Source organism: Bradyrhizobium sp. 153, assembly GCF_023073835.1.
GTDB lineage: Bacteria > Pseudomonadota > Alphaproteobacteria > Rhizobiales > Xanthobacteraceae > Bradyrhizobium.
In genome coordinates this window covers 1-56,495 of record NZ_JADPKH010000107.1, presented here as the reverse complement: position 1 = coordinate 56,495, position 56,495 = coordinate 1, and the positions used below count along the sequence as shown (strand labels likewise).

At 64.0% G+C, this 56,495-nt stretch carries 54 protein-coding genes and 3 pseudogenes (1 of these 57 running past the window's edge); 37 read left to right on the top strand and 20 right to left on the bottom strand.

The features are described from left to right. The 7 genes in view from IVA91_RS26865 to IVA91_RS26835 are tightly spaced (at most 22 nt apart) and all read left to right on the top strand, a layout consistent with a single transcriptional unit that may run on beyond the window. Window positions 1–667, top strand: the 3' portion of a protein-coding gene (locus IVA91_RS26865; RefSeq protein ID WP_247281366.1) for an amino acid ABC transporter ATP-binding protein. Its footprint begins 98 nt before the window's first position; 667 of the gene's 765 nt are visible here — the last part of the coding sequence; its start codon lies off the left edge, out of view; its stop codon occupies window positions 665–667. A 14-nt stretch (window positions 668–681) separates the two neighbouring features. Continuing rightward, window positions 682–1,497: an ABC transporter substrate-binding protein gene (locus IVA91_RS26860; protein ID WP_247281367.1), complete on the top strand. Its 816-nt coding sequence runs from the start codon at window positions 682–684 to the stop codon at window positions 1,495–1,497. Further along, window positions 1,484–2,374: a polysaccharide deacetylase gene (locus IVA91_RS26855; protein WP_247281368.1), complete on the top strand. Its 891-nt coding sequence runs from the start codon at window positions 1,484–1,486 to the stop codon at window positions 2,372–2,374. The genes IVA91_RS26860 and IVA91_RS26855 overlap by 14 nt, the downstream gene beginning before the upstream one ends. A 20-nt stretch (window positions 2,375–2,394) precedes the next feature. Then, window positions 2,395–3,978, top strand: coding sequence for an ABC transporter substrate-binding protein (locus IVA91_RS26850; RefSeq protein ID WP_247281369.1), 1,584 nt, complete (start codon window positions 2,395–2,397; stop codon window positions 3,976–3,978). Then, on the top strand, window positions 3,975–5,348 hold the full coding sequence (locus IVA91_RS26845; RefSeq protein WP_247281370.1) for an amidohydrolase family protein: 1,374 nt from the start codon (window positions 3,975–3,977) through the stop codon (window positions 5,346–5,348). Before IVA91_RS26850 ends, IVA91_RS26845 begins: the two co-directional genes overlap by 4 nt. Window positions 5,349–5,370: 22 nt before the next feature. Further along, window positions 5,371–6,297 carry an N-carbamoyl-D-amino-acid hydrolase gene (locus IVA91_RS26840; RefSeq protein WP_247281371.1) on the top strand — a complete coding sequence of 309 codons (927 nt, stop codon included), beginning with the start codon at window positions 5,371–5,373 and terminating at the stop codon, window positions 6,295–6,297. Window positions 6,298–6,316: 19 nt separating this feature from the next. Further along, window positions 6,317–6,961, top strand: coding sequence for a flavin reductase family protein (locus tag IVA91_RS26835; RefSeq protein ID WP_247281372.1), 645 nt, complete (start codon window positions 6,317–6,319; stop codon window positions 6,959–6,961). Between the two features lie 16 nt (window positions 6,962–6,977). On the opposite strand, the gene IVA91_RS26830 is transcribed toward IVA91_RS26835, so the two are convergent. Further along, entirely contained in the window at window positions 6,978–7,640 is a 663-nt protein-coding gene (locus IVA91_RS26830) for an aspartate/glutamate racemase family protein (RefSeq protein ID WP_247281373.1), read from the bottom strand. A 168-nt stretch (window positions 7,641–7,808) separates the two neighbouring features. Between IVA91_RS26830 and hydA (IVA91_RS26825) the strand changes: the two genes are divergently transcribed. The 9 genes and pseudogenes from hydA (IVA91_RS26825) to IVA91_RS26785 form a co-directional block, all read left to right on the top strand. Continuing rightward, window positions 7,809–9,278, top strand: a complete 1,470-nt coding sequence (gene hydA, locus IVA91_RS26825) for a dihydropyrimidinase (protein ID WP_247415289.1) — start codon at window positions 7,809–7,811, stop codon at window positions 9,276–9,278. A gap of 12 nt (window positions 9,279–9,290) precedes the next feature. Continuing rightward, on the top strand, window positions 9,291–10,283 hold the full coding sequence (locus IVA91_RS26820) for an NAD(P)-dependent oxidoreductase (RefSeq protein ID WP_247281375.1): 993 nt from the start codon (window positions 9,291–9,293) through the stop codon (window positions 10,281–10,283). 1 nt (window position 10,284) lies between these two features. After that, complete coding sequence (locus IVA91_RS26815) at window positions 10,285–11,046, top strand: SDR family oxidoreductase (RefSeq protein WP_346015532.1); 762 nt, start codon at window positions 10,285–10,287, stop codon at window positions 11,044–11,046. Beyond that, the gene (locus tag IVA91_RS26810; protein WP_247281377.1) at window positions 11,043–12,479 is read left to right on the top strand and encodes an NAD(P)/FAD-dependent oxidoreductase; all 1,437 of its coding nucleotides are present in this window, start codon (window positions 11,043–11,045) and stop codon (window positions 12,477–12,479) included. Before IVA91_RS26815 ends, IVA91_RS26810 begins: the two co-directional genes overlap by 4 nt. A 115-nt stretch (window positions 12,480–12,594) precedes the next feature. Continuing rightward, window positions 12,595–14,214 carry an ABC transporter substrate-binding protein gene (locus IVA91_RS26805; protein ID WP_247281378.1) on the top strand — a complete coding sequence of 540 codons (1,620 nt, stop codon included), beginning with the start codon at window positions 12,595–12,597 and terminating at the stop codon, window positions 14,212–14,214. Window positions 14,215–14,242: 28 nt separating this feature from the next. Further along, window positions 14,243–15,274, top strand: coding sequence for an ABC transporter permease (locus IVA91_RS26800; protein WP_247281379.1), 1,032 nt, complete (start codon window positions 14,243–14,245; stop codon window positions 15,272–15,274). Then, window positions 15,271–16,131: an ABC transporter permease gene (locus tag IVA91_RS26795; protein WP_247281380.1), complete on the top strand. Its 861-nt coding sequence runs from the start codon at window positions 15,271–15,273 to the stop codon at window positions 16,129–16,131. Before IVA91_RS26800 ends, IVA91_RS26795 begins: the two co-directional genes overlap by 4 nt. After that, window positions 16,128–17,789 carry an ABC transporter ATP-binding protein gene (locus IVA91_RS26790; protein WP_247281381.1) on the top strand — a complete coding sequence of 554 codons (1,662 nt, stop codon included), beginning with the start codon at window positions 16,128–16,130 and terminating at the stop codon, window positions 17,787–17,789. Before IVA91_RS26795 ends, IVA91_RS26790 begins: the two co-directional genes overlap by 4 nt. A gap of 215 nt (window positions 17,790–18,004) precedes the next feature. Then, window positions 18,005–18,097, top strand: a pseudogene (locus tag IVA91_RS26785) (ABC transporter permease); the annotation flags it as partial. Window positions 18,098–18,192: 95 nt separating this feature from the next. Here the strand turns inward: IVA91_RS26785 and IVA91_RS26780 are convergent. After that, on the bottom strand, window positions 18,193–18,942 hold the full coding sequence (locus tag IVA91_RS26780; protein WP_247281382.1) for an aspartate/glutamate racemase family protein: 750 nt from the start codon (window positions 18,940–18,942) through the stop codon (window positions 18,193–18,195). 2 nt (window positions 18,943–18,944) lie between these two features. Further along, complete coding sequence (locus IVA91_RS26775) at window positions 18,945–19,655, bottom strand: GntR family transcriptional regulator (RefSeq protein WP_247281383.1); 711 nt, start codon at window positions 19,653–19,655, stop codon at window positions 18,945–18,947. Between the two features lie 198 nt (window positions 19,656–19,853). Between IVA91_RS26775 and IVA91_RS26770 the strand changes: the two genes are divergently transcribed. Genes IVA91_RS26770 through hydA (IVA91_RS26750) form a run of 5 tightly spaced genes read left to right on the top strand, consistent with a single transcriptional unit; the run spans window position 19,854 to window position 24,631 of the window. Beyond that, on the top strand, window positions 19,854–20,858 hold the full coding sequence (locus IVA91_RS26770) for an ABC transporter substrate-binding protein (RefSeq protein WP_247415283.1): 1,005 nt from the start codon (window positions 19,854–19,856) through the stop codon (window positions 20,856–20,858). Beyond that, the gene (locus IVA91_RS26765; protein WP_247281385.1) at window positions 20,842–21,693 is read left to right on the top strand and encodes an ABC transporter permease; all 852 of its coding nucleotides are present in this window, start codon (window positions 20,842–20,844) and stop codon (window positions 21,691–21,693) included. The genes IVA91_RS26770 and IVA91_RS26765 overlap by 17 nt, the downstream gene beginning before the upstream one ends. Beyond that, complete coding sequence (locus tag IVA91_RS26760) at window positions 21,693–22,469, top strand: ABC transporter ATP-binding protein (RefSeq protein ID WP_247281386.1); 777 nt, start codon at window positions 21,693–21,695, stop codon at window positions 22,467–22,469. The genes IVA91_RS26765 and IVA91_RS26760 overlap by 1 nt, the downstream gene beginning before the upstream one ends. 9 nt (window positions 22,470–22,478) lie before the next feature. Then, window positions 22,479–23,210, top strand: coding sequence for an aspartate/glutamate racemase family protein (locus tag IVA91_RS26755; protein ID WP_247281387.1), 732 nt, complete (start codon window positions 22,479–22,481; stop codon window positions 23,208–23,210). An 11-nt stretch (window positions 23,211–23,221) separates the two neighbouring features. Next, a complete protein-coding gene (gene hydA, locus IVA91_RS26750) occupies window positions 23,222–24,631 on the top strand; it encodes a dihydropyrimidinase (RefSeq protein WP_247281388.1) in 1,410 nt (469 codons plus the stop codon). Between the two features lie 42 nt (window positions 24,632–24,673). Here the strand turns inward: hydA (IVA91_RS26750) and IVA91_RS26745 are convergent, their stop codons facing one another. From IVA91_RS26745 to IVA91_RS26735, 3 genes are all read right to left on the bottom strand, one after another. Further along, a complete protein-coding gene (locus tag IVA91_RS26745) occupies window positions 24,674–25,126 on the bottom strand; it encodes an acetamidase/formamidase family protein (protein WP_247281389.1) in 453 nt (150 codons plus the stop codon). Between the two features lie 162 nt (window positions 25,127–25,288). Next, window positions 25,289–26,707 carry a cytosine permease gene (locus tag IVA91_RS26740; RefSeq protein ID WP_247281390.1) on the bottom strand — a complete coding sequence of 473 codons (1,419 nt, stop codon included), beginning with the start codon at window positions 26,705–26,707 and terminating at the stop codon, window positions 25,289–25,291. A gap of 289 nt (window positions 26,708–26,996) precedes the next feature. Further along, a complete protein-coding gene (locus tag IVA91_RS26735; RefSeq protein WP_247281391.1) occupies window positions 26,997–27,491 on the bottom strand; it encodes a MarR family transcriptional regulator in 495 nt (164 codons plus the stop codon). A 156-nt stretch (window positions 27,492–27,647) separates the two neighbouring features. Between IVA91_RS26735 and IVA91_RS26730 the strand changes: the two are divergent. The 3 genes and pseudogenes from IVA91_RS26730 to IVA91_RS26720 form a co-directional block, all read left to right on the top strand. Next, a pseudogene (locus IVA91_RS26730) lies at window positions 27,648–28,924 on the top strand (amidohydrolase/deacetylase family metallohydrolase). A 107-nt stretch (window positions 28,925–29,031) separates the two neighbouring features. Beyond that, a complete protein-coding gene (locus IVA91_RS26725) occupies window positions 29,032–31,323 on the top strand; it encodes a xanthine dehydrogenase family protein molybdopterin-binding subunit (RefSeq protein WP_247281393.1) in 2,292 nt (763 codons plus the stop codon). After that, window positions 31,320–31,514, top strand: a pseudogene (locus IVA91_RS26720) (FAD binding domain-containing protein); the annotation flags it as partial. The gene IVA91_RS26725 and the pseudogene IVA91_RS26720, both read left to right, overlap by 4 nt. A gap of 257 nt (window positions 31,515–31,771) precedes the next feature. On the opposite strand, the gene IVA91_RS26715 reads toward IVA91_RS26720, so the two are convergent. Further along, a complete protein-coding gene (locus IVA91_RS26715) occupies window positions 31,772–32,632 on the bottom strand; it encodes an alpha/beta hydrolase (protein ID WP_247281402.1) in 861 nt (286 codons plus the stop codon). 274 nt (window positions 32,633–32,906) lie between these two features. Here IVA91_RS26715 and dusA point away from each other — a divergent pair, with 274 nt between their 5' ends. After that, window positions 32,907–33,899, top strand: a complete 993-nt coding sequence (dusA, locus tag IVA91_RS26710) for a tRNA dihydrouridine(20/20a) synthase DusA (RefSeq protein ID WP_256464562.1) — start codon at window positions 32,907–32,909, stop codon at window positions 33,897–33,899. Window positions 33,900–33,905: 6 nt separating this feature from the next. Here the strand turns inward: dusA and IVA91_RS26705 are convergent, their stop codons facing one another. The 5 genes from IVA91_RS26705 to IVA91_RS26685 form a co-directional block, all read right to left on the bottom strand. After that, window positions 33,906–34,460, bottom strand: a complete 555-nt coding sequence (locus IVA91_RS26705; RefSeq protein WP_247281404.1) for a TIGR02281 family clan AA aspartic protease — start codon at window positions 34,458–34,460, stop codon at window positions 33,906–33,908. 28 nt (window positions 34,461–34,488) lie between these two features. Beyond that, window positions 34,489–34,692, bottom strand: coding sequence for a DUF1289 domain-containing protein (locus IVA91_RS26700; protein ID WP_247281405.1), 204 nt, complete (start codon window positions 34,690–34,692; stop codon window positions 34,489–34,491). Between the two features lie 44 nt (window positions 34,693–34,736). Beyond that, complete coding sequence (locus IVA91_RS26695) at window positions 34,737–36,332, bottom strand: HAMP domain-containing sensor histidine kinase (protein ID WP_247281406.1); 1,596 nt, start codon at window positions 36,330–36,332, stop codon at window positions 34,737–34,739. A gap of 171 nt (window positions 36,333–36,503) precedes the next feature. Continuing rightward, window positions 36,504–37,784, bottom strand: coding sequence for a sodium:proton antiporter NhaD (nhaD, locus tag IVA91_RS26690; RefSeq protein WP_247281407.1), 1,281 nt, complete (start codon window positions 37,782–37,784; stop codon window positions 36,504–36,506). A gap of 122 nt (window positions 37,785–37,906) precedes the next feature. Then, window positions 37,907–38,779 carry an NAD(P)-dependent oxidoreductase gene (locus IVA91_RS26685; protein WP_247281408.1) on the bottom strand — a complete coding sequence of 291 codons (873 nt, stop codon included), beginning with the start codon at window positions 38,777–38,779 and terminating at the stop codon, window positions 37,907–37,909. Between the two features lie 196 nt (window positions 38,780–38,975). Here IVA91_RS26685 and IVA91_RS26680 point away from each other — a divergent pair, with 196 nt between their 5' ends. From IVA91_RS26680 to IVA91_RS26660, 5 genes are all read left to right on the top strand, one after another. Then, entirely contained in the window at window positions 38,976–39,413 is a 438-nt protein-coding gene (locus tag IVA91_RS26680) for a VOC family protein (RefSeq protein ID WP_247281429.1), read from the top strand. 52 nt (window positions 39,414–39,465) lie between these two features. Further along, complete coding sequence (locus IVA91_RS26675) at window positions 39,466–40,602, top strand: Mrp/NBP35 family ATP-binding protein (protein WP_247281409.1); 1,137 nt, start codon at window positions 39,466–39,468, stop codon at window positions 40,600–40,602. A gap of 203 nt (window positions 40,603–40,805) precedes the next feature. Then, window positions 40,806–41,894 (top strand): TRAP transporter substrate-binding protein, encoded by a 1,089-nt coding sequence (locus IVA91_RS26670; RefSeq protein WP_247281430.1) that lies wholly within the window; start codon window positions 40,806–40,808, stop codon window positions 41,892–41,894. Between the two features lie 163 nt (window positions 41,895–42,057). Further along, on the top strand, window positions 42,058–43,146 hold the full coding sequence (locus IVA91_RS26665; RefSeq protein ID WP_247281410.1) for a TRAP transporter substrate-binding protein: 1,089 nt from the start codon (window positions 42,058–42,060) through the stop codon (window positions 43,144–43,146). Window positions 43,147–43,530: 384 nt separating this feature from the next. Continuing rightward, window positions 43,531–43,896, top strand: a complete 366-nt coding sequence (locus tag IVA91_RS26660; protein WP_247281411.1) for a hypothetical protein — start codon at window positions 43,531–43,533, stop codon at window positions 43,894–43,896. A 226-nt stretch (window positions 43,897–44,122) separates the two neighbouring features. On the opposite strand, the gene IVA91_RS26655 is transcribed toward IVA91_RS26660, so the two are convergent. From IVA91_RS26655 to IVA91_RS26635, 5 genes are all read right to left on the bottom strand, one after another. After that, window positions 44,123–44,413 carry a hypothetical protein gene (locus IVA91_RS26655; RefSeq protein WP_247281412.1) on the bottom strand — a complete coding sequence of 97 codons (291 nt, stop codon included), beginning with the start codon at window positions 44,411–44,413 and terminating at the stop codon, window positions 44,123–44,125. Window positions 44,414–44,654: 241 nt separating this feature from the next. Beyond that, entirely contained in the window at window positions 44,655–46,274 is a 1,620-nt protein-coding gene (gene groL / locus IVA91_RS26650) for a chaperonin GroEL (protein WP_247281413.1), read from the bottom strand. 38 nt (window positions 46,275–46,312) lie between these two features. After that, window positions 46,313–46,627 (bottom strand): co-chaperone GroES, encoded by a 315-nt coding sequence (gene groES, locus IVA91_RS26645; RefSeq protein WP_247281414.1) that lies wholly within the window; start codon window positions 46,625–46,627, stop codon window positions 46,313–46,315. Window positions 46,628–46,854: 227 nt separating this feature from the next. Continuing rightward, window positions 46,855–47,970: a glycosyltransferase family 4 protein gene (locus IVA91_RS26640; RefSeq protein ID WP_247281415.1), complete on the bottom strand. Its 1,116-nt coding sequence runs from the start codon at window positions 47,968–47,970 to the stop codon at window positions 46,855–46,857. Between the two features lie 16 nt (window positions 47,971–47,986). Beyond that, entirely contained in the window at window positions 47,987–48,466 is a 480-nt protein-coding gene (locus IVA91_RS26635) for a sigma factor-like helix-turn-helix DNA-binding protein (protein WP_247281416.1), read from the bottom strand. 494 nt (window positions 48,467–48,960) lie between these two features. Here IVA91_RS26635 and IVA91_RS26630 point away from each other — a divergent pair, with 494 nt between their 5' ends. The 4 genes from IVA91_RS26630 (at window position 48,961) to IVA91_RS26615 (ending at window position 50,841) form a co-directional block, all read left to right on the top strand. Beyond that, entirely contained in the window at window positions 48,961–49,413 is a 453-nt protein-coding gene (locus IVA91_RS26630; RefSeq protein ID WP_247281417.1) for an Hsp20 family protein, read from the top strand. Window positions 49,414–49,511: 98 nt separating this feature from the next. Further along, on the top strand, window positions 49,512–49,997 hold the full coding sequence (locus IVA91_RS26625; protein ID WP_247281418.1) for an Hsp20/alpha crystallin family protein: 486 nt from the start codon (window positions 49,512–49,514) through the stop codon (window positions 49,995–49,997). 92 nt (window positions 49,998–50,089) lie between these two features. After that, window positions 50,090–50,452 (top strand): SPW repeat protein, encoded by a 363-nt coding sequence (locus tag IVA91_RS26620; protein ID WP_247281419.1) that lies wholly within the window; start codon window positions 50,090–50,092, stop codon window positions 50,450–50,452. 167 nt (window positions 50,453–50,619) lie between these two features. Further along, complete coding sequence (locus IVA91_RS26615; RefSeq protein WP_247281420.1) at window positions 50,620–50,841, top strand: hypothetical protein; 222 nt, start codon at window positions 50,620–50,622, stop codon at window positions 50,839–50,841. Between the two features lie 588 nt (window positions 50,842–51,429). Here IVA91_RS26615 and IVA91_RS26610 read toward each other — a convergent pair. Next, window positions 51,430–53,034, bottom strand: a complete 1,605-nt coding sequence (locus tag IVA91_RS26610) for a TRAP transporter large permease subunit (protein WP_247281421.1) — start codon at window positions 53,032–53,034, stop codon at window positions 51,430–51,432. Next, window positions 53,031–53,570, bottom strand: a complete 540-nt coding sequence (locus IVA91_RS26605; protein WP_247281431.1) for a TRAP transporter small permease subunit — start codon at window positions 53,568–53,570, stop codon at window positions 53,031–53,033. Before IVA91_RS26605 ends, IVA91_RS26610 begins: the two co-directional genes overlap by 4 nt. Window positions 53,571–53,735: 165 nt before the next feature. Between IVA91_RS26605 and IVA91_RS36880 the strand changes: the two genes are divergently transcribed. Beyond that, window positions 53,736–53,858 carry a hypothetical protein gene (locus IVA91_RS36880; RefSeq protein WP_256464563.1) on the top strand — a complete coding sequence of 41 codons (123 nt, stop codon included), beginning with the start codon at window positions 53,736–53,738 and terminating at the stop codon, window positions 53,856–53,858. A gap of 38 nt (window positions 53,859–53,896) precedes the next feature. Here the strand turns inward: IVA91_RS36880 and IVA91_RS26600 are convergent, their stop codons facing one another. Then, complete coding sequence (locus tag IVA91_RS26600) at window positions 53,897–54,133, bottom strand: hypothetical protein (RefSeq protein ID WP_247281422.1); 237 nt, start codon at window positions 54,131–54,133, stop codon at window positions 53,897–53,899. 224 nt (window positions 54,134–54,357) lie between these two features. Here IVA91_RS26600 and IVA91_RS26595 point away from each other — a divergent pair, with 224 nt between their 5' ends. Further along, complete coding sequence (locus tag IVA91_RS26595) at window positions 54,358–55,032, top strand: response regulator transcription factor (protein ID WP_247281423.1); 675 nt, start codon at window positions 54,358–54,360, stop codon at window positions 55,030–55,032. A gap of 1 nt (window position 55,033) precedes the next feature. Then, window positions 55,034–56,371, top strand: a complete 1,338-nt coding sequence (locus tag IVA91_RS26590) for an ATP-binding protein (protein WP_247281424.1) — start codon at window positions 55,034–55,036, stop codon at window positions 56,369–56,371. Window positions 56,372–56,495: the final 124 nt, after the last annotated feature.

The window sequence follows — 56,495 nt, the reverse complement described above, 5'->3', positions numbered from 1 at the left end:
TCTGTGTCTGATCGGTGCGTCAGGTTCTGGCAAGACAACGCTGCTTCGCTGCATCAACCAGCTTACCGTGATCGACAGCGGTGGTATCTGGCTGGATGGCGAGATGCTGGGCGTCCGCGAGGAGGGCGGCAAGCTGCGCCGCCTCACCGACCGGCAGATCGCGCGGCAGCGGCTGAAAACCGGCATGGTGTTCCAGCGCTTCAACCTGTTTCCGCACAAGACTGCGCTGGAGAACATCACGGAAGGACCGGTGCAGGTGCAGGGCCGCAACCCGGGCGAGGTGCGCGCCGAGGCAATCGAGCTCCTGCGGCGCGTCGGGCTTGCGACGAAAGCGGACTCCTATCCGTCGCAGCTTTCGGGCGGCCAGCAGCAGCGCGTGGCGATCGCCCGGGCGCTGGCGATGAAGCCGATGCTAATGCTGTTCGACGAGCCGACCAGCGCGCTCGATCCCGAGCTTGTGGGCGAGGTGCTGGCTGTCATGAAGGAGCTCGCGCAGAGCGGCATGACCATGATGGTGGTGACGCACGAGCTTGGCTTTGCCCGCGAGGTCGCTGATCGCGTCGTCTACATGGATCATGGCGCGATTGTGGAATCCGGGCGCGCCGCCGACGTTCTCGGGGCGCCGCGCGAGGCACGTACGCGGGCATTTCTGGCGGCAGTGATTTGATGGGGGCACTTTTGATGATCAGGCTGGTTGTTGCGGGCTTAGTTGGATTGATCATGGCCGGACCGGTCTTTGCGATCGAGCTGCCTGCGGAGATCACGAAACGGGGCACTATCAAGGTCGCAATCGTGCCGAACTATCCGCCGATGGAGTTCCGCGATCCCGTCACCAACGCGCTGGCCGGGTTCGACATCGACCTGGGCGAGGCGCTTGGCCGCAAGCTCGGCATCAAGCTGGAGTGGGAGGAGACCAGTTTTGCGCAGTTCATGCCGTCGATCTCGTCGGGGCGGGTGGACGCGATCCTGTCCGGCTTCACCGATTATGCCACGCGTCATGAGGCGGCAAGCTTCGTCGATTATCTGCGCAGCGGCCCGCAGTTCTTTGTGCAGCAATCCCGTGCAGCCGAGTTCAAGGACATGGCGGCGCTGTGTGGCAAGAAGGTCGGCGCCAGCCGCCGCACCATGTTCCCGGACCAGATCGCGGCGTGGAGCACGGCGCATTGCGGCGGCAATGCGATCGTGGTCGTCGGCACCGAAGGCTCCGCTGACGCGCGCACGCAGTTGAAGCAGGGTCGGATCGACGCGGCCGTCCAGGGCAGCGAGACGCTGCTCTACATCATGGACCAGGAGCCCGGCGCCTATGCGCCCGTCGGGCAGGCGATCGCGGCGCAGTTCACCGGGATCGCCTTGCCGGTCAAGGAGAAGGCGTTGCAGCAGGCCTTTGTGGAAGCGCTGGACGCGCTGATCGCCGACGGCACCTACCGCAGCCTGCTTGTGAAGTGGAAACTGAACGACAACGGCGTAGAGAAGGCGACCATCAATGCTGGACAGTAAGGCACTCCAGAGCATCCCGCTCGTCCCGGCGAACACCGCGGACCCGGCACCGAATTATCCCTGGCCGAAGCCTTGGGGGTCGGCGATGTTCCTGTCGTTCGATGTCGACGCTGAGAGCGCCTGGACCAGCAAGGACGCCGTGCACGCCCAGCGCCTGATCACCATGAGCTATGGCGGCTATGAGGCGCGGGTCGGCACACCGAAGTTGCTGGAGCTGCTCGATCAACTCGACCTGAAGGCGACGTTCTTCGTCACCGGCTGGTCGGTCGATGCGCATCCGGCAATGGCCGAATCCATCCTCAAGGCCGGTCATGAGATCGGCCACCACGGCTATCACCATCTGCTGCCCGACCCCGGAGATCCCTGGATCGAGGACGAGCTGGAGCGGGGCTTTGAAGCGCTGAAGCGGCGGCTCGGCGTCAAGCCGATCGGCTACCGCGCGCCCTATGGTGAGTTCACCGAGGAGCTGCGCACGGCGCTGGTACGCCATGGCATCGTCTATACGTCCTCGTTCCGCGATGACGTCCGGCCCTATCGCCACCGCCTCGCCGACGGCAACCCGGGCACGATCGAGCTTCCGGTCACGGCGAGCTATGATGACTGGATGCACGGCCTCTCGGCACGCTTCAGCCCGCGCTCGATCTTTCCGAAGGAGCATGTGCTCTCGATCTGGAAGGACGAACTCGACGAGGTCCGCGATTGGGGCGCGATGGTGACGACCGTGCTGCATCCGCAGTGCAGCGGCCGTCCGATGCGGCTGCGCCTGCTGCGCGAGTTTCTCACCTACGCCAAATCCTGCGCGGACGTGTGGATCACGACCGGGGAGGCGATCGCAGGCAACTTCCAGAAGCATGAAGCCGCGGGTCAGTCGCGCTGATGAGCATGGGCGCGTCTTCGATGCAGTTCTCCCGCCGCTCGCTGCTTCGCGCGGCCGCGATGGCGCCTGCCTTTTCCTTGCCGGGCATCGTGCGCGCGCAATCGCAAACCACGCTGCGCTTCATCCCGGTGATCGATCTGGCTTTCCTCGATCCGATCTATTCCACCGCGCAGGTGTCGCGCAACCACGGCTTCATGGTCTACGACACGCTCTATGGCATGAATGCGGCGCTGGAAGTCTCGCCGCAGATGGTGTCGGGCCATGTCGTCTCCAGTGACGCCAAGCAGTGGGACCTGACGCTGCGCGACGGGCTTTTCTGGCATGACGGCGAGCGGGTGCTGGCGCGTGACTGCGTCGCCAGCATTCGCCGCTGGGCCTCGCGCGACGGGTTCGGCGGCGAAGTGATGGCGGCGACAGAGGAACTGTCCGCGCCCGATGACCGCACCATCCGTTTTCGTTTGCGTCGGCCGTTTCCGCTGCTGCCACAGGCACTCGGCAAGGCCGCGGTGCATGCCGCGTTCATGATGCCCGAGCGGTTTGCGAACCAGGATCCGCTCAAGCCGATCACCGAAGTGATCGGCAGCGGACCGTTTCGTTTCATCGCGGATGAGCGCGTGCCGGGCGTGCGCAATGCCTATGCAAGATTCGAGCGCTATCAACCGCGCCAGGACGGCAAGCCCGACTGGACCGCCGGTCCCAAGATCGTGCATTACGATCGCGTGGTGTGGACGACGACGCCGGATCCGGGGACTGCCGTCGCAGCACTGCAGACCGGCGAGCAGGATTGGCAGGAAACCACGCCGCACGATCTGCTGCCGGTGCTGAAGCAGTCCGACGAGGTCGAGACGCGTGTGCTCGATCCCCGCGGCTATGCCTGCATGCTTCGCGTCAATCATCTGCAGCCGCCGTTCGACAATCCGGCGATCCGCCGTGCGCTGCTGGGCGCGATCGACCAGGCCGACTTCATGACCGCCGTCGCAGGCGTCGATCCGGCCTACCAGCTTTCGCCGATTGGCTATTTCGCCCCGGGAACGCCGATGGCCAATGACGTCGGCCTCGACGTCTTCCGCGGTCCGCGCGACATGGCTAAGGTGAAGGCCGAACTGGCTGCCGCCGGCTACAATGGCGAAAAGGTTGTGCTGCTGTCGCCGAGCAATTCGGCCGCGCAAAAGCCGCTTGGCCAGGTCGCCGCCGACATGCTGCGGAGAGCCGGGATGAACGTCGAACACCACGCGCTCGACTTTGCCGTCGTGCTGCAGCGCCAGTTGAAAAAGGACCCGATCGACAAGGGCGGCTGGAGTGCTGCGGTCGGCAACTGGCAGGGGATAGACTGGCTCAATCCGGCCGGCAACACCAATCTGCGCGGCGAAGGCAAGGTCGCCGGATGGTATAGCAGCGAGGAGATGGGCGGCCTGCGCAGCCAGTGGTTGGCCGCGTCCTCGCTGGAGGAGCAGCAGCGGATCTGCCACGATATCCAGGCGCTGGCGTTCGAGGAGATCCCGTATTTTCCGATCGGCCTGTACAAGCAACCGACCGCCTACCGCAAGAGCATCACCGGCATCCTCGACGGCACTGCGGTCTTCTGGAACGTGCGTCCATCATGAGCAGCATCGCGATCTTCGGCAGCTACGTTCTCTCTCGCCGCGACGGCGCGCAGGATGTGCTGCGCGATCACTGGGTGCTGATCGAAGGCAAGACGATCGCCGCGATCAGCAAGGACCGGCCATCCGCCGCCGAGGTCCGTGACCGTCCTGGACGTTTCATCCTGCCGGGCTTGATGAACCTGCATAATCATTGCTTCAGCGAGGCGGTAGCGCGCAGCCACACCGAGGACGGCAACGGCCGGCGCAACAATCAGAGCATCGTCTATACGGTGCTGCTGCCGCTGACCAAGCGCGGAGCCGACCTGCTCTCGCCTGAAGAGCGCCTTGCGGTGGCCCGGCTCGGCATCCTGCAACTGCTGAAGGGCGGCGCGACCACGGTGATGGAGCCGTTCCGCAACACGATTCCCGAGATGTTCGACGCCGCCGAGGAGATGGGCATCCGCTTCTACGGCGCGCCCTATCTGTTCTCGACGTCAGACGCCAAGGCTGGCCCGGACGGTGTTGTCAGGTACGCCGGCGACGATGGTGCGGCCGATCTCGCCACTTGGAACGCGCTCTATCAGCGTTGGAACGGTTGTGGCGGGGGCCGGATTGGCCTCGCGATGAGTCCGCATGCGACCGATACCTGCGGCCCGGATCTGCTCAAGGTGTGCGCGGAGCGCGCCCGCGAGCTCGGTGTGCCCATCACGACCCATCTGGCGCAAAGCCGGGCCGAGGTCGAAACCATCGGCAAGCGCTACGACGGCCGCACGCCGGCCGAATATCTCGACTGGCTCGGCCTGCTGGCGCCCGATCTGCTCGCAGCGCACTGCATCGCAAGCTCCGACAGGGATCTGAAGCTGATGGCGGCGCGCGGCGCGGCGGTGCTGAACTGCCCGCGGGTGTTCGCCCGATCCGGCGTGACCGCCGCATTCGGCCGGTTTGCCGAGCATGGCGTGCGGACGGTAGTCGGCACCGACGGCTACAACATGGACCTGCTCGGCGAGCTGAATGCGGCGTCGATGATCTCGAAGCTCGCGCTGCAGCGCGCCGAGGTCGCGAGCGCGCCCGACCTGATCGAATCGGTGACGGTGACCGCAGCTGCGCTGGTGAAGCGCCCTGATCTCGGCACGATCGCGCCCGGCGCGACGGCCGACCTGACCGTGATCGACATGACCCATCCGCATCTGCAGCCGCTGTTCGATCCGCGTCGTGCGCTGATCGCGCTCGGTAACCGCGCCAATATCGATCAGGTCATCGTCGATGGCCGTGTGCTGATTGACGCCGGCCGCTATGTTCACGGCGACGAGGCTGCAATCACCGCGGCAGGGGCTGTTGCAATTGGCAAGATCTGGGATTTGCCGGAAGCGCAGGCCGCGTTCGCCGGCTGAGTTTGCAAGGAGAACAACAACCATGCGCATGATCAACGTCGCCGCAGCTCAGATGGGTCCGATCCAGCGCGCTGACGGGCGCGATGTCGTCGTCAAGCGAATGATCGCGCTGATGGATGAGGCCAAGTCAAAGGGTGCTGATCTGATCGTCTATCCCGAACTCGCGCTGACCACGTTCTTCCCGCGCTGGTACCTGGAAAACCGCGCCGATGCCAATGGTTGGTTCGAGCAAGAGATGCCCAATGACGCTGTGCGGCCGCTGTTCGAGCGCGCGGCTCGCCACGAGATGGCGATGAGCTTTGGCTATGCCGAGCTGACGCCTGACGGACATCACTTCAACACTGCCATCCTGACCGACCGCAGCGGCAACATCGTCGGAAAATACCGCAAGATCCATTTGCCCGGGCATGCCGAGTTCGATCCGGAGCGCACGCATCAGCATCTTGAGAAGCGCTATTTCGAGCCGGGCGATCTCGGCTTCCCGGTCTGGCGCAATCTCGGCGGCATCATGGGCATGGCGGTCTGTAACGACCGCCGTTGGCCGGAAACCTATCGCGTGATGGGCTTGCAGGGCGTCGAGATGGTGCTGATCGGGTACAACACGCCGTCGGTCAACGCGCAGAAGGGCGACGAAGGGCCAGAGAAGCGGTTGTTCCATAACCGCCTGTCGGTGCAGGCCGGCGCCTATCAGAACTCCTGCTGGGTGATCGCGGTCGCCAAGGCCGGCAATGAGGACGGCCATCCCCTGATCGGCGGCAGCATCATCGTTAATCCCGACGGCGAGATTGTCGCCGAGGCCGGGACGGAGGACGACGAGCTTCTGATTCATCCCTGCGATCTCGATGCCACCGCATTCGGCAAGCAAACGATCTTCAATTTCGCCGCGCACCGCCGCACCGAGCATTACGGCCTGATCACTGGCCGCACCGGCGCGGTGCCGCCGCCATGAACTGCGGAGGACGCGCCCGATGATCGGCCTGTCGTTTCGCGACCTTGCGCCCCGCGACCGCTACAAGCTCTTGTGCGGTGTGGTGGTGCCGCGTCCGATCGCTTTTGTCACCACGGTAGACGACAACGGCGCGCTGAATGCGGCGCCGTTCAGCTTCTTCAACGTGTTCTCCGAGAACCCGCCGCTGATCGTGCTCGGCCTGCAGCATCATCCCGATGGCCGGTTCAAGGACACCACCCGCAACATCCACCGTACCGGCGAATTCGTCGTGCATATGGTGGACGAGACGCTGGCGAAAGCGATGAACGACTGCGCGGTGGATTTTCCCTCCGGCGAGAGCGAGGTCGCCGCCGTGGGCCTGGCGACGGAGGCGAGTGCCGAGGTCAAGGTCCCGCGGCTGGCTGCGGCGCCCTTCGCGCTGGAATGCCGGCGGCAGGTCTCGCTCGCGTTTGGCCCGGGGCGCGAGCTGCTGGTTGGCGAGGTCTTGCATCTGCATGCGCGCGAAGGGCTGCTCGATCCGGCGCGGATGTATGTCGACATGGCAACCTATCAGCCGATCGGCCGCCTGTTCGGCAATCTCTATTCGACCCAGCGCGACATGTTCGCGATGGACCGCGAGAGCTATGACGATTGGCAGGCGAGGCGGGCGCGTGAGGCACGCTAGCCCGTCAATCAGTGCCTCAGTGCGCGCCGAATTGCACGGCGCCGAGCGCCATGGTGACGGCGGCCTGGGTCGGATCGATCACGGGAATGCCGAGCGCCTCCTCAAGCGGCTTCCGGTGGCGCGCCATGCCGGCACAGCCCATCACGATGGCGCCGGCGCCGTCCTCCTCTTTCAGGGCGCGGCCGACCGCGATCATCTTGGCGAGCGTGCCTTCGCCCGATGCGGTTTCCGCCACGCTCATGTCGAGCGGGCGCTCGCCGGCCAGCCGCTCCAACAGGCCCATCTGACGCAGATAACGCATATGCCGGCGGATCGAGCGCTGCGCGATCGCGATCACGCCAAAGGTCTCGGCGCGGGTCAGCGCGGTCAGCACGCCGCATTCGGCAATGCCCAGCACCGGCCGCGTGGTGGCCTCGCGGCAGACATGCAGGCCGGGGTCGCTGTAGCAGGCGATCACGAAGGCCGCCGACTCCTTGTCGCCGGCGAGGGTCCGCCGCAGCGGCATCACCACGCTTTCGGCGTCGGCCTGGCTCTCGATGCCGTAGGGTCCTTCGACCAAGGTCTCGCACACGATCTCCGGACCGTCGGCAAAGGCCAGCGGCTTCAGCGCTTCGGCAAGGCCGGCCGTGACCACGCGGTTGGAATTCGGGTTGATGACCATGATGCGCGGTCGGGGCATGGGAGGTTCCTGCTTGGGCAGTGTTGACGGTGCGAAGCTTGACGATGCGAAACAAAGGCAATCACTATGCCATGGACAGCATGAAGCGGTCATGCGCAGGGCGCAAGGGCGCGCCGCAAAGCTGCGCAACGCCAATGGACTTCGAGAGTTACGCAAGGAGACACCGTTATGACCGAACCCGCCTATGACCTGATCATCCGCGGCGGGCGCGTCGCCACGACCACCGACGTGTTCGAGGCCGACGTGGCAATCACAGGTGAAGCCATTGCTGCGATCGGGCGCGGGCTCGGCCCGGCCAAGCGCGAGATCGACGCGCGCGGCAGGCTGGTGCTGCCGGGCGGTGTCGACAGCCATTGTCACATCGAGCAATTGTCTGCCGCCGGCATCATGAATGCCGACACCTTCGAGAGTGCCACGACGTCGGCGGCCTTCGGCGGCACCACCTCGGTCATTTCCTTTGCCGCGCAGCATGTCGGCATGCAGCTGCCGCAGGTGCTGGAGGATTATCATGCGCTGGCGCGCAAGGGCGCGGTAATCGACTACGCCTTCCATATGATTATCGCCGACCCGACGAAAGAGACGCTGGAGCGCGATCTGCCGACGCTGATTCGTCAGGGTCACGGCTCGATCAAGATTTTCATGACCTATGACCGGCTGAAGATCGACGACGAGCCGCTGCTCGACATTCTCGTTGCAGCGCGCGAGGGCGGCGCGATGCTGTGTGCGCACGCGGAAAATCACGGCATCATCTCCTGGATGGTGAAGCGGCTGCTCGCGCGCGGCTACACTCATCCGAAATATCACGCGATCAGCCATGCGCGCTTTTCGGAAGCAGAGGCGTTCAACCGCCTGATCGGCATGGCGGCCCTGGTCGACCAGCCGATCATGATCTTCCACGTCTCGACCGCCGAGGGCGCGCAGACGATCCGCGATGCCCGCGGACAGGGGTTGAAAGTGTTTGCCGAGACCTGCCCGCAATATCTGTTCCTCACCGCCGACGATCTCGACAAGCCGGGCGCGGAAGGCGCCAAATGGATGTGCAGCCCGCCACCGCGCCGCAAGGACGACCAGGAGGCGCTGTGGAAGGCGTTATCGCTCGGCGATCTGCAGACCATCTCCTCCGATCATGCGCCGTATCGGTTCGACGAGACCGGCAAGCTTCGCGCCGGGCCGAACCCGAACTTCAAGCAGGTGGCCAACGGCCTGCCGGGCCTCGAGATGCGGCTGCCGCTGCTGTTCGATGCGATGGTCTCCAAGGGACGGCTTGGCCTCGAGAAATTCGTCGAGCTGACTGCGACCGCGCCGGCCAAGATCTACAATCTGCATCCGCGCAAGGGCTCGATCGCCGTCGGCGCTGACGCCGATATCGCGATCTGGGATCCCGATCGCCGCGTGACCGTCACCGACACGATGATGCACGATCTGGCCGGCTACACCCCGTTCGCCGGCCGTTCGCTGCAGGGCTGGCCGGTGACGGTGCTCTCCCGCGGCCGCGTCATTGTCGAAAGCGGAAGGCTGAACGCCTCGCCGGGCTCCGGCCGCTTCCTGGCCCGCAGCGGCGGCGAGGCCGCGAAACCGACTGGTCGATTGGTCTCGGACATGAACCCGGAGCAGAATTTTGGCGCCAAGCTATTGTGAGCGGACCGCGAGATGAGCGTCGTGATCTTCGGTGGCGCAGGCTTTGTCGGGCTCAATATCGCGGAGCTGCTGCTTGCCCGCGGCCATGCGGTCACACTGTTCGATCAGGCCGAGTTGCCGGTGGAGGCGCGCTGCGCCTTTGCGCCCTACGGTGAACGCTTGCGGGTGCTGCGAGGGGACGTGACCGAACGCAGCGCGGTTGAGGCCGCAGTCGGACCGGGATGCAATGCCGTGGTGCTTGGCGCCGCGATCACGGCAGGCGCGGCGCGCGATGCCGCCGAGCCGGAGCGCATCCTGGCGGTCAATCTGCTGGCGCAGGTGTCGATCCTGACCGCTGCGCGCAAGGCAAAGGTGCAGCGTGTGATCAACCTGTCGTCCGCTGCAAGCTATGGCGCGAGCGGCCGGCATTATCCCCTGCTCGAAGAGACGACGCCCTGCGATCCGCAATCGCTGTATGCGATCACGAAATTCGGCTCTGAGCGTGTGGTGGCGCGGCTCTCCGACCTCTGGCAGGCCGATGTGATCAGCGTCCGGCTCTCGGGCGTTTTTGGCCCGTACGAGCGTGCAGGCGGTGTCCGCGACACGCCGTCGCCGCAGGCGCTGATTGTGGATTGCGTGCGGCGGGGCGCGCCGGCGTTGCTCAGCGAACCCGGTGCACGGGACTGGGTCTATGCCGCCGACGTCGCCGCCGCTGTCGCCGTGCTGCTCGATGCCGCCCGGCCCCGCCACATGCTTTACAATATCTCGAGCGGTGTGACGTTCACCGCCGAGGCCTGGGGCAAGGCTTTTGCTGATAAAGCTCTTGCCGACCCGGACAGCGGTTTCGTTTGCCGCGTGGCTGTCTCCGGCGAGACACCAACCGTGACGGTGCACGGCCCGACCCGGGCGCCGCTGTCGGTACAGCGCATGGCCGACGAATTCGGATGGCGCGCCAAATTTGGCTGTGAGGAGTCAGCGGAGCATATGCGGCGCTGGTTGCATGATCATGATCGAGGCGGCGCCTGAGATGAAGCTGGCGGGCAGGATGGCGATCATCACAGGCGGCGGCTCCGGGATCGGCCGGGCCAGCGCCGTTCTGTTCGCCCGCGAAGGCGCCTTCGTCGCGCTGGTCGATCGCGATGCTGACAGCGCAGCCGAAACACTGGCGATGCTTCGCGAACAGGGTGGCAGCGGCAGCGTCCATGTTGGCGATGTCGGCGACGCCGATTTTGCAAGGGCCACCGTCGAAAGTGTCGCAACAGGCGGCGGCAGGCTGGACGTGCTGATGACGTCTGCCGGCTTCTCCTGCGGTGGTACCGTGATCACGACCGCACCGGCGGATTGGGACGCGGTATTCCGTGCCAATGTCGGCGGCACCTGGTTGTGGGCGCGCGCGGTGGTGCCGATCATGCAGCGGCAAGGCAAGGGCGCCATCATCACGCTGGCGTCGCAGCTGGCAATCGCTGGCGGCAAGGGCAACAGCGCCTATATTGCGGCCAAGGGCGCCATCGTCAGCCTGACCCGCACCATGGCCATCGATTTCGCGACCGATGGCATCCGTGTCAACGCGTTGGCGCCCGGTGCGATCGACACGCCGCTGCTGCGCCGCAGTTTTGCGCGCCATGTCGATCCCGAGTCGGTGCGCGAGGCCTCGCGGCAGCGTCATGCCATGAAGCGATTCGGCCGCGCCGAGGAGGTGGCGGCGGCGGCGCTCTATCTCGCCAGTGACGATTCCTCCTTCGTCACCGGCACGGTGCTTCCAGTCGATGGCGGGTGGCTTGCGGCATGAGTGATGGCCTTGCAGCACTTGCAGTTCAGGTCCGCGCCGATCTTGCCAAGACGGCGCATCCGGGCATGCCCTGGCTGACGCCGATGACGGCTCCCGATGGCAGCCGCGCTCTGGACGTGCTCATTGTTGGGGCTGGTCAATCCGGACTTGCGACGGCTTTCGGCCTGCAGCGCTCGCAGGTCACCAACATCCTCGTGCTCGACAAGGCGGATGAGGGTTGCGAAGGCCCATGGCTGACCTATGCGCGGATGCCGACCCTGCGCAGTCCGAAGGACTACACCGGCCCTGATCTCGACCTGCCGAGCCTGACCTATCAGGCCTGGCACGAGGCCAAATTCGGAATGGAGAGCTGGCGCGATCTTGGTCTGATCCCGCGCGAATATTGGGCGGCCTATCTGTCGTGGTATCGGAAGGTGCTCGGTTTACCGGTGCACAATGGCTGCGAGGTGACCGATATCGCACCCGATGCTAACGGCCTACTGAGGGTAACAGTGAGGACTGCTCATAGCGAGGAGGTGCTTTACGCCCGCAAGATCGTGCTCGCGACGGGACAGGAAGGTATGGGCGATTGGAGCATTCCCGAACCATTGCGCCATCTGCCGGCGTCGCGATGCGTTACTTGCGCGGCGCCGACAGATTTTACCGCGCTACGCGACAAGCGCGTCGCGGTGATTGGCGCGGGCGCCTCGGCCTTCGATAACGCAGCGATGGCACTGGAGGCAGGTGCGGGCGCCGTGCATTTGCTGTGCCGGCGCGCTGCGATCCAGCTGGTGCAGCCCTATCGATGGCTGACCTTCCGCGGCTTCCTCAGGCATTTCTCCGAGCTCGACGATTCCTGGCGCTGGCGCTTCATGCGCGCGGTGCTCGAGCTGCGCGAGGGATTTCCGCAAGCCACCTATGATCGCTGCGCCCGGCACGCGACGTTCCATCTGCACGAGGGCGCACCTGTCGAGGGAGCGCGGGAGACTGTTGACAGCGTGCTGCTGCGCACGCCACGTGGCGAGATCGCGGTCGATTTCATCATCTGCGCCACCGGCGTCATGATGGACTTTGCCGGTCGCCCCGAGCTGAAGCGATGCGCCGATAACATCGCGCGCTGGGCCGACTGCTACACGCCGCCGGCGCAGGAACAGAGCCCGCGCCTTGGCGCCTTTCCTTATTTGTCGGACGACTATGCCTTCTGCGAGCGCGCGGTTGGACGAACACCGTGGATCTCCGGCATTCACCTGTTCGCCATCGCCTCGACCATGAGCTTTGGTCCGTCCGGCTCTTCGATCAATGCGATGACGACGGCGGTGCCGAAGCTGGTCCACGGCCTCACGCGCGACCTGTTCCGCGCCGATATCGACAAGCACTGGGCGGCATTCCAGGCCTATGATGTCCCTCAAGCTATGATCCGGCGCACCCCCGCGGCGGCGGAGGGGAGCGCGTGATGCCGGCGAGCGTGTATGCATTCCACTGCGACGAAGAAGCATGCCGAACTGCCGGTTTCTGGCACATGATTTGCTGCCATTTCGGGCGTGCGCGGCCTAACAAAGGACAGAGGCGATGTACCCCGTGATTTCCAGGCATCTGATTTCGGCGTCCGCCGTTCTTCTTTCGGCGACATTGATTGCGCCCGCGGCCCGTGCGCAGAGCCGCGCTGAGACCTTGCGCTACGTGACGGCGGCAACGGTCAACACGCTCGATCCCAACATTCCCGGCTCGACCCGCGAAGCCTTCGCGCTCAGCATGAGCAGCTATGACCGGCTGGTGTCGTTCGGCCGCAAACAGCTCAACGGCAAATGGGTGTTCGATCTCGATACCATCAATGGCGAGCTCGCGGAGTCCTTCAGCGTCAGCCCCGATGGCCTGAAGCTCACCTTCAAGCTTCGTCCCGACGCCAAGTTCCACGATGGCTCGCCGGTTACTGCAGAAGACGTGAAGTGGTCGCTCGACCGCTGCGTCACCGCGCCGGTACTCGGCAAGGCGCAATTGCTGACAGGATCGTTGACCAGCGCCGACCAGTTCAAGGTGATCGATCCACTGACCCTTGAAGTGACATTGCCGCGGCCCGACAAGCTGGCGCTGCCGAACCTTGCGACCGTCTATCCCATCATCATCAATTCCAAGCTTGCCAAATCGCATGCGACGCCTGAGGATCCTTGGGCGCTGAGCTGGCTGAAGGAGAACGAGGCGGGCAGCGGCGCCTATATCGTCGAAACCTTCAAGCCGGGCGAGCAGGCGATCGCCAAGCGCAACGAGGCCTGGAATCGCGGCTCGCCGGACAAGCCGGCGTTCTTCAAGCGGCTGATCATCCAGTCGGTACCGGAGCCGGCGACGCGCGCCAATCTGGTCGAGCGCGGCGACGCGGACCTCGTGATCGATCTGCAGGCCAGCGACGTCCAGGCGCTGGAGGCCAAAGGCAAGCTGAAGGTGATTTCGACGCCGCAATACAATGCGGTGACCTTCATCTCGATGAACAACAAGATCCCGCCGTTCGACAACGTCAACGTCCGCCGGGCTGTCGCCGCGGCGCTACCCTATGATGACATGTTCAAGGCGGCGCTGTTCGGCCGCGGCGCGCCGCTGTTCGGTGCCAGCTGGGCCGACGGGAGGCCGCCGAGCGGCGGCTATCCGATCCCGCAACCGGTCAAGCTCGATCTGGAGAAGGCGCGGGCCTATCTGAAGGAGGCTGGCGTGCCCGAAGGTTTCGCCACGACCTTCAGCTTCAACGTCGGTCAGGCCGCGACTGCCGAACCGATGGCCGCCCTGGTCAAGGAATCGCTGGAGAAGATCGGCATCAAGGTCGACATCCAGAAGCTGCCGGATGCGCAGATGTCGACCTCGATCAACGAGAAGAAGCTGCCCTTCTTCACCGAGGGCATCGTCGCCTGGCTGCCGTCGACCGATTATTTCTACCGCAACTTCTACACCGGCAATCAGCGCTGGAACTATTCGTCGACTGACAATGCCGAGTTGGAGGAGATCGCGCAGGCAGCGCGCTTCGAGCCGGACAAGGCGAAGTACGAGGCGGAGGGCAAGGAGCTCAACGCCATCCATTTCGAGCAGATGTTCCAGGTCCCGCTCTGGCAACCGGCGCAGGACGCGGTCATGGCCGCCAATCTCGACGGCTATGTCTATCAATTCACCCGCCAGGTGGATTATCGTAACCTGAGCCGCAAATAGCAGCGGAGCCGGGAGCGCGGCGAAGAGCATGGGCACCATCGGTGCGACTTTGATCCGGACCGGGCGGCGGTTTCTCTCGTCGCTGCCGGCGCTGTTCGGCGTGCTGGTCTTCACTTTCCTCTTGATGCGGGTGCTGCCAGGCGATCCCGCCGTGTTCTTTGCCTCCGGTCCCAGTGCCGGCAACGAGGAGATCGAAGTCGTCCGCAGGCAGCTCGGGCTCGACAGGTCGCTGCCGGAGCAACTCGGCATCTATCTCTACGATGTCGGCCGCGGCAATCTTGGCCGTTCCATGATGACGGGGCAGCCGGTTGCCAAGGACCTGCGGCAGCGGCTGCCGGCCTCGCTCGAGCTGACGCTAACCGCGCTCGTGATCGCGCTGATCGCGGCGGTGCCGCTCGGCGTGCTGGCCGCGCTGCGGCCGAACTCGCTGATCGATCACGGCGTACGGCTGTTCTGCTCGCTCGGCGTCTGCGTGCCGACCTTCGTCTCCGGACTGCTGCTGATCTACGTGTTCTACTATCTGCTGGGTCTTGCCCCCGATCCGACCGGACGGATCGACGTCTTCGCCTCGGTGCCGCCGGCGCGCACCGGCTTCCTGATGGTGGATTTCCTGCTCGCGGGTGACGTCGAGGGGTGGTGGGCCGCGGCGCGTCAGTTGATGCTGCCTGCCTTCACGATGGCGCTGTTCGTGATCGCGCCGCTCGCCCGCATCACCCGTGCCTCGATGCTGGTGTCGCTCGGAAGCGATTTCGTGCGTACCGCGCGCTCGATCGGCCTGTCGCGCTGGCAGATCGTGGTGACCTATGCGCTGCGGAATGCAATCCTGCCCGTGATCACCATCGCCGGCATCGTGTTCTCGACCATGCTCGGTGCCAACGTGCTGGTCGAGAAAGTGTTCTCCTGGCCGGGCGTTGCGTCCTACGCGCTCGATGCGCTGCTGGTCTCCGACTATGCGCCGGTGCAGGGCTTCGTGCTGCTGATGGCCAGCATCTTCGTCGCGGTCAATCTCCTGGTCGATGTGCTCTACGGCATCGCCGATCCCAGGGCGACGGTCGTATGAGCCTGACAGCAACATGGTCGGGGCTGCGTCACACCGTGTGGGTGCTGCGCGGTAACCTCGTTACCGCGATTGCCGCCGCGGCGGCGATATTGCTGGCGCTGGTCGCAATCTTCGGCCCCATGCTGGTGCCTTATGATCCCGTCGCTTCGGACGTGCCGCGTGCGCTGCAGCCGCCGAGCGCACTCCACTGGGCCGGCACCGACCAGCTCGGCCGCGATGTCTTCAGCCGATTGATCGTCGCCACGCGGCTCGATCTCGCCATCGCCGTGACGGCCGTCAGCGTGTCCTTCGTGATCGGCACGGTGATCGGCTCGCTCTGCGGCTATGTCGGCGGCAAGCTCGATCGCGCGGTCGGCCGGTTCGTCGACGTGCTGATGGCCTTTCCGCTCTTCGTGCTCGCCATGGCCATGGTCGCAGCGCTCGGCAACCGGGTCGAGAATATCGTCATCGCGACCGCGATCATCAATCTGCCGTTCTACATCCGCTTCGCGCGCGCGGAGGTCAACATCCGCCGCAATCTCGGTTGGGTGGAGGCGGCGCGCGCCTGCGGCGATGGGCATGTCTCCGTCGTGCTGCGCTTCCTGCTACCCAACGTGCTGCCGGCGATGGCGGTGCAGATGTCGCTCAATCTCGGCTGGGCGATCCTGAATGCCGCGGGCCTCTCCTTCATCGGCCTGGGCGTCAAGCCGCCGACGCCGGAATGGGGCATCATGGTCGCCGAGGGCGCGCGCTTCATCTCGACGGGCAGGTGGTGGTTGGTGTCGTTTCCGGGGCTGGCCCTGATGCTGGCCGTGCTCTGCTTCAACCTGCTCGGCGACGGGTTGCGCGATATCCTCGATCCGCGCATGCGCACATGATGTCGCCACTGCTCGAAATCGACAATCTCGGCGTGACGTTCTCGACGCGGCGCGGGCTCGTCGAGGCGCTGCGGGGAGTCTCGCTGTCGCTCCAGCCGGGTGAAATGCTGGGCCTCGTCGGCGAGAGCGGGTCCGGCAAATCAGTCACCGGCTTCGCGGTCACGGGCCTGCTCGACAAAGCGGGTCGCATCACCGCCGGTCGTGTCAAGTTCAGGGGCCAGGACATTACGCGCGCATCGGGGGCGGAGCTGCGCAACCTGCACGGCGCCAACATGGCGATGATCTTCCAGAATCCGCGCGCCGCGCTCAATCCGATCCGCACCGTCGGTGCCCAGATCGCCGACGCCGTCCTTTCGCATCGGCGGCTCTCGAAGCAGGAGGCGCGGGCCGAGGCGCTGAAGTTGCTGCGCGCGGTGCAGATCCGCGATCCCGACCGGCGGCTGGATGCCTATCCGCACGAGCTCTCCGGCGGTATGTGCCAGCGCGTGATGATCGCGATCGCGATCTCCTGCAACCCATCACTTCTGATTGCCGACGAGCCGACCACCGGCCTCGATGTGACGACACAAAAGGTGGTGATGGACCTCCTGGCGCGCATCGTCGCCGAACGGGGCATGACGACAATCCTCATCACCCACGACCTTGGTCTTGCGGCACATTATTGTCGGCGCGTGGTGGTGATGGAGCAGGGGCGGCTCGTGGAAGAAGGCGCGCCGCAGACATTGTTTCGGGCGCCGCAGCACGCCTATACCAAGCGACTGGTGGCATCGTCGCCGACCGCGACATCGCGTGTCGGCGACCTCGTGCCGGCCGACGAAGCTCTGCCGGTTGTCGAGGTGAAGGACCGGCCGACGCCCGCGCCGGGCACGCCGCCGCTGCTCGACGTCCAGCACGTCGTCAAGCGTTTTGACGATGGCGCCGCTGCGGTAGCGGATTTCTCGATGACCGTGGCGGCGGGCGAGAGCGTCGGCCTGGTCGGGGAGTCCGGCTCCGGCAAGAGCACCACCGCCCGCATGATCTGCCGGCTGATCGATCCGAGCGCAGGCGATATCCTGTTCGACGGCTATTCGATCGCAAAGCTGCCGGCGCGTGATTTTCATCGCTCGCCGCTACGCAAGGAAATCCAGATCGTCTTTCAGGATCCGCACGAGAGCCTCAATCCGCGCTTTACCGCGTTCGACTGCATTGCTCATCCGCTGCTGAGGCTCACCGGCCTGCGCCCCGGCGACGCGCTGCGGTCCCGGGTCGAGGAGTGCGCCGACCGCGTCGGCCTGCCGCGTGAGTTGTTGTCCCGCTTCCCGCATCAATTGTCGGGTGGCCAGAAGGCGCGCATCGGCATCGCCCGCGCCATTGCGTGTCGGCCGCGTTTGCTGGTGCTCGACGAGCCCACTGCGGCGCTCGATGTCTCGGTGCAGGCCGTAGTGCTGCAGCTGCTCGACCGGCTTCGGCGCGAGGACAATCTCGCCTTCCTGTTCGTCAGTCACGACCTCAACGTGGTACGCATGATGTGCAGCCGGACCATCGTGCTGCGCGCCGGTGGCATCGTCGAGCAGGGCGAGAGCCTCGCTCTGTTTGCCAATCCGCAGACGGATTACACGCGCGAGCTGGTCGAAGCTATCCCACACATTGGGTCGCCTGCTTCGCTTCTGCCCGCCTGATTTCCACTTCCAATTCATGGCTATATCGCCCGACAAGAGCCAGGCAGCGGATGCTTGATGGTGTAGGAGCGAGGAACTTTTTCGAAAGGCGGGCTCAGACTAGAATAATTCGCAAAAACGAAAGTCCGGAGAATCTTCTCTTCATTGCGATCGGTTCATAAGTCCTGCCGCCTTCCTGAGCCGCGTGCCGCCATGAAGTGCAGAGAGCTGAGCCATTAGGCCTGTTCCTGCTCTGCACCGTGCCGTTCTGGACCTCGAACATCATCAGGATGATTTCCTGGATTCCGCTGCTCGGCAAGGAAGGATTGAACATCGCGCCGCCGGGCTGCGAATCCCGCTTGTTTGCCTTCGGCCGTATCCTCGAGAACGAATTGGGGTTTTCGTATCGCCGGCCGAAGCTCCCCTAGCGGTCGCGATGCTCGAGCCGGGCGGCGAGCGCGTCGGCAAGGCCGATGGTCGGCTTGGCGGCGGGGCGGCGATACGTTCCCGCCGTTGCCTTGCGCAGGCGCAGCGCATGCAGCGCCTCGGCTTGTTTCACGGAGGCGATGACCTGATCGACCACCGGGACCGGAATCCGCTCGGCGACGCGCTCGGCAAGGCCCGAGAGCGGGGCGCCGGCGAAGATCAGCACATCGGCCTCGTCCTCGATGATGGCGCGCTGGGCGAGCTCGACCAGCACGTCTTCCTTCTCGGTGCCGACCTCGCAGATCGCCTGAAACGGCGCATCGAGCATGCGGATGCCGGCGCACCGCTGCCACAGCCCGTGGGCGCGGACGCATTCCTCGTACCAAGGGCCCAGGGCCTGGGCGAAGGTGACGATGGCAAAGCGGCGTCCGGCCATACAGGCGGTCAGCATGGCGGCTTCCGCCATGCCGATCACGGGGATGTCGAAGGTCTCGCGCGCCGCGAACAGGCCGGGATCGCCGAATGCCGCGATGATTGCGGCATCCACCTTCATGTGCTGCTCTGCCAGCATCTCCAGCGCAATGGCGCCGCCGATCTGCGCTTCGGTACGCGTGGCAATATAGGGCACCCCGCGGGTCGCGGTGCAGGGGATCAGCTCGGTGCCGGAGGAAGCGGCGCGCTGCCCGACTCCCAACATCAACTGAGTGACCTCGGTGCTGGTGTTCGGGTTGAGCAGCAGCAGCTTCATGATTATGCCGCCGTCCGTTTGGCCTGAGAGGCGGCGAGGACTTCGAGCAGCGCCGTGCCGGTGCGCGCGACGTGGGCGCCGAGCAGGCGGCCGGCCGCTTCGCTGTCGCGTGCCTCCAGCGCGGCCAGGATGTCCGCGTGCTCGTCGACCGAATTGCTCCAGCGCCTGTTCGCGCCGAGCGCGAGATAGCGCGCGCGCTCGGCGCGGGAGATCAGCGTCTCGTGGGCTTCGCGCAGCGGTGTGTTGCGGGCCATGCGGACGATGGTGTTGTGAATCTCGCCGTTGATGGTGAAATAATCGTCGAGCTTGCCGTTGCGGTGATGACCCTCCATGCGGGTCTGAAGCGTGCGCAGGCGGGCGAGGTCGCGCTCGGTGGCGCGCTCCGCGGCGAGCTCGGCGGCGAGCCGCTCGATGCCGGCGAGGGCCTCGAACAATTCCGAGATGCCGTCCACCGCGATATCGGCAATGCGCGGGCTGCGATTGGGACGAAGCTCGATCAAGCCTTCAGCCGCCAGCACCTTCATCGCCTCGCGCAAGGGGGTGCGCGACACGCCGAGCTCCTTCGACAGCTTCGTCTCCTGGGTTTGCGAACCCGGTGGCAGCTCGCCGCGAATGATCATCGCCCGCATCCGCGCCGCGGCACGCTCGTGCAGGCCCGTCCGCTTGAGTTTGGGCGACTTTCGTCCCTTTGGCGCTTCCGATTTTGGCTGCACGCGTGCCTCACTTCTCACGTTGATCTTAGCCGTTTCCGGCCCTTTGGCCTGCTCAAAATATCGACGCATCTCGCTGAAAACAATGGCATAGCGCGCAAATTGTATGCAGCATGCAGAAACTGGATTGCGTTGTGGCTAAGGGCGGCGGATGATCGTTTCTGACGCGCGAGATCCCGCGCATTCGAAACGGAGCAGGTGATGCGGACGAGTTTGCGACTGGGCCTCGTGGTGATGGCGGCAATGCTTGGCGGAAGCGATCTCGCCTCCGCGCAAGCCGCGAAGATCAAGCTCGGCTACGCCAAATGCGCGCACTGCCTGCCGATGTCGCTGATCCCGGGGATGGCGAAGGGCGTCGAGGTCGAGGCCACCGGCTTCAACTCCGGCAATGACGTGCTCACCGCCCTGGTCTCGAAGAGCATCGACGTCGCGCAGGTGACCTATCTCCATTACATCACAGCGCTCGACAAAGGTTTCGACGTCGTCGCCGTCTCAGGCCAGATCAATGGCGGCTCGGAATGCCTCTCCTCCGTGAAACTGAACCTTCCCCCTGAGGACTGGGCGACGTTCAAGACGACCGTTGCGAAGGCGAAGGGCGACGGTCAGCCGCTCAAGATCGCGGCGTCCCGCGGTAATGCCCAGGACATCCACATGCGCGGCGCATTCCTCAAGCAGGGCGTCGATCCCAACAAGGACATCCAGTTCATCAACATCCCCAATCCGTCAGATCATCTCGCCGCGCTCCAGCGCGGCGAGGTCGACATGATCTGCTCGGTCGAGCCGTTCGCCTCACAGATCCGGCTCGCCGGCGCCGGCAAGCATTTTGTGCTGCCGTATGAGCAGGCTGCGGGAAATCTCACGAATCTGATCGTCACGCGTTCGGATGTGATCGCGAGTCAGCGCGCCGGCGTCCAGGGCGTCGTCGGCGCCGTGGTCGAGCTCGACAACAAGCTGATCGCCGACAAGGCGCCATGGGTCGAGGCCATCAACAAGCTCACCGGCCTCGACAAGACTGTCGCGACTGAGGCGCTGAAGAATGCCTCGCCCGATCCCGCGATCCATCGCTCGCAAACGCTGGCGATTGCCGCGATGATGCGTGACCTCAAATACATTTCGAAGGACGTTTCCGCGGACGCGGAGAAGAACATGGACTATTCGTTCCTGGAGCAGGCCACCGGAAAAGCCAAGAATGACCTCGGTTACTGACGTCTCGCCGGTCAGGCCGGCGTTTCGGCTGACGCGGGCATTCCAGGGGCTCGAACGCCTCGTTGTGCCTGCGCTGCTGATCGCGGGCTGGGAGGCCTTTGCCCGCAGCGGCATGCTTCCGCCCGCGCTGCTGCCGGCGCCCAGCGCGGTGCTGCATGCGCTCGGCGATTGGGTGTTCGGCTTCGACGAGACCACGCAGACCTATTCCGGGCACTGGCTGCGCGACGCGCTTGCCAGCGCGCTTCGCGTGTTCGGCGGCTTTGCGCTGGCGAGCCTCCTCGGCATCCTCGCGGGCGTCGCGATCGGCTGGTCGCGCTTGTTCGAGAAGACGCTGGAGCCGACGCTGCAGATGCTCCGCCCGATCCCGCCGGTGTCCTGGATCCCGCTGGCCATCATCTGGTTCGGCATCGCCGACAAGCCCGCGATCTTCCTGGTCTTCCTCGGCGCCTTCTTCCCGGTGCTGATGAACAGCATCCATGGCGTGAAGACCGTGGATCACAATCTGGTCCGCGCCGGTGCGATGATGGGCGCCAATGGCCGGCAGATGCTGACCGACATCGTGCTGCCGGCGGCGCTGCCCTCGATCTTCGCAGGGCTACGTATCGCGGTCGGCTCGGCCTGGATGCTGACGGTCACGGCCGAGATGGTCGCGGTCAAGAGCGGCCTCGGCTACGTGCTCTGGGATTCCTACTACTTCCTGCGCTACGACATCGTGCTGGCTGCGATGATCTCGATCGGGCTGCTCGGCTATCTCTCCGACCTCGGGCTCAAGGCGATCATGGCGCGCACGCTGCGCTGGCAGCAGACGACCACCGTGCAGGGCAGGGCGCGCTGATGGCGGCAATCGAGCTTCGCAACATCGTCAAGGTGTTCTCGGACAAGCGGCGCGGTCGCGACCTGCTGACGCTGGACAACATCAATCTCGACATCGAGGCCAACGACTTCGTCTGCTTGCTCGGCCCTTCCGGCTGCGGCAAGTCGACCCTCCTCAACATCATCGCCGGATTCGAGCAGGCGACCTCCGGCCGCACGCTGGTCGACGGCAAGCAGGTGGAGCGCCCGGGCTCGGACCGCGGTGTCGTGTTCCAGCAGCCGACGCTGATGCCGTGGCTGACGGCGATCGACAACGTCGCCTTCCACCTCAAGCTGAAGGGCGTCGCCAAGACCGAGCGCCACGACCACGCCATGGAGTTCATCGATCTCGTCGGCCTGCGCGGCTTCGAGCATCATCATCCCTCCGAAATGTCGGGCGGCATGAACCAGCGGGTCGGCATCGCCCGCGCGCTGCTGATGAACCCGAGCGTGATCCTGATGGACGAGCCGTTCGCTGCGCTGGATGCCCAGACCAAGCTCGAAATGCAGGAGGAGCTGGTCGCGATCTGGCAGAAGCGCCGCTGCACCATCGTGTTCGTCACCCACAGCGTCGACGAGGCCCTGGTGCTCGGCAACAAGATCGTGGTGATGACCAGGCGGCCGGGCCGGATCCGCGAGGCCGTCAATTTCGATCTGCCGCGACCGCGTGACATCACCAGCCCCGAATTCAACGACGCCAAGCGCCACATCCTGGCTTTGATCCGGGAGGAGTCGACGCGGCTTGCGCAGGCGTCGTAAGGTATCGCCATGCGCAAGCGTCTCGGCATGATCACGCCGTCCTCCAACTCGGTGCTCGAGCCCGTCACCAGCGCCATGCTGCATGGCGTGGCTGATGTCACCGCACATTTCTCGCGCTTTCGCGTCACCGAGATTGCGCTCGACGCCGCTGCGCTGAGCCAGTTCGATGCCTCGGTGATGCTGCCGGCCGCGGACCTGCTGGCCGATGCCAAGGTCGACGCGATTGCCTGGAATGGCACTTCCGCAAGCTGGCTCGGCGTCGGCCGCGACCGGAGCCTGTGCGAGGCGATTACGGCTCGCACAGGCAAGCCGGCGACGACGTCGACGCTCGCCTGCATCGATGCCGCCCGCGCGCTCGGCGCCAAGCGCGTCGGCCTGGTCTCGCCATATACGGACGATGTGCAGCGGCGCATCGCCGACGTCTGGGCCGAGGAGGGGATCATCCCGCACGCCGAGCGGCACCTCGGCCTGCGCGACAATTTCTCCTTTGGCGAGGTCGCGCCGGCGACCATTGCGGACGTGATTCGCGCCGTGGCGGCGGAGGGGGCAGATGCGATCGTCATCCTCTGCACCAATCTCGATGGTGCGGCGCTTGCGGCCTCGCTCGAACGGGAATTGGATGTCGCTGTTCTCGACTCGGTCGCGGTCACGTTGTGGCGGACTCTCGGCCTCGCCGGCGGCGACATCAGGGCCCTTGCGGGGTGGGGCCGCATATTCCAGACATCAGCGGTCATCAAGTGACGGAGGCGCAAGTGATGCAGTTCGATCTCGCCATTCGCGGCGGCACCATCGTGACCGCCAGCGACGAGTTTCGCGCCGATATCGGCATTCGCGACGGCCGCATCGTCAGCATTGCCGATCGCATCGAGGGTGCCGCGCGCGAGATCGACGCGACGGGCCTGTTGGCACTGCCGGGCGGCATCGACAGCCACGTCCACATCTCGCAAGCCTCTGGCCCGGACGTGGTGATGGCCGACGACTTCGCCTCAGCGACGCGCGCGGCGGCTGCCGGCGGCAACACCATGGTGCTGCCCTTCGCGCTACAGGAGAAGGGCACCTCGCTGCGCACCTGCGTCGAGAACTACCGCAAGCTCGCCGAAGGCGAATGCTATATCGACACCGCGTTCCATCTCATCATCTCCGATCCGACCGCGGTGGTGCTCGGGCAGGAGCTGCCGGCCCTGGTCAAGGACGGCTACACCTCCTTCAAGGTGTTCATGACCTATGACGACCTCGTACTCAGCGACAAGCAGCTGCTCGAGGTCTTCGAGGTCGCCCGCCGCGAGCAGGCGCTAGTGATGGTCCATTGCGAGGGCTATGACGCCATCCGTTTCCTCACCAATAAGCTCGAGCGCGAGGGCCACATTGCCCCTTACTATCACGGCGCCTCGCGGCCTCAGGCCGTCGAGCGCGAGGCGACGCATCGCGCCATCAGCCATGCCGAGGTGATCGGCGTTCCCATCATGATCGTGCACGTCTCCGGCCGCGAGGCGATGGAGCAGGTGCGCTGGGCACAGCAGCGCGGATTGCCGGTGCATGCGGAGACCTGCCCGCAATACATCACGCTGACGGCTGATGACATGAAGGGCCTCAACATGGACATTACGGGCGCGAAATATGTCTGCTCGCCGCCGCCACGCGATGTCGAAAGCCAGCAGGCGATCTGGGAGGGCATCACATCAGGCGTGTTCCAGACCTTCTCGTCCGATCATTGCCCGTTCCGCTACGACGATCCCAAGGGCAAGCTGACGCCGAACGCTCGTACCTCGTTCCGCTGGGTCCCGAACGGCATTCCCGGCGTCGAGACCCGGCTGCCGATCCTGTTCTCGGAAGGTGTTTCGAAGGGCCGCATCACCTTGCAAAAATTCGTCGAGCTGACCGCAACCAACCACGCCCGCATCTACGGCCTCTATCCGCGCAAAGGCTCGATCGGCGTCGGCTTCGATGCCGATATCGTGCTGTGGGACCCCAAGCTCAAGAAGAAGATTCAGCAGGCCGATCTTCACCACGGCTCGGACTATACGCCCTGGGAAGGCTTTGATGTCACCGGTTGGCCCGTCACCACCATTGCCCGCGGCCGGATCGTGTACGACCAGGGCGAGATCGTCGGCGACAAAGGCTCGGGTGAGGTGCTGAGCCGCGGCAAGTCGAGCCTGATCTGACCAGGCGCGCTCTCGCGGCGCCTGGTCGAGCGAAGGACGCGGTCAGGGCATGCGGGATTTTGCCAGGACGCAGTGGCCGCCCTTGTTGCCGTCGACCATCTGCGTAACTCTGAGATCGGCGGCGATCGAACACAGCGTATAGGCGTCCTGCGCGCTGAGGCCGCTCCTCTCGCGGATCAGCGCGATCATGTCGCGCAGCGCCGCCTTGGCCGCATCCTCGAGGTCTTCATTGAACCCCATCGCGATCCAGTCGACTGCGGTTTCCGCGCGCGGGGAGGCGAGGCGAAGATCGCGCCGGACGTGGAATTCGACGGTGCCGGTGAGCGCGGCCTTGATCGCCGTCAGGCAGACCTCGCAATCGCCCTGGAGCGCATGGCCGTCGCTGGCGGAGAACAGCGCGCCCAGCACGAAGACGGGAAAGTAAAGCGTGCTGCCAGCGCCGAGCTCCTTGTTGTCCATGTTGCCGCCGAATGCCCGCGGCTCCTTCGAGGACATCCGGCCTCAGCCCGGCGGCGAGGCGACGCCGAAATTGCCGTGGATAGCGGCAGCTCCTCTCCCCAGGGTTACGCGCGCGGTCGTCCGTCCCAGAGCCCCCACTGGATGTTTCCGGGAATGGATCGCAGAACGTAGTCCATGAATCGACCGTCACTGCCGCTGCTATCTGCCTGCGCCGCTCGCAACGATGGAGGAGGGTGAGGTCGAGAGCTTGCCGAGCCCGAGATAGACGAAGCCCGAGACCCCGATGCCGAATAGCCAGCTCAGGTCGGCACCGCCGAGCAGGTTGATCGAGATTGGCCCCTGCAGCGCGCCGACGAGGCCGTCTTCAACCAGCCATCCGGCAACGAGGCCCGCAAGGAAGGCGATCATGCCGGCCCAGTTGATGTCGCCATAGGCGCTGGTCTCCGGCGAGCGATAGAGCTCGGCGATGTCGATCTTGCCCTTCCGCTTGATGAAGAAGTCGGCCAGCACCACCCCGGCCCACGGGCTCATCCATAAGAGCAGGCTGATCATCCAGTTGTCGAACGCTTTTGCGAAAGACGGCGCGAAGATGAAATACAGCGTAACCAGATAGCCGGCGATGCCGACGATGACGGTAAGCCAGAAGCGCGAGAACTTCAGCCCCGCGCTCAGCGCTGCCAATGTCGCCGAATAGACGTTGAGGATATTGGTGGCGATCGGGCCGTGCAGCACCATCAGCAGGACGAGGATGCTGACGGGCCCGCCGAACACCGCGCTGACCATTTTTGCAGGATCGGTGTCCAGCGTCGTCGAGGCGATGGTCGCGCCGAGGATGCCGAGCCAGACCGTCGGCACGAACATGCCGACATAGCTGTACCAGAACACGGCCTTCGACGACGTGCTGCGCGGCACGAAGCGCGAATAGTCGGAGGCCCAGGTCACCCAGGAAATGCCCCAGCCGACCCCGATCGCGGTCGTCAGCAGCGTCAGCATCGCCAGATGTGCACCCGGAGGCAGCGAGGTCGTCAAGTTCCAGTTGACGACACCCGGGCGCGTCCATGCCAACACGCTCATCAGCACCATGATGGCGATGGTCGGCGGTACCGTGTACTTTTCGAAGGTGCGTATCGCGTAGAAGCCGTAGATTCCGATCAGGACCTGCGCGGCCATGACCAGCGTGATGACGACGATCTCGACCGCCCAGGTGTCGGGAATGCCGAACTGCCCGAGGATGCCCATCGACACCTTCACCGGGAAATAGGTGTTTACCCCGATCCAGCCCAGCGTCATCAGGAACATCAGGATGCTCGGCAGATAGGCGGCGCGGACCCCGAACGCGGACCGGCTCAGCACCATCTGATTGACGCCGGTCTTGTGCCCCATCACCGTGAAGGTCGCGAAGATCGCGCAGCCGACGATGTTGCCGAGCACGATGACCGCGATCGTCTCCATCAGGCCAAGCTTGAGGATGATGCCGAGCGCGCCGAGCGCCCAGTTCACCGGCGCGATGTTGGCGCCGGCCCAGATCCACATCTGCTGCGGCCCGGTTGAGTCCCGGTCCGCATCGGGAATTGGCTCGATGCTGTGAAGATCAGCGCGAAGTTCGGAATCCGTCATGACATTCCCCAATACGAAGCACGCTTCGCATCCTCGCAGCATAAATCGTGCCATCGGTTGTGGCCGGCCGGAGCAGGGCCTGCATCGATGCCGGATGGAGCCTCGCTTGCGTCGGATTGCTGTTGGATTCTCAAGCGCGCCTCGACCTCACGTGTAAGTTGGCCGCCGGAACTACGAGGTGGCGATCCTCTGCGCGAGCCAGTGGGCGAGAGGCAAGGGACGTTGCATGGCTGAGCAGCGGGTACGATGATAAATTGAGCAGCCCAACTCAAAAGCGCAGCAACTGCGTCTAATCGAATAAGGCAGTGGCACTGTCGCGACTGGGGTGGCCGGCCACGATGCGCTGCATCATTTCGATGAACTGCGCCTGTTCCCGATCGCTGAGATCCCCCAGCGTTGCCCGATGCGCTCGTCGCGCCGCGCCCTCGATCTTGACCAGTAAGGCTGCGCCGGCCGGCGTCAATCGGCACAGGCGCGCCCGTCGATCGTCCTTGTTGACCGCGCGCTCGATCAGGTTTCGTGCCGCGAGACGTTTCAATGCGCCGGTCGTGGTGGTGCGGTCGAGGGCTATATCGGCCGCCAAAGTGGTCTGATCGGCGATTTCACGCACCGCCAATGCCGTGAGAAGGCTGTATTGCAGCGGCGTGACCTCGAACGCGCCGCAGGCCTCCTGAAACAGTGCTACGTGAATCTGGTGCAGCCGGCGGATCAGATATCCGGGTCGTTGCGACAAGGGCCAAGGGCGGTGCCTGCTCCCGCCGCGACGTGTCTTCGCCTGCCGCAATGCACGCTCTCCCAATCCAAATCCCTGCCGCGCTTAGCTCGATTCGAACCCGCTCGCCACCTCCGGATCATGGCACGGAGTTTGCTTCATCCAAAATGCGAAGCATGCTTCGTAATTGGGCGATGCTGTCGCTCGTTCAAGGAGAGGAGAGCGCCCATGTCCGTTACTGCCAGCTTCGACCTTCTGCTGCGAGGCGGTCGCGTGATCTGTCCGGCTTCCGGCGTTGATGGCATCAAGGACCTCGCTATCCGCAACGGCAGGATTGCAGCCGTCGCGTCCGACATTCTGCCGACCAGCGCCAAGGAGGTCGTCGACGTCGGCGGCAAGCTGGTGCTACCCGGGCTGATCGACACCCACGCCCATGTCTATCAATATGTCTCCGGCCGCTTCGGCATGAATCCCGACATGGTCGGCGTGCAGTCGGGCGTGACGACGCTGGTCGACCAGGGCGGCCCGTCCTGCATGACGCTGCCCGGTTTTCGTCACTTCATCGCGGAGCCCGCGGCCTCACGAGTTTATGCCTTTCTGTCCGCCTACCTCGTCGGCGGCCTCGAAGGGCACTTCTATCCGCAGCTCTACAGTCCCGATGGCGTCGACATTGACGCCGCGGTCAAGGCGGCGACGGCCAATCTCGACATTGTACGCGGCATTAAGGCGCATGCCGAGATCGGCGGTTTCGCGCGCTGGGGCATTCGCGTCATCGAGATGGCGGCGGAGATCGGCAGGCGCGCGGATCTTCCGGTCTACGTGCATTTCGGCCAGCTCTGGGGCCTGCCCGAAAGCGGCGCCAATGGCGAGGATGCCGACACGATTCTTACGCGCGTGATCCCGCTCTTGCGTGAAGGCGATGTTCTCGCTCATCCGTTCACGCGTCATCCCGGCGGCTTCGTCAACGCGAGGGTGAGGTGCATCCGGTGATTCAGGCCGCGCTCGACCGCGGCCTGAAGGTCGATGTCGGTCACGGTAGCCACTTCTCTTACCGGCTCGCCAAGAAGGCGATTGCCGCCGGCATCATTCCGACCACGCTCGGCGCCGATATTCACGGCTACAACACGCATGTGCCCGCGCCGGCCGGAACGCCCGACCAGCACGAGGACGAGGAGAACCATCCGTTCGCAGGACAGGCCAAGTTCAGTCTGGTGCAGGCAATGAGCTCGATGATGGCGCTCGGTCTGTCGCTGGAGCAGGTAGTGCCGATGGTCACCTCCAATCCCGCAAAGATGCTTGGCCGCAGCGAGGAGATCGGCGCGCTCAAGGTCGGCATGGGTGCCGACATCTCCGTGCTCACGGAGAAGAACGGCCGGTTCGTCCTGAAGGACAACGAGAAGAACGAGATCATCGCCGACCGCCTGCTGCAGCCGGCCTTCTGCCTGCGCGCCGGCACGCGCTTCGACGCGGTCGCACCGATCCTGCCGCAGGCCGTCGCGGCATAAGGCCGTTGGTGAGGGAGAACGCCGGCGTGCGCAACGAGCGAGAGTTTCCTTGCAAGTCCGGGCAGGGCGTTGGCGCACGGTTGCCGCGGAAGGAGGATGACCGCCTGATGCGCGGCCGCGGCCAATACGTCGCCGACATCAGGCTCGCGGGCCTTCAGGACGTCGCCTTCGTGCGCAGCCCGATGGCGCATGCGCGCATCTGCGGCATCCACGTGCCCGAGCGTTATCGCGGCAGCGTGTTCACGGCGGCCGATCTCGTCGGGATCAAGCCGATCCGCGCGGTATCGGGGCTGCCGGGCTTCAAGATATCCGAACAACCGGTGCTCGCCACCGGCAAGGTGCGCCAGGTCGGCGAGCTCGTTGCGATGTGCCTTGCGCCAACGCGCGCCGAGGCCGAGGATATCGCGGCCTCCGTGACGCTCGATCTGGAGGAGCTGTCCGCGGTCACCGACATGCTGAAGGCGCGCGAGCCCGGCTCGGCGCTGGTGCATGAGCATTGGGGCGACAACGTCTTCCTCGAGACTAATTACGAGGTCGACATCTCCGCCGCGCTCGATGCGCCGATCAAGGTGACACGCGAGATCTCGACGGCGCGGCAATGCATGTCGCCACTGGAGGGCCGCGGCGTGGTTGCGACCTTCGACCGACGGCTCGATCAGCTCACGCTGCATTCCGCGGCACAGATGCCACACATCACCCGCAGCGGCCTTGCCGAATCCCTCGGCATGGAGGAGGGCCAGATCCGCGTCATCTCGCCCGATGTTGGTGGCGGCTTTGGCCACAAGGGCATTCTGCTGCCGGAAGAGGTCTGCCTGTCCTGGCTGACCATGCGTAACGGCCATCCCGTGCGCTGGCTGGAAGATCGCCGCGAGCATCTCGTCGCCAGCTCCAATTGCCGCGAGCATCATTACAGGATCACGGTCTATGCGGACCGTGACGGCACGCTGCGCGGCATCGATTGCGAGGCGACCGTGGATTCCGGGGCCTACTCGTCCTATCCGTTCTCGGCCTGTCTCGAGGCCGCGCAGGTCGCGAGCATTTTGCCCGGCCCTTACAAGATGCCGGCCTATCGCTGCCGCACCTTCTCGGTTGCTACCAACAAATGCCCGATCCTGCCGTATCGCGGCGTCGCGCGCACCGGCGTCTGCTTCGCGCTGGAGCTGATGCTTGATCTCGTGGCGGCCGAAGCCGGGCTCGAGCCAGGCGAGGTGCGGCTGCGCAACCTGGTGCTGCCGGAACAGATGCCGTTCGACAACATCACCAGGAAGCACTTTGACAGCGGCGATTACCCCGAAGCGATGCGGCGCGCGCTCGCCGCCATCGACATCGACTCCATTCGTGCCAAACAGAGGCTGGGCGAGGTTGACGGACGCCGCATCGGCGTCGGCGTCTCCATCTATTGCGAGCAGGCGGCGCACGGCACGTCGGTCTATTCCGGCTGGGGCATCCCCATGGTGCCAGGTCACGAGCAGGCCTCGGCACGCTTGACGCCGGACGGCGGCCTCGAATTGCGCGTCGGTGTGCATTCGCATGGGCAGGGCATGGAAACGACGCTTGCCCAGGTCGCGCACGAGATCCTCGGCGTCGACGTTGCAAAGATCCGCATCGTCCTCGGCGACACCGCGATGACGCCCTATTCGACCGGAACCTGGGGCTCACGCTCTATGGTGATGGCCGGCGGCGCGGTGGCGACGGCTTGCCGCGAGCTCGGCGAACGCGCAAGGCGCATCGGCGCCAAGCTGTTGCAGCATGACCCCGCCTCGGTGGTGTTGCAGAACGGCGAGGTACGTGGCGTCAACGGCAGTGTCAGCCTGAGGGCGATCGCCCACGCCTGGTATCGCCGTCCGCAAGACTTGCCGGCCGACGTCGATGCCGGCGGGCTGGAGGTGACGCAAGGCTACAAGCCGGTGCGCGACAGCGGCACCTTCAGCTATGCCGCGCATGCGGCCGTCGTCGCAGTCGATCCTGATCTCGGCGTAGTCGAAATTCTGGATTATGTGATCGTCGAAGACGGCGGCGTGCTGGTCAATCCGCTCGTCGTTGACGGCCAGATCTATGGCGGTCTGGCGCAGGGCATCGGCACCGCGCTCTACGAGGAGATGCCATTTGATGCCTCCGGCCAGCCGCTGGCGACGACGCTCGCCGACTATCTGCTGCCGGGCCCGACCGAGGTTCCGGCGGCGCGCCTGGACCACATGGAGACGCCGTCGCCTTACACGCAGTTCGGCGTGAAGGGCATCGGCGAGGGCGGCGCGATTGCGCCGCCGGCCGCCATCGCCAACGCGGTCAACGACGCGCTGCGTCCGCTCGGCGTCGAGCTGATGCAGTCGCCGATCACGCCGCATCGCCTTGTCGAAGCCGTGCTGGCTGCACGCGCGGCCGAAAGGAGCGCGGCATGAAACCGGCACCCTTCAGTTATGAGCGTCCGCGCGATCTCGACGCCGCGCTGTCGATGCTGGCCGCAAGCCGCGGTTCGGCAAAGATCATCGCCGGCGGCCAGTCGCTCGGACCGATGCTCAATCTGCGGCTGGTGCAGCCGGAGCTGATCGTGGACATTTCCGGCCTGGCTGAGCTCAAGCGGGCCGTGGTCATCAGCGGCGGCAAGGGCTCGCTGGCCGGGCCCGTCGTCGGTGGTCTGATCTTCTGCGGGCTGGCCGAGCCCGCCATTGCGGCTCTACCCGGTGCGGATCACGGGTGAGCAGGTCTGGGTTGATACGGGGATGCGACAGTCAGAGCGATGATGGCATTGTGCCGGTGTTTTGCCCGACGTGTCAAATCCATGGGTGGTGCAAATTAGTCCTGAGAAAACAACGGCATTCTACTGTGCATGGGGTTGTTTTCGCAGTTTTAGTTCAGCAGCGCCTGCGCGGCCTCCACCAGAATGCCGTCAGGCCGCCGCAGCGCCTCCAGAATAGTGAAGTGATCGGCGCCTGCGACCTGGATGAGTTGTCCCGGCGCTTTCGCGGCCGCGCGCTTCTCATGGAAGTTGATCGAATCCAGCACCAGTGCCGGTAGCTCGCTGCTGCCATAGGCGATATCGAGCCGCTTGTTTGTTACGGGCAGGCGAAGCGGCGAGAGCCTGGCGATTTCCTCGTCCGTCAGCTTCAGTGCGTCGTTGAGCCAGGTGTCGCGGATCGGCGCGAGATCGTAGACGCCCGATAGCGCCAGCCCTGCATGGACGCGCGGATGATCCAGCGCCATCGCAACGAGCTGCGCGCCTGCCGACCAGCCCGACAGCACGACCGGTCCGGCAATGCCGTAGGAGGCACCGTGCGCCGCGATCCAGTCGAGCGTCCGCGGGATCTCGGCGACGATGTCGGTGAGGGACACCTCGGGCGCCAGCGAATAGCCGGGAATGGCGACCGACCAGCCATGGGCGGCGATGCCTTCGACGAGCATGGCGAACAATTCGCGCGAATTGCGCTGCCAATAGCCGCCATGCAGGAACACCAGGCAGGGCGCCTCAGGCCCGGCGGCCGGGTAGAGATCGATCTTGTTGTTCGCCCGCTGACCGTAAGCCAGATCGAGATGGGATTTCAGCGTGCTTCGCAGCCGGCTGGAGGTTTCGTTCCGTTCGGCGATCAGGGCCGTGCTGTTCTTGACGGCGGCGTTGTTGTCGTAGGCGGCGTCGCGTTCTGCCTGGGACAGCCCGGACCATGCGGAACGGGGATCGAGCGGTCGACCTGTCGAATGAGCATTCTCAATCATAATCACTCCGATACGGCCCTGGATGGCACCCTTGTCCAATTTGGGCCGGCTATTCACCGACAATTGAGGTGTTGGACCAGCCGTGTTCAGATTGGACGAGGCTGCCTCGGACTATGCCATGCGGGATCATTGTTGCCTTCTCTTGTCGGCCCCACGTTACTGTTGCGGTTGCATCAGACGCCCATTCAGGCGAAGGATACGCGCCACGCCACACAAAATGCTGGTTCGGGTGCGAGGGCACCTCCATGCTGTCGGTTCGATGAAAGAATAGCATTTGAATTCGCAAGACTATCGCTTTTCCGTGGCACCCATGATGGATTGGACTGACCGGCATTGCCGGGTGTTCCACCGTCATCTGACGCGGCGGGCGCTGCTTTATACGGAGATGCTGACCACCGGCGCCATTATCCATGGCAACCGGGAGCGGCTGCTTGGGTACGACGCGTGCGAGCATCCGGTGGCGCTTCAGCTTGGCGGGTCGGATCCGCACGACCTCGCGCTGGCCGCGCGGATCGGCGAAGGATTTGGTTATGACGAGATCAATCTCAATGTCGGCTGCCCGTCCGATCGCGTCAAGGACGGCCGGTTCGGCGCCTGCCTCATGGCGGAGCCGGAACTAGTGGCCCGGTGCGTTCAGGCCATGAAGCGCGCGGTCGCCGTTCCCGTCACGGTGAAGTGCCGTATCGGGATCGACGACCAGGACCCTGAAGTGGCGCTCGATACGATCGCGCGTGCGGTGGTGGCGTCCGGCTGCGATGCGCTGATCGTGCATGCCCGCAAAGCCTGGCTCACTGGCCTGTCGCCAAAGGAGAACCGCGACATCCCGCCGCTCGATTATGATCGCGTCTATCGGCTCAAGCGCACGATGCCTGCTGTGCCCGTCATCATCAATGGCGGCATCTCTGGGATCGACGAGGCCAAGGCGCATCTTGCCCACGTCAACGGTGCGATGCTCGGCCGCGCCGCCTATCAGGAGCCGTGGCGGTTGCTCAGCGTCGATACCGACATCTTCGGCGAGGCGGCGCCGCACGCGTCCATGCAGGACGCGCTCGAGGCGATGATGCCCTATATCGAAGAGCAGCTCGCGCGCGGCACCCGGCTGCACGCAATTACGCGGCATTTCGTCGGCGCGTTCCACGCCGTGCCCGGCGCGCGCGCCTTCCGCCGCCATCTTGCCGAGCAGGGGGTGAAGCCGGGCGCCGGTCTCGACGTGCTGCGCGAGGCGATCGCTCATGTCGGTGCACGCGCGCCAGCGGAGGCGGCGTAGAATTGTCTAGTCGGCCGCGATCCGGGAGCGTCGGGGGCTGCTCTGGAGCTCCGGAAAACCTGTCAGCATCAGCGTGTCCGCGCGCACGCCCCAGCTTTCCAGGCGGTCGAGGAAGCTCATGCCGAGCAGATTGGTCTTCATCTGGCCGCGTTGCACGACCAGGGCCGGCACCGACTTCTCGACCAGCTTGCCGACGGCGAGACGGTCTAGCGTGAGCCGTGCCGCCTTGGTGTGGCCGCCCGCGGTCTCCAGGTCGACGTCGTATTCGAGCATCTCGAGCGGCAGTCCGATCGCTTTCGCGGTTTCCCAGGTCAGCACCACGGAGGTTGCACCTGTATCGATTACCATCGGCGCAGTGACGCCGTTGATCTTCGCTCGCAGCGCAAATTCGCCACCCTGGCCGCGCGGGATATGCACGGCGGGGGCCGGGGCGGCGGTCTGCGCCCGGAAGATGTGGGAAACCTTGTGACTGGCACGCACGATCTGATCGGGATCGCCATAGGCGACGACGGCGCCTGCGGTGCCGGCGAGCATGAGGAGAACGAGCAGGAAGCGGATCATGGCGCGCCTCCAGAGGCGTTCGTGCCGATCAGGTACGCTTCGGCAATGCTGCGATCGGCGCGAGTCCTGCCTGATTCATGCGCGCGGGCAACAGCGCCATGATCGCCAGCCGTTCCGCGCTGTGCATGGCGTGCCAGCGCGCGATCTCCGGCAAGGTCCGGCCGCAGCCGAAGCAAAGCTTGGTCTTGGGATCGATCATGCAGACGGCGACGCACGGCGTTTCTTTGCTCATGCGGATATTGTGAGGGATCGTCGGGCATTTCTGCAAGCATCTCGTTAAGAGCCCGTGCCTGCGCTCATGATCGGCTTGTGGCGCGGCCGGCGCTTCTCGTCGGGAACGAGCGAATTCTCGGGCTGAAGCGGCGGAGAATCATCCGACAGCGGCGCCAGCGCGCTCATCACGCGCTCCGGCGGGAAGGTGACGATCACCTCGGTGCCGATGCGCAGCTTCGATTTCAGAGTGAACGTGCCGCCATGCAGGTCAATCAGATTCTTGGCGATGGGCAGGCCGAGGCCTGCGCCCTGTTCGGCCGACTTGATCGAGTTGGAGCCCTGGCCGAACGAGGCGAGCACGACCGGGATCTCGTCCTCGGGAATTCCGGAGCCGGAATCCCTCACCGAGAGATATTGTCCGCCCGAAGCAGTCCATCCCGCCTTGAGCCAGATCTCGCCACCCTGCGGCGTAAACTTGATCGAGTTAGAGAGCAGGTTGAGCACGACTTGGCGGATCGCGCGCTCGTCGGCCCAGAGCCGCGGCATGGCCTGCTCGAACACTTCGTGGATCGTGATGCCACGGCTCGAGGCGCGCAGCTTCATCAAATGATGGCAGTCGGCGACGATGCCGACCAACGACACTGCTTCCTCGTTCAGCTCGTAGCGGCCGGCTTCGATCCGCGATAGATCGAGGATCTCGTTGATAAGGTTGAGCAGGTGCACGCCGGAATTATGGATGTCCGCCGAGTACTCCTTGTAGACGGGCACCGCGTGTGCGCCAAAAATCTCACTCTTCATCACCTCGGAGAAGCCGAGGATGGCGTTCAGGGGCGTGCGCAGTTCGTGGCTCATCTGCGCAAGGAAGCGCGACTTGGCGACGTTGGCGGATTCGGCGCGGTGGCGCGCTTCGTCCGAGATGGCCTTGGCCTGTTCGAGTTCGCCGATCAGCGCGTCCTTCTCGGCGCGCGCCTCGAGCGTGGCGAAGGTCGAGGAGTGCAGGCGGTGAGCCAGCAGGACGAAATAGCCTTCGGCCGCCAGCGCGAGTGCCGCCAGGACGTAATTGTCCAGTGAGCCGGTCATCACGAAACTCAGCGCCATTGCGACCGCGACCGGCGCGGTGGCGGCAAGGGCAGCGATCGGCAGATTGGCGGCCAGCATGCTCGATACTGCGATCACCAGCAGCATCAGGAACATCATCAGCGTTTCCGTGACCATGTCGAGCACGGGGTGGATCAGGATCGCCATCCAGCACAGGCCATAGAGCAGGTCGAGCACGACGAAACGCGTTCGCCATGCGCGCGTCGCGGCCGGAGAGGTGGCCTCTGTCAGGAACCGCCGGCAACTGCGGATCATCGCACTGTGGATGCAGAGCATGCCCGCGGTCCAGGCCGCCGCCGGGATCGGCTGCATCCAGAGCCCGAACAGCACGCCGGTGGCGACCACCAGCAGCATCACGACATAGGAAGCCGACAGCCGCGTCTGGGCATATTGACGCAACATCTCGGCGTCGAACGCCGGCCGGGTTCCGCTGGTCGACGTTAACTTGTCGCGTGCCTCGCGTACCCGCTGCGCCGCAGCCCTGCGGCTGCTCGCCGATGGAGCGCTCACCGGCTCGGCCGGAAGCTGCACAACCTCGGGCTTTTCAGCGGGGTTACTCATCAAGCAACACGATTCCTGCCCACGCCGGACGCGGGCCTTCTGCATTGTCTATCTCTGGCAAGAAATCCTTAAGAGGTGCCTTAAGGAGCTAAAGAATTACGTTAACGCCTGATTAAGAAACGCCTTCCGTGATGGGAACCGGCGCTGGCGACGGGCGTCATGACGGGCAGATCAATGCAGCAGCGAGTGCTGCGCGATGTAGACCAGTGCACCCGCGAGGTAGCCCACGAGCGCGGGACCCGCGATGCGGCGGGCGTACCAGAAGAACTCGATCTTCTCGAGCCCCATCGCCGCGACCCCTGCGGCCGAGCCGATGATCAGGATCGAGCCGCCGGTGCCGGCGCAATAGGCGATGAATTCCCAGATGAAGCTGTCGGGCGGATATTGCGCCAGATTGTACATGCCCATCGTCGCCGCGACGAGCGGCACGTTGTCGATGATGGCGCTCAATAGGCCGAGTAGGATGACGATGATGTCGAGACGGCCGACTGTTGTGTCGAGCCATTTAGCCAGCACCTCCAGGACGTGGGCGTGCTCCAGGCACGCGACGGCTATGAGAATGCCGACGAAGAACACGATGGAGCTCATGTCGATGCGCGTTAGCGCATGGACGAGGGTGAGGGGGCGACGCGCATCCTCGTCCTTGTGGCGGTGAACGATCTCGCCCACCAGCCAGAGAATGCCCAGCCCGAACAGGATCCCCATGAAGGGTGCGAGGTGCGTCACGGCCTTGAACACAGGAACGGCGACCAGCGTACCGAGGCCGAGATAGAACATCAGATTGCGCTCGAACACCTCGACCTTGAGAGCCTGCGCTTCCCGCTGCGGCGGCGGGATGATGTCCTTCCCCTTGACGGAGTAGCCAACGATGAGCAGCGGGACCAGCAGATTGAGCAGGGACGGCAGGAACACCGATTGCATGATGCTGACGGGGGTGATCTGCCCTCCGATCCAGAGCATCGTCGTCGTGACGTCGCCGATGACGGTCCAGGCGCCGCCCGCATTGGCGGCGATGACGATGAGGGAGGCGAAGAGCAGGCGGTCGTTCTTGTGGCCGATCAGCTTCTGGATCAGCGAGATCATCACGATGGTTGTCGTGAGATTGTCGAGGATCGCGCTCAGGAAGAACGTCACGAAGCCGATGATCCACATCAACGTGGTCTGCTTCGTGGTGCGGATCACGGACGTGATGACCTCGAAGCCGTTGTGGGCGTCGATCACCTCGACGATCGTCATGGCGCCGATCAGGAAGAAGACGATTTGGGCGGTCGCGGAGACGGATTCGTCGAGCTGGCGGTTGACAAGGGATGCATCGCCGACGGACAGCGCATAGATGGTCCAGAGCAGGCCCGCTCCCAGGAGAGCCGAAGCGCTCTTGTTGATGCCGAGCGGGTGTTCGAGCGCGATGGCAGCATACGCAACGATGAAAACGGCGGCTATCACGCTCAGCAAGTCAGTCCCCCCGAACTTTGTACTTCAGCTCAATGTGCTTGCCAGACCTCGTCGCAGTGCCGGCGGCGTCGAGGTCTGGGACGGTCGCAGTGCCGCCCGGCAGCAAGCCGTCAAGATGATCCTCAGCGTTGCAGACGCGCGAGCAGGCTCGACGTGTCCCAGCGCTTGCCGCCCATTTTCTCCACCTCGGAGTAGAATTGGTCGACCAGCGCCGTGACAGGCAGGTTGGCGCCGTTGCGGCGAGCTTCAGCCAGCGAGATCGAGAGGTCCTTGCGCATCCATTCCACCGCGAACCCGAAATCGTACTTGCCCTCGTTCATGGTCTTGTAGCGATTTTCCATCTGCCAGGACTGCGCGGCCCCTTTCGAGATGGTCTCGATCACTGCGGCGACGTCGAGGCCACTCTTCTTGGCGAAGTGGATACCCTCGGAGAGACCCTGCACGAGGCCGGCGATGCAGATCTGGTTGACCATCTTCGTCAGTTGGCCGGAACCGGCGGGCCCGAGCAGTTTGCACATCCGCGCATAGGCCCCCGTGATGATCGGCTCGGCGCCGGCATAGGCGTCCTGAGCGCCGCCGCACATCACCGTCAGCACGCCATTCTCGGCGCCCGCCTGGCCGCCGGAGACCGGTGCATCGATGAACCTGAAACCGGCCTTGGTCGCGGCCGCATCGAGTTCGCGCGCGACTTCCGCCGAGGCGGTGGTGTGGTCGACGAAGGTCGCACCCTTCTTGATGCCGGCAAACGCGCCGTCGGGGCCGGTTGTGACCGCGCGCAGATCGTTGTCGTTGCCGACGCAGCACATCACGAAATCCTGGCCTTCAGCGGCGGCCTTCGGACTCGCTGCGGTCTTGCCGCCGAACTTGTCCGCCCACTCCTTCGCCTTGGCCGCGGTGCGGTTATAGACGGTGACCTCATGGCCCCCTTTTTTCACGAGGTGTCCGGCCATGGGGAAGCCCATGACGCCAAGACCGAGGAAAGCGACTTTTGCCATGTATGAGACCTTGTCCGTAGTTTGGGTTTTACGGTTCTTGCCGGGCGAGCAGGAGCCTGGTTCCGCCGTGAGGGCGGATTGGGGCGCACCATAAACCCTTGAGGCCTGAGGGCAACGGCTTCGTTTGGCGGTCCCCTGTGCTAGGATGGCGGACCTCAAGGACTTCAAAAAAGGGAGCGAAGGCATGGACATGGGTTTGGGCGGCGTGAGCGTGGGCGTGCTCGATCATTTCAACATCCGAACCCGGAAACTGGCCGAGACGGTCCGCTTCTACGAAGACGTGCTGGGCCTGGAAAATGGTGCCCGGCCGAATTTCGCCTTTCCGGGCGCCTGGATGTACAGCGAGGGCAAGCCGGTGGTGCACCTCGTCGATATTTCTCCGACCGCCGAGCCACAAAAGCCGGATTCCGGCGTTGTCCACCATGTCGCCTTCGTCAGCCGCGGCTTCGACGCTATGAAGCAGCGGCTCGCATCCAAGGGGATGAAGTTCGAGTCCCGCCAGGTGCCCGGCGGCGACCTCTGGCAGATCTTCGTCCACGATCCCAACGGGGTCATGATCGAGCTGAACTACGAGGCGGCCCGGGAGCAGGGAGCCGCGCCCGCGGAGATGGCTGACGATATCGGCAGGCAGTAGCCTTTTGGGCGTTTCCGCTCTAATGGGGCATCTTGAAATCAGGAGATGCGCTTTGAGCGTGACGCAGCAACAGGTTCTCGACAGCCTTGGCCGGATCAAGTCGCCGCGCGGGGTCGCGCTCACCAACGCCAATGTGCTGAGCGCAATCAGCGCCTCGGACGGCAAGGTGTTCTTCTCGATCAATGTCGATGCCGCCGAGGCGCGCGCCTGGGAGTCCATCCGGGCCGAAGCGGAAGCCGCTGTGCGCGCCATTCCCGGCGTCACCACCGTGATGGTGGCGCTGACCGCGGAGCGCAAGCCGGGCTCCGCGCCGCCGCCACCACCGCAGCCGAGCCGCGGCACGCCCGGCGTGCAGCCGGCCCACGCCCATAAGCCGCCGCAGGCCGGCCAATCGCCGATGGCGCGGCAGTCTGAGATCCCGGGCGTTGCCGCCGTGATCGCGGTGGCCTCCGGCAAGGGCGGGGTGGGAAAATCGACCACCGCGCTCAATCTGGCGCTCGGCCTGCGCGACCTCGGCCTCAAGGTCGGGCTGCTCGACGCCGACATCTACGGCCCCTCGGTGCCGCGGCTGACCGGCCTGCGCGACAAGCCGGAGCTGAACGACGAGCGCAAGATGATTCCGCTCCGGCGCTTCGGCCTCGCCATCATGTCGATCGGCTTTTTGGTGGAGGAGGAGACCGCGATGATCTGGCGCGGCCCCATGGTGATGTCGGCGGTGACGCAGATGCTGCGCGACGTCGAATGGGGCAAGCTCGACGTGCTGGTGGTCGACATGCCGCCTGGCACCGGCGATGCCCAGCTCACGCTGGCTCAGAACGTGCCGCTTAAGGGCGCCGTGATCGTCTCGACCCCGCAGGACCTGTCTCTGATCGATGCACGGCGGGGGCTTGCCATGTTCAAGAAGGTCAACGTGCCCGTGCTCGGCATCGTCGAGAACATGAGCTACTTCCAGTGCCCGCATTGCGGCACCAAGTCGGACATATTCGGCCATGGCGGGGCGCGGCACGAGGCGGAGAAGCTCGGAGTACCGTTCCTGGGCGAGATCCCCTTGCACATGGCGATTCGCGCCACCTCGGATGCCGGCAATCCTGTCGTCGACAGCGAGCCGGACGGACCTCATGCGGCGATCTACCGCGCCATTGCAGGCCAGGTCCGGGACCAGCTCAAGGGTGTCATCGCCGCGGCCTGAACCGGTCGTCGGCAAGCTCCTGGGACATGCGACTTTCGTAGAGTCCCGTCATGCCATTGTCGCGTTCCGCAAGCGGGGCTTCCGTGTTAAACGCCCACGGCAGTCAAGCCCCTTCGGTTCGACGCGGCCTTCACGCGTCGCCGGAATGAGCGGCGGCAAAAGAGAAGTTGAGGGGAAACGCCCCAGCAAGGAGAGAGATGAAGATGAAGCGTCGTGAATTTCTTAAAGTGTCGGCAGCGGGCGCGGCGGCAACCGCGGTGGCCTCGCCGGCGATCGCGCAATCCTCGCCTGAGGTGAAGTGGCGCCTGACTTCGAGCTTCCCGAAGTCGCTCGACACCATCTATGGCGGCGCCGAGCAGGTGGCCAAGTATGTCGCCGAGATGACCGACAACAAATTCCAGATCCAGGTGTTTGCGGCCGGCGAACTCGTCCCCGGCCTGCAGGCGCTCGATGCGACCTCCAGCGGCACGGTGGAGATGTGCCATACGGTGTCCTACTACTATGTCGGCAAGGATCCGACCTTCGCGATTTTCGCCTCGGTGCCGTTCGGCCTCAATGCGCGCCAGCAGAATTCGTGGCTCTATCAGGGCGGCGGCAACGAACTCGCCAACGAGTTCTTCAAGAAGTCGAACGTGGTCGGCTTCCCCTGCGGCAACACCGGCACCCAGATGGGCGGCTGGTTCCGCAAGGAGATCAAGACCGTTGCCGACCTCTCCGGCCTGAAGATGCGCATCGGCGGCATTGCCGGGCAGGTGCTCCAGAAGGTGGGCGTGGTGCCGCAGCAGCTCGCTGGCGGCGACATCTACCCGGCATTGGAGAAGGGCACCATCGACGCGGCCGAGTGGGTCGGTCCCTACGATGACGAGAAGCTCGGCTTCGCCAAGGTCGCCAAGTACTACTATTATCCAGGCTTCTGGGAAGGCGGTCCGACCGTCCACGCCTTCGCCAATCTGGAAAAGTGGAATGCGCTGCCGAAAAACTATCAGGCGATCCTCACCAACGCGACGGCCAACGCCAACACCTGGATGGCCGCGCGTTACGACATGCAGAACCCGGCGGCGCTGAAGCGTCTCGTCGCCGGCGGCACCCAGCTTCGTCCCTTCACCAACGAGGTGCTGGAAGCCTGCCTCAAGGCGACCAACGAGCTTTGGGCGGAAGTCTCGGCCAAGAACCCCGACTTCAAGAAGTCGATCGACGCCATGCAGGCCTATCGCTCCGACGAATATCTGTGGTGGCAGGTCGCCGAATATACCTACGACAGCTTCATGATCCGCTCCCGCACCCGCGGCTGATCTACGGCTTAAGTCGTAAGACGGATCGCCCGGCCTCGCTCGCGAGGCCGGGCTTTTTCTTTGCCGCAGTGCGATCGGGATGGCATTCGGCCCGGCGATGTTCCATGCTGTCCCCAAGCCTCGACAAGAAGGCCCACAATCAGATCCATCAGGGTAGGAAATCATGAAGAGAAGAGACTTCATCAAGGTCACGGGACTTGGTGCGGCCGGTGCCGCCACGCTCGCCGCGCCTGCGATCGCGCAGTCCATGCCGGAAATCAAATGGCGCATGCCGACGAGCTGGCCGAAATCGCTCGACACGCTGTTTGGCGGCGCCGAGATGATGTGCAAGATGGTCGCTGAAGCGACCGACAACAAATTCCAGATCCAGATCTTCGCCGCCGGCGAGATCGTGCCGGGTCTCCAGGTGCTCGATGCCGTGCAGAATGGCACCTGCGAGATCGGCCACACCGCGTCCTACTACTATTTCGGCAAGGACCCGACCTTCACCTTCGGCTCAGCCGTGCCGTTCGGTCCCAACATGCGCATCAACCAGGCCTGGTACATGCTGGGCGGCGGGCGCGACGTGCTCAACGAGTTCTACAAGGGCTACAACGTCGTCTCGCTGCTCGCGGGCAACACCGGCTGCCAGATGGGCGGCTGGTTCAGGAAAGAGGTCAACACGCCCGACGATCTCAAGGGCATGAAATTCCGCGTTGGCGGCTTCGCCGGCCGTGTGCTCCAGAAGCTCGGCGTCGTGCCGCAGCAACTCGCCGGCGGCGACATCTATCCGGCGCTGGAGAAGGGCACCATCGACGCCGCCGAATGGGTCGGTCCCTATGACGACGAGAAGCTCGGCTTCTACAAGATCGCGCCGCACTACTACTATCCCGGTTGGTGGGAAGGCGGGCCGATGCTGCTGGCCTTCGTCAACCTCGACAAGTGGAACGCGCTGCCGAAATATTACCAGAGCGTGTTGGAGCAGGCCGGCCACTACGCCAACAATTACATGATGGCGCGCTACGACAACGCCAATCCGCTGGCGCTGAAGAAGCTGCTCGCAGGCGGCACCAAGCTGCACGCCTTCTCGCCGTCGATCATGGATGCCTGCTACAAGGCGGCCAAGGAGCTGCACGCCGAGGTCGGCGCGACCAACGCCAACTTCAAGAAGGTCCACGATTCCCTCGCCAAGTTCACAAGCGACGGCTACGCCTGGTTCCAGGTCGCCGAGGTCGGCTACGACATCTTCATGGCCCGGCGCTCCCAGAGCTGATCACGCTGCGTGTTGCCTGCAACGCCTCGGAGCGAAGGCTCCGGGGCGTTGTCGTTGCGGCGTTCCGAAGCACGTCCAAACAAAAACAGCGAAAACAACCCCATGCACAGTAGACGAGGGGTGATAGCGGGATTGCCTGTCGGTGCTGCCAATACGCTGATATGTCGAGCTAATTAGCGGGATGAGACGATCGGCGGGCAGCTGGGTCCGCGCCGCGATTTTGGGAGCGAAACTAGCGTTAGGGACGCCGAGCGACGGATCCGGCTTCGCTGTTCCGATTCTGTGGATTACGGAGCCCGTTTGACTCGTCGGGCAAAACAGTGGCAAAAAGCGACAATCGTATAATCCGAAATTTGGGGTCGCGCCGATCTGCGGAAATGACCCATGAGCTTTGATCCCGATGAAATTCAAGACGCACTGCGAAAAGCATGGTCGTCGTCGACGGCCAGCCAATGGAGCGCGGACAATCCGGCGGCCGGGCAATGCAATGTCACTGCGCTGCTCATTCATGAACTGTTCGGCGGCCAGTTGCTGAAGACACCGCTGCCTGCCGCGGACCATTTTTACAACCGGATCGAAGGCGTGAGGTACGACTTCACGGCGAGCCAGTTCGATCGGCCGATCGTTTACCTGGATTTGCTGGCAAGTCGTGCGGAAGCGGAGCTTGGTGCAACAAACGACGAACTAGCGGAACTCAGAACAGCATTTCAGGAACATCACGCCAAGCGAGGCAAGGGTTCAATGCCTTAGTGAACAACGCCTGCCGCGTCCTCTGCGCTCGGCATGAGCCAATCGAGCCCGAGAAGGCCGGCTTCGAGGATAAGGCGACAATACCCCGAGGATTCTCGGGGGGAAGGCAAGCACGAGGCTCCCGTCCCGCAGGGGGAATTTCAGGGCCGCTGCAGCCAGTGATCTTAGCATCGAGGCTGCAAGCAAACTCAGGCGCGGAGTTCACCGACGCCGGGGATGTTCGGGTTCAAGAGCCGAACGATGGCGCCGGGCGCTCGCGCGGCGCCAGCATGAAGGATGAAGGCGTATCCGCCGGCATCAAGCTATCGACCTTGGTATTCACGCCAGCGTTCCACTTCATCCATGGCATCGACTCAAGATGAGGAATCGGTGGGAGCGCGATCTTCTTTTCGAACGCGTCGGCTGGAACGGGTTTGCCCGGCATACGATCCATTCCCCAAGCCGCCAGCGACGGCAGCAGGAGGATCGCAGCGATCGACGCCGCGAGTATCCGGCGGGCTAGGGGTTGCGCGAGCACTACCCGGGGTTTCTCCGCCCGAGCGGAGATATAATGATGTGATCGCTGACCATGTCATCCTCCTATCGTTCGAAAAAGACTGATCCAGGCGATCGTGGCGCAGCTGAGGGTGAACATCAGCCAGTGCACGGCCGCCGCTCCGTTTCTACGCAGCCTTTGCTGACGATCTCTGCTCATCTGACCGCTCCTCGTACGTCGATGTCTCCTTTCCTGATCGAGACGTGGGTCCGTTACTGCTAAGTTAGAAGTCCATCTGCGGCGCGGCTGGGGCTTCCGCCTTCTTCGGTTTCTCGGCGACGAGCGCTTCGGTGGTGATCAGAAGGGCGGCGATAGACGCAGCATCCTGCAAGGCTGTGCGAACCACCTTGGCCGGGTCGATCACGCCGGCCCGCACCAGATCCTGGTACTCGCCAGTCGCGGCGTTGAAGCCCCAATTGTAGTCGCCGTTCTCGATCAGCCTGCCGACCACCAGCGAACCGTCCTCGCCGGCATTCTCGACAATCTGGCGGGCTGGCATCTGGATTGCCCGGCGCACGATGTCGACGCCGGCCTTTTGGTCGGCGTTGGCGGTCTTGATGCGTTCAAGCGCCTTGAGCGCCCGCAACAGCGCCACTCCGCCGCCCGGCAGGATGCCTTCTTCCACCGCGGCGCGGGTCGCATGCATCGCGTCGTCGACGCGATCCTTGCGCTCCTTGACCTCGACTTCAGTGGCACCGCCGACCCGGATTACGGCCACGCCGCCCGCGAGCTTGGCAAGCCGCTCCTGCAACTTCTCGCGATCGTAGTCCGAGGTGGTCTGCTCGATCTGCAGCTTGATCTGGGCCACGCGCGCCTCGATGTCCTTCTTGGCGCCGGCGCCATTGACGATGGTCGTGTTCTCCTTGTCAATTACCACCTTCTTGGCCCGGCCGAGCATGTTGAGCGTGACGTTCTCGAGCTTGATGCCGAGATCTTCGGCGATCATCGTGCCGCCGGTGAGGATCGCGATGTCCTCGAGCATCGCCTTGCGGCGATCGCCGAAGCCCGGCGCCTTGACGGCTGCGATCTTCAGCCCGCCGCGCAGCCTGTTGACGACCAGCGTCGCCAGCGCTTCGCCTTCGATGTCTTCGGCGATGATCAGCAGGGGCTTGCTCGACTGCGCCACCGACTCGAGCAGCGGCAGCATCGATTGCAGTGCGGACAGCTTCTTCTCGTGGATCAGGATGTACGGGTCTTCGAGCTCCGCCCGCATCTTTTCGGCATTGGTGACGAAATAGGGCGACACATAGCCGCGATCGAACTGCATGCCCTCTACCACCTCCAACTCCGTGTTGAGGCTCTTAGCCTCCTCCACGGTGATGACGCCTTCGTTGCCGACCTTCTTCATGGCCTCGGCGAGGAAGCGACCGATCTCAGTGTCGCCATTCGCGGAGATCGTCGCGACCTGGGCGATCTCGTCGTTCGCCGTGACCTTCTTGGCGTGCGATTTGAGGTCCTTGACGATCGCCTCGACTGCGAGGTCGATGCCGCGCTTGAGGTCCATCGGGTTCATGCCCGCTGCAACCGACTTAGCGCCTTCCTTGACGATCGATTGCGCCAGCACGGTCGCAGTCGTCGTTCCGTCGCCAGCGACATCGCTGGTCTTCGACGCCACCTCGCGCACCATCTGCGCGCCCATGTTCTCGAACTTGTCTTCGAGCTCGATCTCCTTGGCCACGGTGACACCGTCCTTGGTGATGCGCGGCGCCCCGAACGATTTCTCCAGCACCACGTTGCGGCCTTTCGGTCCGAGCGTCACCTTGACGGCGTTTGCCAGCGTATCGACGCCGCGCAGCATGCGGTCGCGGGCTTCCGTCGAGAATTTGACGTCCTTGGCAGCCATGACGTTCTCTCCTTTGCCGTTCAATGAGTGTCAGCGCTTCACGCGGCCTTCTTCGTCGCGGCGGCCTTCTCGACCACGCCCAGCAGATCGCTCTCCTTCATGATGAGAAGCTCTTTGCCGTCGATCTTCACCTCCGTGCCGGACCATTTGCCGAACAGCACCCGGTCGCCGACCTTCACGTCGAGCGGCACCAGCTGGCCCTGTTCGTTGCGGCCACCCGGCCCGGCGGCGATCACCTCGCCTTCCTGCGGCTTTTCCTTCGCCGTGTCCGGAATGATGATGCCGCCGGCAGTCCTCTCCTCGGCATCGATGCGTCGCACCAGCACGCGATCATGCAATGGACGGAAATGCATGCACATCCTCCCCTACAATTCAGCGATGTCATAAAAATCGGGGCCGCAACCGGCCGTCCGGCAAAATCGACCTAGGCGCGGCAAAGATGAGGTCAAGAGGGGCTATGAAAAATTTTTCGACACCGCCGGCAGAAGTTTCCGCGACGACGTGTCGTGACACGGCGGGACGGAGCGGCGCCCTTGCCGGCTTTCCGCAGTGCCGCAGGTCCGTCCCTTCAAATATCTTTTTACGCGGCCGTGGGCGGCGCTCCCGGAGCGGTGTCCGTGGAGGTCGGCCGGACGCGCAGCGAGTGCCGATAGCCGGAGCTGGCGGTAAGGCTGCGAAGCATCCTCTGGTAGATCCGGGTATACTCCGTCGCCATGCGCGCGGACGAGAAACGTCCCTCGAACCGGGCGCGGATGGCTTTGCGGTCGAGCGCCAGCAATCCGGGAATGGCCCGCGCCGCCTCATCGACGTCGGACACGATACGGCCGGTTAGTCCGTCGTCGACGATTTCCGGGACCGATCCGCAACGGAAGGCGAGCACCGGCGTGGCGCAGGCCATGGCTTCGATCATGACCAGGCCGAAAGGCTCCGGCCAGTCGATCGGGAAGAGCAGCGCTGCCGCATTGCCGAGAAATTCGCTTTTGGCGCTCTCATTGATCTCGCCGATGAACTCGATTCCCGGCTCGTTCAGCATCGGCGCGATAACACCGCGAAAATAGGCTTCATCGGCCTTGTCGACCTTGGCAGCTATCTTGAGCGGAAGCCCCGCCGCCCGCGCAATTGCAATAGCGCGGTCGGGACGTTTCTCCGGTGAGATGCGGCCGAGAAACGCTAGATAGCCGCCTGTCGGGCTGAAGCTTGGGGTGTGCAGATCGAGCGGAAGGCCGTGGTACACCGTCGCCACGAAGTTCGCGCCTGAGAGCGGCGCCCGTTGCGCGTTCGAAATCGAAACCAGCGGCATGTCGGAAAATCGGCGGTAGAACGGCATATGGTCCAGCAGATCCTGCCGGCCGTGCAACGTTGTCAGCGTCCGGCCGCGCTCGGACCGGAACAGCGGAAAATGCAGATAGTCGGTGTGGAAGTGCAGGATGTCGAACTCATCCGCGCGCTCGCGCACCTTGTCGAGCATGACCATCGGATGGGGAATAGCATCTTGCACGTCGTGATCGAGGCGCAGCGCACGAGTGGTGCAGGGAACGAGCTCGGCCGAGGTAATGGAGTCCTGGCTGGCGAACAGCGTCACTTGGTGACCCTGTCGCACCAGCTCCTCGGTCAGCCACGAAACCACCCGCTCCGTTCCCCCATAAAGCCGGGGCGGGACGCTCTCGAACAGCGGGGCAATCTGCGCAATCTTCATCTTCTTCCCTCCGCGATTAACCGCTGCGCCAGCCCCGATCGGGACGATCGGGACGGCGCGCAGCTCCATGCAAACGGGAGCGCATCGCGCTCCGGATCTTTTGCAGTGCGCGCTCGCGCGATACGCCGGAAGTGCCGGCAAGCTCCTCCAGGGTCTTCGGCTGTTCGGCCAGGAATCGCGCCCCGACGATATGGCGCTCACGGAGGTCAAGGAGAGCGAGCGCGTCCCCCACTGCGCTTCTTACCCGGTTACGATCCTCCGCCTCCGACAGCAGCGTCTCCGGGTCGGGCGCCGGATCGATCAGCCGGTCCTCGATTTCCTCGGCCCCGTCCTCCCGCCTCGTGGGCAGGTTGAGCGAAGTATCACCCCGTATCCAGCCGTTCATCTCGACGACCTCAGGCGAGGCTACTTTCAGTTTGTCGGTGATATATTCGGCCTGCTCCGGCGACAGGTCGCGGGCAGATTCGATCGGACGGACAGGATGCTCATTTTCCAATTCCTCCTCAGAGCAAAGTGGGTGAGCTCCCCCAGCATGCGCCTGGGCCCAGAAGCGGCGCCCAAGCGCGTCATGCCGGCGGCGCTCACAAAATGTCGTATCTTCCGAATTGTTCCTTCGAGAAATAAGAGCTGCGGCCGGGCCCATGTGAGCAGCGAAGTGCAGGCGGTGAATCCGACAATGGCCTTGACGGCCTCGATTTAGGGAGCTCCCGTGGCGGCTCAAAAGGTGTGGGCCGGCCGAGCATGGGGCTGATTGCGCAGGGCGAAGGTGGCCGTCCGCAGCGGCGGTTGATGCGAAGCACACAATCTACCGAAGCCGGGGTCGGGACGGCAAAAATACAATTCGAGCGCGCATGGCGCCCTTGAAAACGACCCGCACCGTTCTAGCTCTTGGGTGCCACATGTGTGGCGCCGGACGCCGTCAGGGTCCGGTCAAGGCCGTCGGAAAACCGGCGTTGCTCCTATCCATGTTGCTCCAAGGAGGATGTGGTTATGAGAACTTACGAAATGCCCCCGTTCTGGCGCTCGAGCGTCGGCTTCGATCGTCTGTTCGACCTCGTCAACGACGCGGCGAATGCGGACGACGATTATCCGCCGTACGACATCGCGCGTACCGGTGAGAACCAGTACCGGATCACGCTGGCACTGGCGGGCTTCAGCCCGGAGGAGATCACCATCACCGCCGAGCAATCAATGCTTACGGTTGAGGGGCGCAAGCCCAGCAAAGGTGATCAAGACTACCTGTACCAGGGAATCTCCCTGCGGCCGTTCCGCCGCGTTTTCAACCTGGCGGACTATGTTCAGGTCAAGGATGCGACGTTCGAAAACGGCATGCTGAGGATCGCTCTGGTTCGGGAAATCCCGGAGGCGATGAAGCCACGCCGTATCGCGATCGAAGTCGCCGGCAACGACAACCAGCAAATCGAAGGGAAGCAGACCGCCTGACGGAGTTCCGTTCGGGGCCGTCGAACCGCCTGCGCGGCGTGGCCGCGCGCGGCTGAATTTTGTCAAATGAGCATGAAGAAACAGGAAGGAGGAAAGCTATGCCCCTACGCGATCTCGTTCCCCGGAATAACGGCTCCCGCGATCTGAGTCCGCACCGCAGCGAAGCCAATCCGTTCCTCGCGCTTCATCGCGAGATGAATCGGCTGTTCGATGATGCGTTCCGCACGTTCGACGTCACTCCGTTTGGCTCCCAGGCGACCGGATGGCCGAACATCGAAGTCAAAGAGACGGAGAAGGAAGTCAACGTCACCGCCGAGGTCCCCGGTCTCGAGGAGAAGGACGTCAACGTCGAACTGAGGGGCGGCCTGTTGACCATCAGCGGCGAAAAAAGGAGCGAGACCGAAGACAAGGAGCGCCGCTTCAGCGAGCGCTACTACGGACGCTTCGAGCGCTCCGTCCCGGTCGACGATGTCGATCAGGACAAGGTCGAGGCGTCTTTCAAGAATGGCGTGCTCACCGTGACGCTGCCGAAGTTACCGACCACGCAGCACAAGGTGAAACGGATCGCCATCAACGGCAAGTAACCGCGGGACGGGCGGGAGTTCGCTTTCGCCCGTCACCGGACTGGCCTGTGCAAAGAGAGTGAGGGAAAGGAGCGAATGTAAGGAGTTGCAACATGAACACCATCTGGAAAAAGGACATGATCGCCGATGGGGTCAACCTAGTGATCGGCCTCGGCTTGTTCATCTCGCCGTGGGCCTTCGGGTTCGCCGCTGAAAGTCCCACCAACTGGAATGCCTGGTTGAGCGGCATCCTGATCGCTGCGCTGGCCGTTGCGGCGCTGGCGATATTCGCCGAATGGCAGGAGTGGATAGCTCTGGCCGCCGGCGTTTGGGTCGCCGTATCACCCTGGGTGCTGCACTTCTCGGCCAAGGCAACGGTGACACCGCTCCACGTCATCGCCGGAATCCTCGTCGCCGCTGTTGCGGCTCTGCGAGTTTGGCAACTGCATCAGGGCCATCCACGTGTGACAGCGTGAATGCTCGGCGAGGGGAGGCTGCGGCAGCCTCCCTTCGCAACTGACCTGCGCGAGTGCGCCATTTTGCTGGCCAAGCTCGTTGCCGCGAGATGAACCATGATGGTGCTGAAGTGAAAGGGAACACGCCAATACTGTCTCCGTCGACCGTTGGGCCAAGCGGAGAGATCGTGCTGACCTCGCGTTTGTACACGCTCGACAAGAAGCGTCGCCGGGTCCTTGCAGGCCTTACCCCTGAGGAGACGACCGAATTCGAACTTTTGGATGCTCAGCTTCCGCTAGATGGCAAGCCGACTTGGCGACATTCCGAGCTACCGCTCTCTCCGAAAGAGCAGCGGTGGCTGGAGCTGTTCCGAAGAATGGAGGCCGCGCGGAAGCAGACCGCTGCCTGAAGACGATTGCGCGTGCTGATCATGGAGGGTTGGCCAAAATACGCGTCCTTCGCAGGAATGGTCTCTTGGGCAAGGAGCCTGTTCGCCGGCGGCTTGCGCGAGAAAAGCCGTTCACTCAGCACAGCGAACGAGGATGCGCTGCGGCAACCACGTCCGCCGATCGTCGCGCAGAAGGCGCCGCCCGGGGCCTCGGGACACGACGGTCCCCAGGATGATTATTCTCTTCCAGAAGGATTGAGAAGGCCGCGCAAAGGACCGCTCAATAAATATACCGGCCGCAGGCCCAATTGCGGATCTGAACTTCGTCGTTGAACATGTGCTGGCGAGACTTGCCGGCGTTGTCCTGGCGGCTCTTGCGGTCCAATTCATTTTCGACGGTATTCGAGGCGCTCGGCTCCTGGTGGCCGATTGAAACGCTGAGGAGTGAAAAGTGGCAAGATCTGGACCGATCGGCTCTGGACCTGCGTGCACCGGCGGCAGTGTTCTTCTACTCGCCCGACGTCGCCGTGCGCGTCCGGAGCAGCATCTGGCTGGTTATGCCGGACTGATGCAGGTCGACGCCTTAGACTAGCCAAAGCGCGAGGCCGGTCAGTTCTTCGGCTGGCCGAAATCGAGTGGCGGTGGCAGTTCGATGTCCGGGATCTCGATCTTGATCTTGTCCAAATCCACCTTCGTCGGCGCGTCCAGCAGCCCAGTCACCGTTATTGGAAAGGCGATGACAACGGCAACCATGATCGCCTGCAGGCCGATCCAAGGCATTGCACCCCAATAAATGTCTGAGCTCTTGACTTCTTTTGGCGCCACGCCCCGGAGGTAGAACAAAGCGAAGCCGAAGGGGGGATGCAGGAAGGAGGTCTGCATGTTGACGCAGAGCATGACGCCGAACCAGATCAAGGCAGCATCGGCACCGACGATGGGAGTCAGCAGCTTGTGTGCGATCGGCGCAATCATCGGGATGATGATGAAGGCGATCTCGAAGAAATCGAGGAAGAAGGCGATAAAGAAGATGAACAAATTGATGAAGATCAGGAAGCCCCACACGCCGCCCGGCAGTGATGTCAGCATGTGCTCCAGCCAGACACCACCGTTGCAACCCAAGAAAACGATCGAGAAGCAAGTCGATCCGATCAGGATGAAGGTCACCATGCAGGTGATGCGCATGGTGGTCTCATAACCCTGCTTAACCAGGGTGCGCAGGTCGGGAATCCTGATCGCCTCGATGCAGACCCAGGCCACTGCCAGATAGGCAATTGCGAAGGCAATCTTGAACGGCAGGTTAGGCGTGAAGTAGATGCCGATGATGGTGCCGACACCAGCAGCGGCGACGCCGACGAGCAAAACCCTGTGACCGGCCGAGCTGAAATCCTTGTGATGGATAACGGCAAGGACGATCGCGCCGACGGCGCCCATCGCGCCCGCCTCGGTCGGGGTGGCGAGGCCGAGCATCATGGTGCCGAGCACCACGAAGATCAGAACAGCGGATGGGATGATGCCCAGCAGGCATTTGCGCCAGAGCGCCCAACCTTTGAGCGTCCTCGCTTCCTTAGGCACGGCCGGGACATGGCCTGGCTTGATCAGGCTCAGAGCAAACGTGTAGCCCGCGAAGAGGGCGATCTGGAGGATCGAAGGCCCCCAGGCGCCCAGATACATATCGCCGACCGACTTCCCGAGTTGGTCGGCGAGCACGATCAGAACCAGCGAGGGAGGCACCAGCTGGGTAATGGTGCCGGACGCTGCAAGCACGCCGGTGATGTAGCGCATGTTGTAGCCGTAGCGGATCATGACCGGCATCGAGATCAGCGCCATTGCGATCACCTGCGCGGCCACCGTGCCGGTGATGGCACCGAGGATGAAGCCGACGATGATCACGGAATAGCCGAGACCGCCGCGAATGGGGCCGAACAACTGCCCCATCGAATCCAGCATATCTTCTGCGAGGCCGCATCGTTCGAGGATCGCGCCCATGAACGTGAAGAATGGAATTGCCAGCAGCAGCTCGTTGGCCAGCACGCTGCCGTAGATGCGCTCCGGGATTGCCTGGAGGAAGCTGAATCCGAAGAATCCTTCGTGGATCGCGAGAAATCCAAACGAAAGCCCGAGAGCGGCCAACGTGAAGGCGACAGGGAAGCCGATCAGCATCGCCAAGACCAGCCCGCCGAACATCAGCGGCGGCATCATCTCAATTGTGATCATTGGGTCGGCCGCTCGTATTTCGCATCGATGGTGACTTCGCCGCGCAGAGCCGCTGCTCGTTTGATGACTTCTGAGACACCTTGCAGAGCCAACATGAAGAATCCTGCCGGCAGCGCAAGCTTGATTGGCCATCGGAGGAGGCCGCCAGCATTATTGGACATTTCGCCGATGACGAGCGAGTTGTAGAACATCGACCATGACAGGTAACTGAGGAGCAGGCATGCCGGGACGAGGAAAACCAATGTCCCGATCAGGTCGAGCCATAACTGGCCGCGCTCGGAAAGCATGAGGTACATGATTTCGACACGCACATGCTCGTTACGTTTGAAGGTATAGGACGCGCCGAACATCACGACGACAGCGAACATATACCACTGCGTTTCGAGCCAGCTGTTGGAGCTGTAGCTGAAGGCGTACCGGATCATCGCATTTGCAGCGCTGACGAGACAGGCCGCGAGCACCAGAACGTTGCAGACGTTACCGATCTTCTCGTTCAGCCAGTCGATAGCTGCACTTATCGCCAACAATGGGCGCATCAATATCTTTTCCCCGCTCGCTGAGTGCTGACCCCAAACGAGCAGGATCATGGTGCTGCATCAGCAGCCTTCCACATCTGCGCCGGAGCTAGTTCACCCTCCTGATGCTTCCGCTCGTTCTTGTTGTTCGATTTCCAGCGAGACCTGTGCAGGTCGCGGGCGCGCGTGAAGCAGGGCACCTTTATCGTCGGCAGTTTTCCGGTCAACAGAAAAATAGACAATTTGCCGCAGCGGCCACTAAAAAAGTTCGCGGCCGGTCTGGTGATGGCGATCGAACAGGTGTTCTGAGATTCCCCTGCGCGTGTGTTCGAAACGTCGAGGTCCGTCTAGCGCTGGACGTCGTACTGCTTGCTGAGGTGATCGCCGATCTGGACAAGCATGGCAACGCATTCGGGGTAGCCGGGCCGATCTGAGGTGGCTCGGTCCGCACTGGCTCGAAACTCCCAGGACTTGCCATCGCGGAGGATCGAAATGGTCATTCCATCGGGACAGTCGGCATGAACCTTCAACTCGGCCTTCGCCATGGCGATGAGTTCGCTTTCGGTTTTCACAGGATTGCTCATTAAGTTCATCCTTTAGTCTGAGAGAAACTTGCTGGTATCTGTCAAATTAGCAAACAGCCTTCTCCTTGATGCAAGGACCGGTCATTGAAGCTTACGCGAACCTGACAGAAGGCCGACCCGCCGCCCCGGTGCTTTTTCGCTGGCCGCGGCGCCGCGAATGCTGGAAAAGAACGCAGATGCGGCGCGAGCCGTGCGGTGATACCGGAACAATCGGCGGGAATTTGATGCGCCTTCTGATCGTCGAGGACAATGCCGAGCTGTCGCGGCTCGTGGCCGGCGGGCTGGCGGCTGCCGGGTATGAGAGCGACATCGTCGGCAGCGCAGCCGAGGCGCGCGAAGCTGTGAGCAGCGTCAGCTATGCCGCGATGATCCTCGATCTCGGCCTGCCCGACGGCGACGGCCTGGCAGTGCTGCGCGAGCTGCGCCTCAAGATGGAGCCGCTGCCGGTCCTGGTGTTGACCGCGCGCGGGGGCGTGCAAGACCGCGTCACCGGACTGCGCAGCGGCGCCGACGACTATCTCACAAAGCCGTTCGCGATGGAGGAGCTGGTGGCGCGGCTGGAGGCAATCCTGCGCCGGCCGGGCCAGCTGCTCGGCCGCTCGCTCCGCCTTGCCAATCTCGTCTACGACACCGAGAGCCGCCAGATCTTCGTCGACGACCAGCCGCGGATCATCTCCGCGCGCGAGACGTCGGTGCTGGAGATCCTGTTGCGCCGGCAGGGCCGGGTGGTGCCGAAGAAGAACGTCGAGGATCACATCTTCGGGCTCGAAGGCGAGGTCGCCTCCAACGCGGTCGAGGTCTATGTCTCCAGGCTGCGCAAGCAGCTCACCGAACACGGCGCCAAGGTGGTGATCCACACCATCCGCGGCGTCGGCTATCTCATGGCCGAGGAAAAATAGCGTGGCTGCCGGAGGCCATGTCAGATCGCTCACGTTCAAATCGCTGATCTGGCGGATCGTCTTCCTGCACATCGTGGCGGTCGCGATGGTCGCGATCGTCCTGCCGCTCGTGCTGTTCTGGCTGCTCAATTCCGAGATCGACCAGTTGCACCACGACGGCATGCGCGCCCAGGCCGAGGTGCTGGCGGAGCGCATCGTCACCCAGCCGGACGGCTCGCTGACGTTCAACCTGCCCGACAGTCTGCGCGGGCTCTATTCGGACGCCTACGGCCGCTATCAATACGACATTCGCGATGGCGAAGGCCGGCTGCTGTTTTCCTCGCATCGGCGGGCCGCAGCCGCGGCTCTTCGGCCGCCCGAGACGATTTCCGGCGCTGGCGTCACCCGGGTCATCGACGGCAAGACGGTGCGCATCCAGGTCGCCGAGGATCTCGCGCATCGCGACGTCATCATCGACGACATCGTCTCGAACTTCTTCCGACGGGTCGGGTGGATCACCATCCCCATCCTTCTGGTCCTGCTCGCAACCGACATCATCATCTTCCGCCGCGCGATCGCGCCATTGTGGAAGGCCTCGGAGGAGGCCAGCAATATCGGCCCGGCGCGCACCGACATCCGCCTGCCGACGAAGCAGATCCCGCGCGAGATCATGCCGCTCGTCACGGCAGTGAACCAGGCGCTCGACCGCCTCGAGGACGGCTTTCGGGTGCAGCGGCAGTTCACGGCCGACGCGGCTCATCAACTGCGTACGCCGCTCACGATCCTGCGCACGCGGATCGAGACGCTTGGCGACGGCGCGGCGCGTCAGGCGCTGCATGCCGACATCGAAGCCATGAGCCGGATCGTCGCCCAGCTGCTGGAGATCGCCGAGCTCGACACGCTGGTGCTCGACCCCGGCGAGACCGCTGACTTGCGCGCCGTCTGTGCCGAGGTGGTCGGTTCGATCGCCCCGTTTGCGATCGCGCAGCATAAGGACATCGCCCTGCGGGGCAGCGACGCGCCCGTCATGATCCACGGCAATTCGGAGATGCTTCAGCGTGCAGTCTTCAACCTCGCCGAAAACGCGATCAAGTTCACGGCGAGGGACACCGCCGTCGAGGTCGAGGTGGGCGAGGACGGCTCAGTGCGGGTGCGCGATCGCGGTCCCGGCATCGCGGAGGCCGAGCGCGAGCTGATCTTCCAGCGCTTCTGGCGCCGTGACCGCCAGCGCAGCGACGGTGCAGGCCTGGGCCTCTCGATCGTGCGCGGCGTCGCGGACGATCACGCCGCGACGGTCGCGGTGGAGAATCTCCCCGGCGGCGGCGCGGAGTTCACGCTGCGATTCAGGTTGGCGGGCTGAACTGACGTTTCACCCTCCCCCTCAGGGGCAGGGGAATCGCATGTGAGCGTTCTCTGTAAGGCATTGCGAATTGGGCAGAAATCGATTCTGAAGGTGGCTCCTGAGTTGGAAGGAGCGGCCGATG

Coding starts and splice junctions, on each gene's coding strand:
- IVA91_RS26860 (WP_247281367.1), top strand. CDS start 682: ATGATCAGGCTGGTTGTTGCGGGCTTAGTTGGATTGATCATGGCCGGA.
- IVA91_RS26855 (WP_247281368.1), top strand. CDS start 1,484: ATGCTGGACAGTAAGGCACTCCAGAGCATCCCGCTCGTCCCGGCGAAC.
- IVA91_RS26850 (WP_247281369.1), top strand. CDS start 2,395: ATGCAGTTCTCCCGCCGCTCGCTGCTTCGCGCGGCCGCGATGGCGCCT.
- IVA91_RS26845 (WP_247281370.1), top strand. CDS start 3,975: ATGAGCAGCATCGCGATCTTCGGCAGCTACGTTCTCTCTCGCCGCGAC.
- IVA91_RS26840 (WP_247281371.1), top strand. CDS start 5,371: ATGCGCATGATCAACGTCGCCGCAGCTCAGATGGGTCCGATCCAGCGC.
- IVA91_RS26835 (WP_247281372.1), top strand. CDS start 6,317: ATGATCGGCCTGTCGTTTCGCGACCTTGCGCCCCGCGACCGCTACAAG.
- IVA91_RS26830 (WP_247281373.1), bottom strand. CDS start 7,640: ATGCCCCGACCGCGCATCATGGTCATCAACCCGAATTCCAACCGCGTG.
- hydA (WP_247415289.1), top strand. CDS start 7,809: ATGACCGAACCCGCCTATGACCTGATCATCCGCGGCGGGCGCGTCGCC.
- IVA91_RS26820 (WP_247281375.1), top strand. CDS start 9,291: ATGAGCGTCGTGATCTTCGGTGGCGCAGGCTTTGTCGGGCTCAATATC.
- IVA91_RS26815 (WP_346015532.1), top strand. CDS start 10,285: ATGAAGCTGGCGGGCAGGATGGCGATCATCACAGGCGGCGGCTCCGGG.
- IVA91_RS26810 (WP_247281377.1), top strand. CDS start 11,043: ATGAGTGATGGCCTTGCAGCACTTGCAGTTCAGGTCCGCGCCGATCTT.
- IVA91_RS26805 (WP_247281378.1), top strand. CDS start 12,595: ATGTACCCCGTGATTTCCAGGCATCTGATTTCGGCGTCCGCCGTTCTT.
- IVA91_RS26800 (WP_247281379.1), top strand. CDS start 14,243: ATGGGCACCATCGGTGCGACTTTGATCCGGACCGGGCGGCGGTTTCTC.
- IVA91_RS26795 (WP_247281380.1), top strand. CDS start 15,271: ATGAGCCTGACAGCAACATGGTCGGGGCTGCGTCACACCGTGTGGGTG.
- IVA91_RS26790 (WP_247281381.1), top strand. CDS start 16,128: ATGATGTCGCCACTGCTCGAAATCGACAATCTCGGCGTGACGTTCTCG.
- IVA91_RS26780 (WP_247281382.1), bottom strand. CDS start 18,942: ATGAAGCTGCTGCTGCTCAACCCGAACACCAGCACCGAGGTCACTCAG.
- IVA91_RS26770 (WP_247415283.1), top strand. CDS start 19,854: ATGCGGACGAGTTTGCGACTGGGCCTCGTGGTGATGGCGGCAATGCTT.
- IVA91_RS26765 (WP_247281385.1), top strand. CDS start 20,842: ATGACCTCGGTTACTGACGTCTCGCCGGTCAGGCCGGCGTTTCGGCTG.
- IVA91_RS26760 (WP_247281386.1), top strand. CDS start 21,693: ATGGCGGCAATCGAGCTTCGCAACATCGTCAAGGTGTTCTCGGACAAG.
- IVA91_RS26755 (WP_247281387.1), top strand. CDS start 22,479: ATGCGCAAGCGTCTCGGCATGATCACGCCGTCCTCCAACTCGGTGCTC.
- IVA91_RS26745 (WP_247281389.1), bottom strand. CDS start 25,126: ATGTCCTCGAAGGAGCCGCGGGCATTCGGCGGCAACATGGACAACAAG.
- IVA91_RS26740 (WP_247281390.1), bottom strand. CDS start 26,707: ATGACGGATTCCGAACTTCGCGCTGATCTTCACAGCATCGAGCCAATT.
- IVA91_RS26725 (WP_247281393.1), top strand. CDS start 29,032: ATGCGCGGCCGCGGCCAATACGTCGCCGACATCAGGCTCGCGGGCCTT.
- IVA91_RS26715 (WP_247281402.1), bottom strand. CDS start 32,632: ATGATTGAGAATGCTCATTCGACAGGTCGACCGCTCGATCCCCGTTCC.
- IVA91_RS26705 (WP_247281404.1), bottom strand. CDS start 34,460: ATGATCCGCTTCCTGCTCGTTCTCCTCATGCTCGCCGGCACCGCAGGC.
- IVA91_RS26700 (WP_247281405.1), bottom strand. CDS start 34,692: ATGAGCAAAGAAACGCCGTGCGTCGCCGTCTGCATGATCGATCCCAAG.
- IVA91_RS26695 (WP_247281406.1), bottom strand. CDS start 36,332: ATGAGTAACCCCGCTGAAAAGCCCGAGGTTGTGCAGCTTCCGGCCGAG.
- IVA91_RS26685 (WP_247281408.1), bottom strand. CDS start 38,779: ATGGCAAAAGTCGCTTTCCTCGGTCTTGGCGTCATGGGCTTCCCCATG.
- IVA91_RS26670 (WP_247281430.1), top strand. CDS start 40,806: ATGAAGCGTCGTGAATTTCTTAAAGTGTCGGCAGCGGGCGCGGCGGCA.
- IVA91_RS26665 (WP_247281410.1), top strand. CDS start 42,058: ATGAAGAGAAGAGACTTCATCAAGGTCACGGGACTTGGTGCGGCCGGT.
- IVA91_RS26660 (WP_247281411.1), top strand. CDS start 43,531: ATGAGCTTTGATCCCGATGAAATTCAAGACGCACTGCGAAAAGCATGG.
- groL (WP_247281413.1), bottom strand. CDS start 46,274: ATGGCTGCCAAGGACGTCAAATTCTCGACGGAAGCCCGCGACCGCATG.
- groES (WP_247281414.1), bottom strand. CDS start 46,627: ATGCATTTCCGTCCATTGCATGATCGCGTGCTGGTGCGACGCATCGAT.
- IVA91_RS26640 (WP_247281415.1), bottom strand. CDS start 47,970: ATGAAGATTGCGCAGATTGCCCCGCTGTTCGAGAGCGTCCCGCCCCGG.
- IVA91_RS26630 (WP_247281417.1), top strand. CDS start 48,961: ATGAGAACTTACGAAATGCCCCCGTTCTGGCGCTCGAGCGTCGGCTTC.
- IVA91_RS26625 (WP_247281418.1), top strand. CDS start 49,512: ATGCCCCTACGCGATCTCGTTCCCCGGAATAACGGCTCCCGCGATCTG.
- IVA91_RS26620 (WP_247281419.1), top strand. CDS start 50,090: ATGAACACCATCTGGAAAAAGGACATGATCGCCGATGGGGTCAACCTA.
- IVA91_RS26610 (WP_247281421.1), bottom strand. CDS start 53,034: ATGATCACAATTGAGATGATGCCGCCGCTGATGTTCGGCGGGCTGGTC.
- IVA91_RS26605 (WP_247281431.1), bottom strand. CDS start 53,570: ATGCGCCCATTGTTGGCGATAAGTGCAGCTATCGACTGGCTGAACGAG.
- IVA91_RS26600 (WP_247281422.1), bottom strand. CDS start 54,133: ATGAGCAATCCTGTGAAAACCGAAAGCGAACTCATCGCCATGGCGAAG.
- IVA91_RS26595 (WP_247281423.1), top strand. CDS start 54,358: ATGCGCCTTCTGATCGTCGAGGACAATGCCGAGCTGTCGCGGCTCGTG.